44 protein-coding genes are annotated in these 41,381 nt (G+C 45.1%); 11 read left to right on the top strand and 33 right to left on the bottom strand.

What is annotated here, in order from left to right; genetic code table 11:
• The coding region (locus DWY93_RS14175; RefSeq protein WP_181968559.1) for a transposase at positions 1–208 on the top strand (208 nt) is incomplete at its 5' end.
• A gap of 131 nt (positions 209–339) precedes the next feature.
• On the opposite strand, the gene DWY93_RS14170 is transcribed toward DWY93_RS14175, so the two are convergent.
• From DWY93_RS14170 to cysK, 4 genes are all read right to left on the bottom strand, one after another.
• Positions 340–1,194, bottom strand: coding sequence for a nucleotidyl transferase AbiEii/AbiGii toxin family protein (locus DWY93_RS14170; protein WP_242990660.1), 855 nt, complete (start codon positions 1,192–1,194; stop codon positions 340–342).
• The gene (locus tag DWY93_RS14165; protein ID WP_015553720.1) at positions 1,191–1,784 is read right to left on the bottom strand and encodes a hypothetical protein; all 594 of its coding nucleotides are present in this window, start codon (positions 1,782–1,784) and stop codon (positions 1,191–1,193) included. Before DWY93_RS14165 ends, DWY93_RS14170 begins: the two co-directional genes overlap by 4 nt.
• A gap of 618 nt (positions 1,785–2,402) precedes the next feature.
• The gene (gene rbr / locus DWY93_RS14155; RefSeq protein ID WP_015553723.1) at positions 2,403–2,939 is read right to left on the bottom strand and encodes a rubrerythrin; all 537 of its coding nucleotides are present in this window, start codon (positions 2,937–2,939) and stop codon (positions 2,403–2,405) included.
• A gap of 516 nt (positions 2,940–3,455) precedes the next feature.
• On the bottom strand, positions 3,456–4,388 hold the full coding sequence (gene cysK, locus DWY93_RS14150) for a cysteine synthase A (RefSeq protein ID WP_117470341.1): 933 nt from the start codon (positions 4,386–4,388) through the stop codon (positions 3,456–3,458).
• Between the two features lie 233 nt (positions 4,389–4,621).
• Between cysK and DWY93_RS14145 the strand changes: the two genes are divergently transcribed.
• Positions 4,622–5,053: an Rrf2 family transcriptional regulator gene (locus DWY93_RS14145; protein WP_015553725.1), complete on the top strand. Its 432-nt coding sequence runs from the start codon at positions 4,622–4,624 to the stop codon at positions 5,051–5,053.
• Between the two features lie 341 nt (positions 5,054–5,394).
• Here DWY93_RS14145 and DWY93_RS14135 read toward each other — a convergent pair whose 3' ends face one another.
• The 4 genes from DWY93_RS14135 to DWY93_RS14120 form a co-directional block, all read right to left on the bottom strand.
• Entirely contained in the window at positions 5,395–6,813 is a 1,419-nt protein-coding gene (locus tag DWY93_RS14135; protein WP_117470339.1) for an alanine/glycine:cation symporter family protein, read from the bottom strand.
• Positions 6,814–7,049: 236 nt separating this feature from the next.
• Entirely contained in the window at positions 7,050–7,967 is a 918-nt protein-coding gene (gene glsA, locus DWY93_RS14130) for a glutaminase A (protein WP_015553728.1), read from the bottom strand.
• A 106-nt stretch (positions 7,968–8,073) separates the two neighbouring features.
• The gene (locus tag DWY93_RS14125; protein WP_117470338.1) at positions 8,074–9,018 is read right to left on the bottom strand and encodes a LysR family transcriptional regulator; all 945 of its coding nucleotides are present in this window, start codon (positions 9,016–9,018) and stop codon (positions 8,074–8,076) included.
• 260 nt (positions 9,019–9,278) lie between these two features.
• The gene (locus tag DWY93_RS14120; RefSeq protein WP_117470397.1) at positions 9,279–10,556 is read right to left on the bottom strand and encodes an L-serine ammonia-lyase, iron-sulfur-dependent, subunit alpha; all 1,278 of its coding nucleotides are present in this window, start codon (positions 10,554–10,556) and stop codon (positions 9,279–9,281) included.
• A gap of 216 nt (positions 10,557–10,772) precedes the next feature.
• Here DWY93_RS14120 and DWY93_RS14115 point away from each other — a divergent pair, with 216 nt between their 5' ends.
• A complete protein-coding gene (locus DWY93_RS14115) occupies positions 10,773–11,693 on the top strand; it encodes a LysR family transcriptional regulator (RefSeq protein ID WP_117470337.1) in 921 nt (306 codons plus the stop codon).
• Here DWY93_RS14115 and DWY93_RS14110 read toward each other — a convergent pair.
• A complete protein-coding gene (locus DWY93_RS14110) occupies positions 11,626–12,900 on the bottom strand; it encodes an MFS transporter (protein WP_181968558.1) in 1,275 nt (424 codons plus the stop codon). The genes DWY93_RS14115 and DWY93_RS14110 overlap by 68 nt on opposite strands.
• Positions 12,901–13,293: 393 nt before the next feature.
• Between DWY93_RS14110 and DWY93_RS14105 the strand changes: the two genes are divergently transcribed.
• A complete protein-coding gene (locus DWY93_RS14105; protein WP_117470335.1) occupies positions 13,294–14,319 on the top strand; it encodes a branched-chain amino acid aminotransferase in 1,026 nt (341 codons plus the stop codon).
• 264 nt (positions 14,320–14,583) lie between these two features.
• Positions 14,584–15,465, top strand: a complete 882-nt coding sequence (locus tag DWY93_RS14100; protein ID WP_117470334.1) for an Rpn family recombination-promoting nuclease/putative transposase — start codon at positions 14,584–14,586, stop codon at positions 15,463–15,465.
• 77 nt (positions 15,466–15,542) lie between these two features.
• Here the strand turns inward: DWY93_RS14100 and DWY93_RS14095 are convergent, their stop codons facing one another.
• The 6 genes from DWY93_RS14095 to DWY93_RS14070 all read right to left on the bottom strand — a co-directional run bounded on the left by DWY93_RS14095 (position 15,543) and on the right by DWY93_RS14070 (position 23,183).
• A complete protein-coding gene (locus DWY93_RS14095; RefSeq protein WP_117470333.1) occupies positions 15,543–16,619 on the bottom strand; it encodes a DnaJ C-terminal domain-containing protein in 1,077 nt (358 codons plus the stop codon).
• Positions 16,620–16,802: 183 nt separating this feature from the next.
• Positions 16,803–17,525: a LytTR family DNA-binding domain-containing protein gene (locus DWY93_RS14090; protein ID WP_117470332.1), complete on the bottom strand. Its 723-nt coding sequence runs from the start codon at positions 17,523–17,525 to the stop codon at positions 16,803–16,805.
• Between the two features lie 80 nt (positions 17,526–17,605).
• Entirely contained in the window at positions 17,606–19,369 is a 1,764-nt protein-coding gene (locus DWY93_RS14085; RefSeq protein ID WP_117470331.1) for a LytS/YhcK type 5TM receptor domain-containing protein, read from the bottom strand.
• Positions 19,370–19,567: 198 nt separating this feature from the next.
• Positions 19,568–21,568, bottom strand: coding sequence for a TRAP transporter permease (locus DWY93_RS14080; protein ID WP_117470330.1), 2,001 nt, complete (start codon positions 21,566–21,568; stop codon positions 19,568–19,570).
• 63 nt (positions 21,569–21,631) lie between these two features.
• Positions 21,632–22,123: a DUF1850 domain-containing protein gene (locus tag DWY93_RS14075; RefSeq protein ID WP_015553738.1), complete on the bottom strand. Its 492-nt coding sequence runs from the start codon at positions 22,121–22,123 to the stop codon at positions 21,632–21,634.
• Positions 22,104–23,183, bottom strand: a complete 1,080-nt coding sequence (locus DWY93_RS14070) for a TAXI family TRAP transporter solute-binding subunit (protein WP_242990658.1) — start codon at positions 23,181–23,183, stop codon at positions 22,104–22,106. Before DWY93_RS14070 ends, DWY93_RS14075 begins: the two co-directional genes overlap by 20 nt.
• Before the next feature lie 531 nt (positions 23,184–23,714).
• On the opposite strand from DWY93_RS14070, the gene aroD reads away from it, so the two are divergent.
• The gene (aroD, locus tag DWY93_RS14065) at positions 23,715–24,470 is read left to right on the top strand and encodes a type I 3-dehydroquinate dehydratase (RefSeq protein ID WP_117470329.1); all 756 of its coding nucleotides are present in this window, start codon (positions 23,715–23,717) and stop codon (positions 24,468–24,470) included.
• A gap of 214 nt (positions 24,471–24,684) precedes the next feature.
• Here aroD and DWY93_RS14060 read toward each other — a convergent pair whose 3' ends face one another.
• The 5 genes from DWY93_RS14060 to DWY93_RS17610 form a co-directional block, all read right to left on the bottom strand.
• On the bottom strand, positions 24,685–26,220 hold the full coding sequence (locus DWY93_RS14060; protein ID WP_242990656.1) for an IS66 family transposase: 1,536 nt from the start codon (positions 26,218–26,220) through the stop codon (positions 24,685–24,687).
• Positions 26,221–26,494: 274 nt separating this feature from the next.
• Positions 26,495–26,851, bottom strand: a complete 357-nt coding sequence (tnpB, locus tag DWY93_RS14055) for an IS66 family insertion sequence element accessory protein TnpB (protein ID WP_117470328.1) — start codon at positions 26,849–26,851, stop codon at positions 26,495–26,497.
• Entirely contained in the window at positions 26,844–27,227 is a 384-nt protein-coding gene (locus DWY93_RS14050; RefSeq protein WP_117470327.1) for a hypothetical protein, read from the bottom strand. Before DWY93_RS14050 ends, tnpB (DWY93_RS14055) begins: the two co-directional genes overlap by 8 nt.
• Before the next feature lie 378 nt (positions 27,228–27,605).
• Positions 27,606–28,106 carry a thiamine pyrophosphate-dependent enzyme gene (locus tag DWY93_RS17615; RefSeq protein WP_347466264.1) on the bottom strand — a complete coding sequence of 167 codons (501 nt, stop codon included), beginning with the start codon at positions 28,104–28,106 and terminating at the stop codon, positions 27,606–27,608.
• 3 nt (positions 28,107–28,109) lie between these two features.
• The gene (locus DWY93_RS17610; RefSeq protein ID WP_242990655.1) at positions 28,110–28,460 is read right to left on the bottom strand and encodes a hypothetical protein; all 351 of its coding nucleotides are present in this window, start codon (positions 28,458–28,460) and stop codon (positions 28,110–28,112) included.
• A 321-nt stretch (positions 28,461–28,781) separates the two neighbouring features.
• Between DWY93_RS17610 and DWY93_RS14040 the strand changes: the two genes are divergently transcribed.
• Together DWY93_RS14040 and DWY93_RS14035 are read left to right on the top strand one after the other, a co-directional pair.
• Positions 28,782–30,311, top strand: a complete 1,530-nt coding sequence (locus tag DWY93_RS14040) for a transposase (RefSeq protein ID WP_242990653.1) — start codon at positions 28,782–28,784, stop codon at positions 30,309–30,311.
• A 4-nt stretch (positions 30,312–30,315) separates the two neighbouring features.
• The gene (locus DWY93_RS14035) at positions 30,316–30,528 is read left to right on the top strand and encodes a hypothetical protein (protein ID WP_117470326.1); all 213 of its coding nucleotides are present in this window, start codon (positions 30,316–30,318) and stop codon (positions 30,526–30,528) included.
• Positions 30,529–30,577: 49 nt separating this feature from the next.
• On the opposite strand, the gene DWY93_RS14030 is transcribed toward DWY93_RS14035, so the two are convergent.
• The 5 genes from DWY93_RS14030 to DWY93_RS14010 form a co-directional block, all read right to left on the bottom strand.
• Positions 30,578–30,745: a hypothetical protein gene (locus DWY93_RS14030; protein WP_242990651.1), complete on the bottom strand. Its 168-nt coding sequence runs from the start codon at positions 30,743–30,745 to the stop codon at positions 30,578–30,580.
• Positions 30,746–31,129: 384 nt separating this feature from the next.
• The gene (gene tnpB / locus DWY93_RS14025) at positions 31,130–31,492 is read right to left on the bottom strand and encodes an IS66 family insertion sequence element accessory protein TnpB (RefSeq protein WP_117470325.1); all 363 of its coding nucleotides are present in this window, start codon (positions 31,490–31,492) and stop codon (positions 31,130–31,132) included.
• On the bottom strand, positions 31,482–31,853 hold the full coding sequence (locus tag DWY93_RS14020; RefSeq protein WP_117470324.1) for a hypothetical protein: 372 nt from the start codon (positions 31,851–31,853) through the stop codon (positions 31,482–31,484). Before DWY93_RS14020 ends, tnpB (DWY93_RS14025) begins: the two co-directional genes overlap by 11 nt.
• Before the next feature lie 438 nt (positions 31,854–32,291).
• Positions 32,292–32,408, bottom strand: coding sequence for a cyclic lactone autoinducer peptide (locus tag DWY93_RS14015; RefSeq protein WP_117470323.1), 117 nt, complete (start codon positions 32,406–32,408; stop codon positions 32,292–32,294).
• 2 nt (positions 32,409–32,410) lie between these two features.
• The gene (locus DWY93_RS14010; RefSeq protein WP_117470322.1) at positions 32,411–32,980 is read right to left on the bottom strand and encodes an accessory gene regulator B family protein; all 570 of its coding nucleotides are present in this window, start codon (positions 32,978–32,980) and stop codon (positions 32,411–32,413) included.
• A 300-nt stretch (positions 32,981–33,280) separates the two neighbouring features.
• Between DWY93_RS14010 and DWY93_RS17605 the strand changes: the two genes are divergently transcribed.
• Together DWY93_RS17605 and DWY93_RS17600 are read left to right on the top strand one after the other, a co-directional pair.
• Positions 33,281–33,925, top strand: coding sequence for a hypothetical protein (locus DWY93_RS17605; RefSeq protein WP_242990649.1), 645 nt, complete (start codon positions 33,281–33,283; stop codon positions 33,923–33,925).
• The gene (locus tag DWY93_RS17600) at positions 33,915–34,367 is read left to right on the top strand and encodes a transposase (protein WP_242990646.1); all 453 of its coding nucleotides are present in this window, start codon (positions 33,915–33,917) and stop codon (positions 34,365–34,367) included. The genes DWY93_RS17605 and DWY93_RS17600 overlap by 11 nt, the downstream gene beginning before the upstream one ends.
• Positions 34,368–34,403: 36 nt before the next feature.
• On the opposite strand, the gene DWY93_RS14000 is transcribed toward DWY93_RS17600, so the two are convergent.
• The 8 genes from DWY93_RS14000 to DWY93_RS13960 all read right to left on the bottom strand — a co-directional run bounded on the left by DWY93_RS14000 (position 34,404) and on the right by DWY93_RS13960 (position 41,082).
• Positions 34,404–35,675 (bottom strand): sensor histidine kinase, encoded by a 1,272-nt coding sequence (locus DWY93_RS14000; protein ID WP_117470321.1) that lies wholly within the window; start codon positions 35,673–35,675, stop codon positions 34,404–34,406.
• Positions 35,672–36,418 (bottom strand): LytTR family DNA-binding domain-containing protein, encoded by a 747-nt coding sequence (locus tag DWY93_RS13995; RefSeq protein ID WP_181968557.1) that lies wholly within the window; start codon positions 36,416–36,418, stop codon positions 35,672–35,674. Before DWY93_RS13995 ends, DWY93_RS14000 begins: the two co-directional genes overlap by 4 nt.
• A gap of 202 nt (positions 36,419–36,620) precedes the next feature.
• Positions 36,621–37,301 carry an ABC transporter ATP-binding protein gene (locus DWY93_RS13990; RefSeq protein ID WP_347466262.1) on the bottom strand — a complete coding sequence of 227 codons (681 nt, stop codon included), beginning with the start codon at positions 37,299–37,301 and terminating at the stop codon, positions 36,621–36,623.
• Between the two features lie 194 nt (positions 37,302–37,495).
• A complete protein-coding gene (locus DWY93_RS13980) occupies positions 37,496–37,735 on the bottom strand; it encodes a helix-turn-helix domain-containing protein (RefSeq protein WP_005946862.1) in 240 nt (79 codons plus the stop codon).
• 4 nt (positions 37,736–37,739) lie between these two features.
• Positions 37,740–38,159 carry a sigma-70 family RNA polymerase sigma factor gene (locus DWY93_RS13975; protein ID WP_008728841.1) on the bottom strand — a complete coding sequence of 140 codons (420 nt, stop codon included), beginning with the start codon at positions 38,157–38,159 and terminating at the stop codon, positions 37,740–37,742.
• 191 nt (positions 38,160–38,350) lie between these two features.
• Positions 38,351–39,736, bottom strand: a complete 1,386-nt coding sequence (locus DWY93_RS13970) for an MATE family efflux transporter (RefSeq protein ID WP_008728838.1) — start codon at positions 39,734–39,736, stop codon at positions 38,351–38,353.
• Positions 39,737–39,811: 75 nt separating this feature from the next.
• Complete coding sequence (locus DWY93_RS13965; protein ID WP_008728836.1) at positions 39,812–40,372, bottom strand: TetR/AcrR family transcriptional regulator; 561 nt, start codon at positions 40,370–40,372, stop codon at positions 39,812–39,814.
• Positions 40,373–40,395: 23 nt separating this feature from the next.
• Entirely contained in the window at positions 40,396–41,082 is a 687-nt protein-coding gene (locus DWY93_RS13960) for a methyltransferase domain-containing protein (protein ID WP_223380606.1), read from the bottom strand.
• 91 nt (positions 41,083–41,173) lie between these two features.
• On the opposite strand from DWY93_RS13960, the gene DWY93_RS17315 reads away from it, so the two are divergent.
• A partial coding sequence (locus DWY93_RS17315; protein ID WP_207658706.1) for a hypothetical protein occupies positions 41,174–41,381 on the top strand: 208 nt, incomplete at its 3' end.

Below are 41,381 nucleotides of genomic sequence, written 5' to 3'. Positions count from 1 at the left end.
ATTTAATTGGTTTAGACGATTGGTATTATCAGCAGAAATGCAGAAACAACGCATTGATACCGTTCGTTTAAAACTGCTGAAGATTGCTGCAAAAGTAGTCCGTTCAGCAAGATATATCACATTCAAGCTGTGCAGCAGTTGTCCATATAAAGAAGAGTTTTATGACACCCTTTCTGCAATAGGTAAGCTGGATGTACAGCTGGAATAGCAACTGTCAACGAACCTTGACAGCCTGATAATTGCTCAAAAACTCGTCATAGGGATTTTATGCCCTTTTTTCTGACAAATTGAGAGAAGTTATGGCTGCATGGATCATTTTTTCAATTCATGGTGCAAGGTTTAGGTTAGAAATTGCTCCGTGAATAATTCAGGTTTGAGCAAAGTCTTTATGGAATCCATAATTTGTTCGTAAGTAATATCTTTCGCATAAGAAAACTGCTTGCGATACTTGTCCCACATTGTTTTGAGTTCCGGGCTTTCTTCGATGTTGTAAAGAATAGAAGGAACATCTGCAATCTGTTCTGTAGTGCCACGATGCTTGGCAGTTGCACTTAACGCATCAGCAAATACCGCATTATCGAATTTCTGCGTTGTGGTCAGTATATAGGTATCGTAAAAATCTCTGGGACGAGTATTGAACACGCCACGGCGTAAAATAGTTTCAACCTTTTCGGCCATGACGGTTTCAATGTTGTATGCCCACAGCTCATAAGATTTCTCATCATCGAAAATTTCAGAGAAGTTGTACTGCACCGCATGGGGTGTAATAGCATCACCGGTGGACACATCAATGCTAAGTGGAGTCAGCAGAGTATCAAACTTGGCGTTCAGCATGACACGGTATCCGCCGTAAATATCATCTTCACGGATGGGCGAAATTGTGCCAATCTCGAATACAACGCCGTCATCGAATGCGATGTCACAAACATCTTCCAACGCACTGCGAATTGCTTCCGGTGTAAGGGGCAGATTTTTAAGAGTGGTGTCCATATCCATGGTTGCGCGGTTGTCGAGTCCGACAATGGCGGCTACCAACATACCGCCCTTTAATACAAACTTCTCTTTGTATTCGGAAGCGGAAAGGCGGACAAGCAGACGCTCAAACATATAGTTCTGCAGAATGACCTGTGCAGGGATATTCTTCTGTTTTGCGATATTGCGAATTTTCGCCTTCAAACTCATTGCTTTACTCACAGAAGCACCTCCAAATATTGACGCAACACTTTTTCAACACGCATCTGTTTTGCATATGTATTCAGTTGGTTTAGGTTTTTCTTCGGGCTTGCGGCGTACATTTTAAGTGCCGCTAAAAATGTTTCAGTTCCCAATTTGTTACGGCTGCGAATTACATCACAAATGGTGCGTTCAAGATCGTATGCAGGAACATCATTTCCAGCAGGTGTTCTCAGCGTTGTTTTGCCAAGTTCAAACAATTCAGGCTTGATATAATACACTTTGCATTCAGATTTAATTGCCGCAGAAGGAATACAACCAGACGGTGCAGTAACCGTATGCTCAAATGGAGTACGGTCAGAAATTCCGTGAAGGTAAAGAGCTGTTTCGTGAGAAAAAATGATTCTTTCTGAACGGTTACTGATTGCCAATAATTCATCCTGCATATCATCGGGAAGAATGTACTGGCCTTTTACAATACGATGGATTTTATCTTCTTTGCACAACTTATAAAGCATCGCCTTGGAGATGCCGCGTTGCGCTGCTATTTTCGTTTCAATAATTCCGCCATGCGTTTTTGCAATAGCGGTGAGTTCAGTCATGTAATCCATACACTCACCTCGGTTATAATAACTCAATAACATTATGCTCATAATTACGATTAAAGTCAATATCTTGTTGGAAACATTCAAAAAATATTTACAATTAAATTACGACTGAAGTAAACGGCAATCTAAAGCAAGACATTTACCATACACCAAAAATCGAACAACAACAGAGGGGCTGTCGCACTAACGTGCGGCAGCTCCTTTTATATATCCAACACAAAACGCCGAGCTTCGAAAAGCCCGGCGTTCGTGGTATAATCAGTTTATGCGACTAAACAAAATAATACAGAGGGATTATACCTCATTTTCGCTGTATTATCAAATCAAACTTCCGCTGGATTTAGAGATTTCTATTCCATCTGATGATCCAGTTCGTCTGGTAAGTGCCTTTGTGGAGGAAATGGACCTTTCTGAACTCAGGCATGCCAAAAGGGATGTCTGGGAATGAACTGTGTTTATAAGGGATGAGGGCGAAATCACAACCGATTTCGCCCCCATTTGGGCATAAAGCAGGGCTGCCGCCCAGCAAAAAATATTTGCTAGTGCGACAGCCCCTTCTTTTCGATGCTTTTCATTCAGCAGGCAATGAAATAGAACAGTGCCATAACGTAAGCATATGACTTAATAATTTTCTTCGCGAACTTCAAAGTAGCTCTGCGGATGGCTGCAGACCGGACATACCTGCGGTGCCTTTGTTCCGATCACGATATGCCCGCAGTTGCGGCACTCCCATACCTTTACTTCACTCTTTTCGAATACAGAAGCTGTCTCCACATTTTTAAGAAGGGCACGGTAGCGCTCCTCATGGTGCTTCTCGATCTCGCCTACCATACGGAATTTTGCTGCGAGAGCATGGAAACCTTCCTCATCGGCGGTCTTCGCAAAATCCTCGTACATATCGGTCCACTCGTAGTTTTCACCGGCTGCAGCGGCTGCAAGATTCGCAGCGGTATCGCTGATTCCATCTAACTCCTTGAACCACATCTTCGCGTGCTCTTTCTCGTTGTCAGCTGTCTTTAAGAATAAAGCCGCGATCTGCTCGTATCCCTCCTTCTTTGCTACGGATGCAAAGTAGGTATATTTGTTTCTCGCCTGGGATTCACCGGAGAATGCTGCCTCGAGGTTCTTTTCTGTTTTTGTTCCTGCGTATCTGCTCATAGTGTTGAACTCCTTTCTGATTCTTGTTTTCTTATTGTTTTCCCTTCTTTTTGCAAAATGATTCTTTCTGTTCCTGTAATTTACCGTTTCTGTCTGACGGTCGTCTTTTTTGTTGTATATCGTCTTGTCTGTTGCGTATCGTCTTGTTTATGGTTGTATTCTAACATACTTTGTTTTAAATGTCAATAATAGTAATTATTATTGTTTTGCAGGATTTATTTACTTTTGCTCCAAACAGTTTTTCACGACCTTCTGTCAAAAACGCAAAAAATACGCCCGGCACATTTGGAGCTTCCATTGTAGAAAAAGAATGTGCCTGGCACATTCTCGCGCCTCGCTCGGTCGCGTGCGGCAATCTACATCTTTGCGCGAGTGCGCATCTTTAGCACGTTAATGCCTTTTATGCAACAGGGAATTCCCCGACATTTCCTGTTGCATAAAAAAACTGCAGATCCACATATCAACCGATATGGACCCGCAGTCTTTCTCATATATTTTTATCTGTTTTTTCTTTCCTTAGTCCGCAAATAACGGTGTGGAAAGGTATCTGTCGCCGGTATCCGGAAGCAGTGCCACGATCGTCTTTCCTGCGTTTTCCGGTCTCTTCGCAAGTTCGATCGCTGCCCAGATCGCCGCACCGGAGGAAATTCCCACGAGGACTCCTTCCTTCTTTCCAACTAACTTTCCTGCCGCGAACGCGTCATCATTCTCCACAGCGATGATCTCATCATAAACCTTTGTGTCGAGAACATCCGGAACAAATCCGGCTCCGATTCCCTGGATCTTGTGGGAGCCTGCCTTGCCCTGGCTCAGTACCGGGGAGCTTGCCGGTTCCACCGCAACGACCTTCACGTCCGGATTCTGCTTCTTTAAATATCTTCCGGTTCCGGTGATGGTTCCGCCGGTGCCGACACCAGCGACAAAAATATCAACCTTGCCGTCCGTATCTTCCCAGATCTCCGGCCCGGTTGTTCTCTCATGAACTTCCGGATTCGCCGGGTTTACAAACTGTCCCGGAATAAAGCTTCCCGGAATCTCCTTTGCGAGCTCCTCCGCCTTTGCGATCGCGCCCTTCATTCCCTTTGCGCCCTCAGTGAGCACAAGCTCCGCGCCGTAGGCTTTCATAAGCTGGCGCCTCTCCACACTCATGGTCTCAGGCATAACGATAATGATCCGGTAACCGCGGGCAGCCGCAACCGACGCAAGACCGATTCCTGTGTTTCCGGAAGTCGGCTCGATGATCGTAGAACCAGTCTTTAAGATTCCCTTCGCCTCAGCGTCATCGATCATCGCCTTCGCGATCCTGTCCTTTACCGATCCGGCCGGATTGAAATATTCCAGCTTCGCAAGGATCTTCGCGTTAAGTCCCTCGGATTTTTCAATCTGTGTAAGCTCTAAGAGCGGAGTCTTTCCGATCAGCTGGTCTGCGGATGTATATATGTTTGCCATAAGTTATTACCTACCTTTCATATATGTTAATAGGATTATATGGCGATATCATCTGTTTGTCAAGTCTCATTCCGGATATCATGTTAGAAAATTTCTATCATATATCACAACACCTTTATCCTTTTCACTGTCTTTATTTCCCTTAAACCTTGTATTATAATAGGAATAATGTTAAACTTACATTACGATCAAAAATATTCAGCAACACGCAGCAGCATGGGAGGATACAGATTATGATGGTTTCAACAAAAGGCCGCTACGCTCTCCGCGTCCTGATCGATCTTGCGGAGCACCAGACAGACGGCTATATTCCATTAAAAGATACAGCAGCGAGACAGGAGATCTCTGAAAAATACCTCGAGGGCATCATCAAAATCCTCGTAAAGGCAAAACTCTTAGAGGGGGTCCGCGGTAAAGGCGGCGGATATCGCCTCACAAAAGCACCGGAACAGTACACAGTCGGCAGCATTCTTCGCCTCACTGAAAACTCCATGGCTCCGGTAGCCTGCTTAGAGCCCGGCAGCACCGACTGTCCCAGAATGGGAAGCTGTAAAACTCTCCCTCTCTGGCAGGGTCTCGACAAAGTCGTCAACGAATACTTGGACGGCGTCACCATCGCCGACCTCGTGCAGAATGGTCAGCCCGGAGATGACTATGTAATATAAGAACTTTTCCTTCGCACAGCCACGACCAGCTGCCGGTCTGCCTCCAGGCTCAGACGCATTATTTTCCGGGCATGGTTTCCTCTTAGCTCGTGGGAGAATGCGTTGGTGGACAGGCGGCACTTGTCTGAGCCGAAGGCGAGTTGTGCCGACTGACCACCGCCCTTAGCATTCTTCCGCAAGCTTAGAGGAACCGCCTGGGAAATACCCGGTGTCTGGGACTGGAGGCAGACCGGCAGCGTACTCTCTCCAAAATCGCCGCTCCCGTCCCAAAAACAAAGGACAGCCTTTCGGCTGCCCTTCACCCATTTCCATATCTGATTCCATTCCCGGAAATATCGTCCCTAATTCCAGAAGTCCACCTTCTCCTTCAGTCCAATATGCTCCGCCTTAAACACCGGATTCTTTCCGGCCTTTTTCTGCTCTGTATAATCCTCAAGACACCGCAGTACCGGCTTCAGGAGAATAACGATCACCGGCACATTGATCAGCGCCATGAAGCCCATCAGCACATCCGCTGTATCCCAGACAATACCAAGCTTCATCGTAGCGCCGACGCACACAACCACCGCAGCAACAATCCTCATGCACCACTTTGCCCCATTAGATGGAGTCATGCCGCAAAGATACGCAAGCCCTGTCTCCGCATAATAGAAGTTTCCAAGCAGAGTCGTAAATGCAAACAGGAACAGGGAAACTGTAATAAACACAACACCAAACTTGCCGAGTGTGTTGTTCATAGCCGCCTGCACATAGGCCATTCCGGCCATATCCGCATCCGGCTCCACACCGGAGCAGAGCAGCAGCATCGCAGTTGCTGTACAGATCATACAGGTATCAAGGAATACAGAAAGCACCTGAACAAGTCCCTGCTTTACCGGATGGGAAACACCCGCGGAACCAGCCGCACACGCAGCAGCGCCGACACCGGCTTCGTTAGAGAAAAGACCTCTCTTGATACCAAGCATGACCGCAGACCCCGTAAATCCGCCGAAAATTGCTTTCACATCAAACGCGTTGCGGAAGATCTCTGCGAACACTCCTGGAAGAAGTGTGATATGGGTCACGATCACGAACACGGCAACCGCAATGTAAAAGAATCCCATGAACGGAACGATCTTTTCCGTGATCCCTGCGATCTGTTTTCCACCGCCGCTGATGCAGACGAAGAATAACACTGCAAGCACGCCGCCGATGATCCATTTTGCAAGGTTTTCATTCTGGGAGTATGCCGGAATGACACGGAATGCATCTGCGATATTGAAGGATGCAACCAGATTGAAGCCGACCATGTAGGTCAGGATCATGAACACTGCAAACAGGATTCCGAGCCAGTGTTTTCCGGTTGCCTGATCGATGTAGTAGGACGGACCGCCGTAGCAGCCGCCGTCATCGGAACGGCGCTTATAGATCTGAGCCAGAGTTCCCTCCACGAAAGCAGTAGACATTCCCAGAAGCGCTGTGAGCCACATCCAGAATAATGATCCGAGTCCGCCGAGACAGATTGCTGTGGATACGCCTGCGATATTTCCGGTTCCCACACGGGATGCCGTCGAAACCATAAGTGCCTGAAAGGACGAGATCGCCTTGTCATCCTCACTCGGTGCGAGAACGACCCGCAAAGATTCCTTTAAATAGCGGAACTGAACAAACTTTGTGCGGACCGTAAAGTAGATTCCGCCTGCAACAAGTAAAATGATCAGGATGTATGTGTAAAGATAATTACTGAGATTCCCGATCAGTGCCCCATACAAATCGTACATGTGTTGTTACCCCTCTTTTTTCTTTTTTGTTACCCCAAAATTTTACTGTAAGTTACCCGTATTTACAATCATTTTTTCAGAAAATTTTGCCAAAACCGCACATTTCATTATACCTCCCCTTCCTAATTTTTCTCTAAAGAAGAAAGTTTCCGTCCGCCCATTTTTCCCTGGGTCCCGTACCACTTTCATACTTTCATCGTAACCTGATGAACTGTTACCCTTCATCAAAAAACTACTCAGTCTTTCTTCGCAAAAATATGCAATTTCATCTGTGAGGAAAGGAACTGCAGGATCTTTCTCCCCGCAATGCTGTTTCCCTTTGCGTCCAGGGACGGACCATAGATTCCGATCCCCATCTTCCCGTCAACAACAGACAGCAGCCCGCCGCCGACACCGCTCTTCGACGGGATTCCCACACGGACCGCAAATTCCCCGGACCCGTCATACATGCCGCAGGTCAGCATGATCGTCTTCACGACTCTCACGGTATCGGAATTCAGCAGCCGCTTTCCGGATGGATCCACTCCGTCATTCGCGAGCAGAAGTCCCAATCCCGCAAGGCTTTCCGCCGTGACGCTCAGCGAGCACATTTTCACATAGAAATCCAGCGCTTCCTCCACATTTCCATTGATCACGCCCTTGCTCTCTAAAAGATAGGCGATGGCGCGGTTTCTCGCCACCGTTGACATCTCTGAACCGTAGACTTTCTCATCCAGAACGATCCCGTCATCCTGACAGAAACATCTCGCCAGCTTCAGCATCTCCTCAAACGATACCTTCGGCTCAATAAAGCTCGCCACTGCGATTGCTCCAGAATTGATCATCGGATTGTATGGATGGCTGTTAGATCCCTCAAGCTTGATCAGGGAGTTGAAGGCGTCCCCCGACGGTTCCATCCCCACATTCTCAAACACCATGTCAAACCCGCAGACCTCAAGGGCTACCGCAAGGCTGATAACCTTCGAAATACTCTGGATGCTGAACCGATCCTTCGTGTCCCCGCAGGAGAACCGGCTTCCATCCCGGCAGAAGATGCTGATTCCGAGCTTATTCTTGTCCGCTCTTCCAAGCTCCGGAATGTACGTCGCAACCTCCCCCTCTTTGATGTATGGGCGTCCCGTTTCCAGCGCCTCATTGATCAGATCCTGAAACATAACTTTTGTTTACTCCTTTCCTATATGACCTTTCACTCCTGCTGCCGCACTTTCCATACTTCGCAGGAAACTCCTGTCAGCACATTTTCCGTGCTTTTTTCTTATTTTAAACGTCCTGTCCCCTCTCAAGCCGCTCTCTTACTTCCTTCAAAAACTCTTCCCCGATCCCGGAGATCGGCACATCCGCAAGTGTCACATACCCGAATTCCAGCTTCACCTCGCACCCCGGAATCGGCACGGAAACTGCCCGGAAATCCGACAGCTGCTTGTCAAAGTCATGGATTCCGATGCTGTAAAAATCCGTCTGTGAGATCAGGTTCATGAGCGTCGCACGCCCTGTCACATAAATCTCCTTCTTCTTTCCCGTACTTCCCCCATCCTCATTTGGTCCGAGGATATTGGAGAGAATATCGTCATACAGCCCCATATAGCGGATAAATCCGTAATTCGCAAGATTCTCCCTCGTCATCGGCTTCTTCTCCCGGACGAGCGGATGATCCTTTGAGATCACGATCTGCGGTTCCACATAGGAGAGGAACCGATATGTAAGACCTTTTGCCGCCGCCATCACCTGGATCTCCTCATGTCTCTGGCTGTCGAAATGGAAAATTCCGATGTCGGCCCGCCCGGAGACCACATCCTCGATGACATCCTCCAACTGCCCCTCATACAGGCGGTGGGTGAATTCCGGCTGATCCTGGTAACGTCTCACGATAGTGATAAAACTCTCCATTACATGGGAGAACTTTGTCATGGACACCGCCAGGGGCTCTGTCTTCTCCATCTCTTTTAAAGGCCGCAGGTGCATTTCTTCCATTTCCTTTAAGATCCGCACCGACCGCTCCAAAAACTCATTTCCTTCGGGAGTCAGCGTCACGCCCTGACGGCTCCTGTTTAAGAGCGGCGCTCCAACGGTCTCCTCCAGGTCATGAATGATCTTTCCAAGATGGGATTGGGAAACATAGAGCATCTGGGCCGCCTTGTTGATGGAACCAAGTCTCGCCACCTTGATGAAGTATTCCAGATGTTTCAGATTGATATCATAGCTCATGTTCTTCCCTCCCTCATTTTTCTATCTCTCTTCCAACGCATCACTGCTGAAAAGAATTTCTGAAAGCCGCACATTCCCGCGGCTTTTCTTGTATATAATGTATCATTTTTTGCCATATCTTTCCACTTCTTTGTTATTCTTTATCAAACTAAGGTTATTTCTCACAGAAAAAACCTTATACATCAAAAGCGGAGTGCCGTCACCTGGACAACACTCCGAAACCATACTTTCATATCTTAATTCACACGGGATGACAGACCTCAGCTCCCGATCATAATGCTGATGATCTCATCATTCGTCTCCTTCATTCCCTCTTTTGCGAGACGTCCCACGTTGCGGATCGTCGCCTCGATCCCGGCCGTCACGATTCCGTCACCGTCATCAAAGTTCTGACCACGCTTTGCCATATAGTAGCCGATGATCCCCGCGTCCACCGCCTCAGCGATCTTTGCCGCGCAGGACGCTTTCGCGCCGTCACAGACCATACCGGAGATAATGGCTACCGCATTGATCACGGTGTGGACCACCTCATCATAGGACGCTCCGGAGAGATACGCGATCCCCGCTCCGGACCCCGCACCCGCGCTGACTGCACCGCAGTAGGCGGAAAGTCTTCCGATGGGCGTCTTCTGGTGGATCGTCGTGAGATCTGAGAGTGCCATCGCCCGGTACATGGTATCTTCATCGACTCCCAGCTCCGTTGCGTATACGATGACCGGAACAGAAGCCGTGATTCCCTGATTTCCACTGCCGGAGTTGATGATAACCGGAAGCTCACATCCGTTCATTCGTGCGTCGGATCCGGCTGCCGCCATGGCTCTCGCCCGTGTACGGACATCATTTCCGTTCATATCGAGAAGAAGTGCGCCGATGTTGGATCCATACTGCCCACGCATTCCCTCTCTGGCGATCGCCATATTGTAAGTTTTCTGGCGCTCCAGAACCTCTCTGATATCATTCACATCCACTGTGTGGATAAAGTCCCAGATATGCTCCATATCGAGCAGTGAGCGGTCCGTAAGACCTTCCTCCTCCTCACCATTCACCGGGATATCCCTGATGACTTCTCCGTTCTTTTCAATATGTACCACATTCGTGTGATAATTTGCGATGCGGACCATGCTGGTATCTGTTCCGCGTGTCAGTGTCACAATAATATCAAAGGTGATGCCGTTATCAATATGTTCCACTTCCACCGGGGTCGTCTGAAGGAATTCCTTCATCGCCGTGATCTGCTCTTTTGTGACAGACGCTATGACCTCAAGTTCCTTTTTCGGATCACCTGCAACGATTCCTGCCGCCGCCGCCGCCGGAATTCCCTTTAAATGATCCGTATTCGGGACGATCACGGATTTTACGTTCTTGATCATGCTGCCGCTGGCTCCTACCTTCACCTTCTCCGGGAGTCCGCCGAGCACTTCCCTCGCGACTGCCGCGCAGTAAGCGATGGCGATCGGCTCCGTACATCCCATCGCCGGCTTCAGCTCCTCTTCCAGAATACTCACATATGCCTGATATCTGATATCGCTTTTCTCCATTGTATCCGTCCTTTCTCCGCTCTTTTCTGCCGATCGGATCACTTTTTCCGCCCGCCATTCATGACTCCGAGTCTCACATCCTGAAAATTCGCATTCTATCCTGCTATTTTCTTGCAATTTCTATATTCTTAGCGTATCATAAGAAGTACCAAAAGTAAAATTGAACGTTTTAAACAGATCGTTTATAAATTTTTATAGAGAAGAAAGGAATCCGCCATGGAACTTCGAGAGATCCGCACGTTTCTACAGATCGCGCAAAAGCAAAGTTTTTCAAAAGCCGCCGAGGCGTTAGGCTATTCCCAGGCCGCCGTCACGGTCCAGATCAAGCAGTTAGAGGAGGAACTCGGCATCCATCTCTTTGACCGCCTCGGAAAAAAGACGGTCCTGACTCATCACGGGGAGATCTTTTACCGCTATGCCGTGACGATCCTTGGCACCGTCGCCGACGCGAAAAAAGCGGTTTCCGCCTCCACAGAGCTCTCCGGTGACCTCACCATCGGAACCATTGAATCCATCTGTGAATCCATCTTTCCGGATCTTTTAAAGAAATTCCATCAGCTTTACCCGAACGTCTCCGTGAGCATCGTTCTGGACTCCCCGGATGTTCTTTTGGACCGCATGAACAAGAACTCTATCGATCTTGTCTATCTCCTCGACCAGCCCATTGACGACAAGCGTTTTATAAAAGTTCTGGAAGCGCCGGAAAATATCTCCTTCGTCTCTTCCTCTGTCCACCCACTGGCAAAAAGTGGTCCCACAGACCTTGACTCGGTCATCAGCCACCCATTCCTCCTGACCGAAAAAAATGCCAGTTACCGGTTCGTTCTTGACCGGTATCTGGCATCGCTCGGAAAGGAGATCAAGCCTTTCCTGGAAATCGGAAACACAGAATTCATTATCAATATGTTAAAACAGAACGCCGGGATCTCATTTCTCCCGGAGTTTGCCGTAAGGCATGAAGTGGAATCCGGTATCCTCTCGATCCTGCCGGTAAAGGATTTCCACATGGAGCTCTACCGGCAGGTCCTCTATCACAAAGACAAATGGCACACCGGTGAGATGGACGCCTTTATCGAGCTTGCGAAGGAGACTTTCCGGACTTCGCCCGTTTCAGAAGAACACCCTCAAGAACGATAAGGAAGGTCAACATAATAAGCATCGCTGCGCTCACTCCAATGGTCAGCCTGTAATCTCCCGTTATATCATAAAAGGTTCCAAACCACATGTTGAAGGGCGCTCCCAGAAGCGTTCCCACCATGGTGGAATAGGCATATGCTGTACTGTAGGTCTCGCCCTTCCAGAAGATCCTGCAGAACAGCGGCATCATGACGGATGATAAGGGAAGTGTCACACCAAAAAACAGGGCGCCCGCCATCACTGTCTCCGGAGAACCGACAAACAGCAGTACATGACCGAGAAATGCCAGCGCAATCGAAAATTCGAAGGTCTTTATGATCCCAAGGCTGTCGCTGATCTTTCCGAGGATCAGCTTGCTGGACATGTTTCCAAGAAGGGAGATGCTCGTCATCATGGCCGCCACCTGCAGCGTAAGTCCGGCTGCGATCCCACAGGGCGTCAGGAAGGAATTCAGGTACGCGCATGACACACTGGTCCAGTATGCACCCACGGCAATATAAAATTCCGGCTGACGCAGCAATTCTTTTAATGTAATCCCGTTGTCCCCGGATGCGGGCGCTGATGCGCCTGATACTGCCCTTTGCTCCACATCCTCTGCCCCGTAAGGCAGGAGTCCCATCTCTTCCGGCTTATAGCGGAGAATGAACAGGGAGATCGGGAGGACCAGCGCGGTACTGACGATTCCAACCGCCATATAGCTCACCCTCCATCCGAATGCCGGGATCGCCATTCCAAGAAAACTGCTGCCGATCATGCCGATGAGTCCGGAGAACGCTGCGGAGATTCCCACCGCCGTTCCGGTCTTTTTCTTAAACCAGTTTCCAAGAATGATCGGCGCCGGGATCATGCAGACGAAGGACGAGGCGATTCCCTGAATGATGCCTGTCACATGCCACTGCCACAGTTCATGGAAGGTACCCATGAGGGCCGCGCAGCCTCCGTATATGACAGCTGCAATGCTGATCACGATCCGCACATCATGTTTCCGAAAGCTTGTCGCCACAAATGGCAGCGCCAAAGCAGAACTGATGCAGTAGAGCATCCGGTACATTGTAAGTTTTCCCAGCTCAAATCCCAGCTCTTTGCAGATCGGGGAGTAAAAGACACCGGCACAGTTATTGATGAGTCCCAGAGTTGCCCCCTGCAGGATGCAGCAGCCCGCAAGGATGAACCAGGCATAGTGCAGTCTGTTTTTCTTTTGTTCCATTGTTATTTCTGCCTTTCCCCAGCTTTTTTCTTTTCCGCATATCGCCGGTATCCGGCTGTCCGCCCCGAAAACTTCCGGCCACATATCCACCCGGTTCCATCTCCGTCACTCACTCTTATGGCAGGCGCCTAGCCTCTGCGGACATGCTGAATAAATCTGCGGAATATTCTTTATTCCTTAAAGTTATATTGTAGCATTATTTCTCCCATTTTCCCATATTTTTTTCATCTTTTTACCATAAAGAACTTGCAGGATAAATCTTAAGTACTTATAATAGAAAACACGGTAACTGTTCATTACATCGAAACAGTACCGCAGTAAAAAGACATTACCGCCCGACCCCGGCGGCAAAAAATACAATGCCGGTCAGACGGCAGAATGGAGGAATTTCCAATGGCAAAGAAAGAGATCGACTGGTCCAATATCGGATTCGGTTACATCAAAACTGATTACAGATATGTATCCAACTTCAAAGATGGTTCCTGGGATGAGGGAACTCTTACAACTGATGATATGATCACCTTAAACGAGTGTGCATGTGTATTCCAGTATGCACAGACCTGCTTCGAGGGCTTAAAGGCATACACAACGGAGAACGGCCACATCGTAACCTTCCGCCCGGACTTAAACGCTGAGCGTATGATGAACTCTGCAGCAAGACTTGAGATGCCGCAGTTCCCGAAGGAGCGCTTCATTGACGCGATCACAAAGCTGGTTGCGGCAAACGCTGATTTCGTTCCGCCGTACGGTTCCGGCGCAACTCTTTACATCCGTCCGTATATGTTCGGTACAAACCCGGTAATCGGTGTGAAACCGGCATCCGAGTACCAGTTCCGTGCTTTCTGTACACCGGTCGGCCCGTACTTCAAGGGCGGCGCTAAGCCGATCACAATCCGTGTCACAGACTTCGACCGCGCAGCACCTCACGGAACAGGCCACGTAAAGGCCGGCTTAAACTACGCAATGAGCTTACATGCCATCGTTGATGCTCACAAACAGGGCTATGATGAGAACATGTATCTCGACGCTGCTACAAGAACCTATGTTGAGGAGACAGGCGGAGCAAACTTCATCTTCGTTACAAAAGACGGCACAGTCGTAACACCGAAGTCCGACTCTATCCTTCCGTCCATCACACGCCGCTCCATCCTCTACGTTGCTGAGCATTACCTCGGCTTAAAGACAGAGGAGCGTCCGGTTCCGTTTACAGAAGTAAAAGATTTCGCTGAGTGCGGTCTCTGCGGTACCGCTGCTGTTATCTCCCCGGTCGGCAAGATCGTAGACCACGGCAACGAGATCTGCTTCCCGAGCGGAATGGAGAAGATGGGTCCGGTGATCCAGAAACTCTACGACACATTAACAGGCATCCAGATGGGCCATATCGAGGCACCGGAAGGCTGGATCCATGTGATCAAATAATTAACCGTGTGAATTGTATCAGAGCAGGATTCCTTTGGGGAGTCCTGCTCTTTTTTCTTTATAATTCTTTTATACCGGACTCCCTTGCTTTTCCAAAAGCACCATGTTAAGATACATCTAAGCAAGGTTTCTAATGAATTCTATTATCTAATATCATCTAAGCCGGATTCGGCATCTGAAGACTCTTTGCTAAAACACCAAAATAACCGGCAGGGAGTCGAAAGAAGCACTTTCCTGCCTAATCTCAGGAAAGGAAGGTCTGGTATGAAACAACAGAATCATTATGCTTATGATATTCCGGCGGAGTATGCGGATATCATTGATCCTTCGAAAGTAAATCTCAGTGATTTTGCCTTATTTCTGGCGGTCATGAAACGCAAAAAGGCACATGAATGCGTGCTGAGTATTATTTTAGGGGAGCCTGATCTAAAGCTGAATCAGGTTCATGTGGAGGAAGTTGTACTTAACGCAAAAGGAGAACGGGGCATCCAGCTGGATGCATGGGCGGTATCTGAGGATTCCCGGCATTTTGCGACGGAAATGCAGAATGACTCAGACATCGATGATGTGCGAAAACGATCAAGGTTTTATCAGGGACTTTTGGACAGTCCGATACTGAAGTCCGGAAGGAAGACAAAATACCGCCATCTGCCTTCAACGATCGTAACATTTATCACTCAGAAGGATATTTTCGGGAAAGACCGCGCAATGTATACGTTTACTGAGCGGTGTCATGAGTTTCCCGAGATGGAGTTAGAAGATGGAACTAAGAAAATATTTTTAAATATGACCAGCAAGAATGGACGGGATGAGCTTGTGAGTTTTCTTCAGTACTGTAAGAATTCTACGCTTGATAATCCGGAGATCACGATATTGGACGAACGATTGAAAACACTCGATGCGATAGTAGCTGAGGTTAAGCAAAATGAAGAATGGGAGGTCGCACGCATGAGTATTTTATCTACTGGAATTGAAATTGGTGAGAAGAAGGGAATCGAAATTGGACAGAAAAAAGGAATATTAGCAATGATTCGCATGGGAAGAGAATTCCATTTAAGCGATGATACTATTCTGGAACAAATATGTAAAAATTTTGATCTGGATCAGATCACTGCGAAAGGATACATTGATTCTTTTGGGAAATAATTATCCATATTCATCAAAAAGATCCGGGAGACCATCCATGCATGATGGAATCCCGGATCTCTTTAATTTTTCTTTATTTATGCCGCATGGAATCTTCCATCCCGCCTGCAGATATCCTCAAACTCCTTAAGCTTCTGCTTTGCCTCCGGACTTAAGTCATCCGGAACCTGTATTCTTACGACGGCGTACTGGTCACCGTGGAGTGACGGGTCTTTTAAGGAGACGATACCTTTGCCGCGGAGACGGATCTTTGTACCGGAGCGGGTTCCGGCTTTGATTTTGCAGACCACATCGCCATATAACGTGTGGACAAGAGTCTCACCGCCGAAGACGGCCGTGGTGAACGGAACTTCCACATCGCTGTAGACATCCATGCCCTTTCTCGTCCAGCCCGGCTTCTCACCGACTGTGATCTTGAGAAGCAGGTCGCCCGCGGCACCACCGCCGGTTCCCGGCATTCCTTTACCTGCAAGCCGGATGCTCTTTCCGGTCTCGATGCCTGCCGGGATCTTTACCTTCAGGGTCTGCGGTCTGCTGCCAGGCTGGTTCGGGTTCTGGATCGTGATGGTCTTTTCGCAGCCATGAACGGCCTCATCGAAGGTTATCTGGACCTCCGCATTTAAGTCGTTGCCGCGGTCAGAAAATCCAGAACCGGAAAATCCATTTCCGCCGCCAAAGCCATGGAAGCCGGAACCGCCAAAGCCAGCGCTGCCAGCTCTTCCTTTGCCGCCAAACATATTTCCAAACAGATCACCGAAGATATCATCCCCGTCACCGCCCTCAAAATGGAATTCATGATATGTTCCATCTCCGGAGCGGAAGGATCCAGACCGGTATGCTCCGCCGGCACCGTTTCCGAAGCCGCCGAACCCGCCAAAACCACCGGCACCTGCTCCGGCGCCCTGTCCGTAACCTGCCGTCTCATCAAAAGCAGCATGTCCGAACTGGTCGTAAAGCTTCTTCTTCTTTGGATCACTCAAAACGTCGTAAGCCTCATTTACATCCTTAAACATCTGCTCCGCCGTCTTATCGCCAGGATTGGAGTCCGGATGATACTTCTTTGCCAATTTTCTATATGCACGTTTAATTGCCGCAGCATCCGCGTCTCTCGAGATGCCCAGCACATCATAATAATCTCTCTTTGTCGATGACATATTCACCACCTCACTGTTCTATATGTAATGTAACATATCAAATATTCAATGTCAAGGGAGGTATGTGAATTTTTTGTGATATTTAAAGATCCCGCCGAAACCTTCCTCTGTACAATATCTGTACGTCCTGGCTTTTGGCGGGATCTTTATTTTTCAATATTTGCTTTACTGTTCTGATTATTCCTACTTTTCAAAAATCTGCCGGAATTCCTTTACCTGGGTCCGACCGATGGGCAATGCCTCAGCATCATAGTACTTCATCTTCACACAATATCCGTTATTGTAGCTCACCTGCATCTCCTTCACATAATCCAGATTGATCAGGTAGCTCTTGTGGATCCGGAAGAACCGGCTCTTTTTCAGGTGGGTCTCATAATTGTTCAATGACTCGTTCTGCAGATAGAAGGATCCGTCCTTCATATGGATCTTGCAGGAACGCTTTTCCGTCTCGATGAACACGATATCCGCCACGTCAACAACCTGAAAGCTGGAGCCCACGTTCACCATGATCTTCCCGATTTCATATCCGGGACCGGCGGCCTTTTCCTTTATGTGTTCATGGACCCGCTCCATCGCCCGTTTGACGCGATCATAGTCAAAGGGTTTTAAGAGATAATCCACCGCCCCGATCTCAAAGGCCTTTACCGCGTATTCCTGGAACGCAGTGGCAAAGATGATCAGCGTGTCCGGCTGCTTTCTCTTTATCATGGATGCCAGCGTAGTGCCGTTCATTCCACCCAGATTAATATCCACAAAACACACATCAAAGGTCTCATTTTCCAGCATTGCAAGAAATTCTTCGCTTCCGTCGGCCTCCGCGATCTCCGCCTCCGGCTCACACTGTTCCACCAGATATTTAAGTTCGCTTCTTGCCGGGCGCTCATCGTCAACTACTGCTATTCTCATACCTCATGCCTCCCATGTTCTGTCAAAAACGCCGCTGTTCCAAACAGCAGGCTGCTGTCATCTGTTCTTTCAGAAGATCGTCAGCCTGGCGTTTTCTCCTGCTGCGCGCTTCCAGCCGCGCTGTCCGGAATGTTCATCCGCACGTCCGTCCCTTCTTCACTTGTCACGATCTGGAGTCCGTAGGACTTTCCGTATAAGGAGATCAGTCTCTGCTGCACGTTCATCATTCCGATTCCTGTGTGTTCCACTTTTTCCCCGCCGTACAGGCTCTGGACGATCCGGTAGTCCATTCCCGGTCCGTTGTCGATCACGTCGATCCTCGTGGACCGTTCCTCCCGTTTTACGTTTACGATGACCTTTCCGACTCCTTTTTCCCTCTGCATTGCCCCGTGATGGACCGCATTCTCCACGATGGGCTGTAAGATCAGGTTCGGCACGCAGCTTCGCAGCGCCTCCGGATCCGCATTGATCTCGATCGAGAGACGTTTTTCAAACCGCGCCTCCTCAAGCATCGTATAGGCTTTTACATGCTCAAGTTCCGTGTCAAGAGTTACCATATAATCGGTATCCTCCAGCATGCTGCGGAAATAGGAGCTCAGTGCCAGTAAGAGCTCTCTCGCCTTCTCCGGCTTTTCCCGGCAGAAGTAGGAGATCGTATTTAATGAATTGAACAGGAAGTGCGGATTGATCTGGGACTGCAGGGTCCGAAGCTCCGCTTTTCTCAGCTCTTCCTTCTGTTTCTCCATCTCCGAGAGCTTGATCTGCATCGCGAAGTGGTTCGCGAGTCCCGTGACAAATTCAATGTCCGCCCGATAGGAATATGCATTTTTCTTCACCAGCATCACAAGCGCCAGAACCTTTCCCTCATCGAGGAGGATCGGCGCAGATATGATCACATTCTCCTTATAAAGAGGATAAAATCCGTCCTCCGGTAAAGGCACGCGGCTGATCCTCGTCGTCTTGAAGGTCTTTGTCGCGGATAAAAGTCTCGGATAATTGTTCTCTGTGAGAACGATACTGGAAAATGCCCCGCTCCTTGCCAGAAATTTCATGTCATCGATCAGTGCCGCGCCCTGACAGTGGTACTCTTCCATAATAATGTCGATGATCTTTCCCGCCGTCTTCCGGTCCTTCTCCACAGAGCCAAGATACGGGGTACACCGCTCGGCGGTTCTCATTGCGAGGGAGACCTTGGACGCAACCTTCAAGTCCTCCGTGTTGAAGATCGATTTAAAAACATTAAAGAAGATCACCATGCCGACGGAATTGATGATCACCATCGGAACGATCACGATCTTTACGATCTCAACGGCCGCATCAAATGGCCTGGTGAGAAGCAGGATCAGAACAATATGGATCATCTCGGAAATGAACGTGACTCCAAGCAGAAATGTATTCGAGTACTGGCGGTTTTCCTTCTTCTTCCAGCCGATAAAGGAACCGATGATCCCATGGATGACCGCGGAGAGCACACAGGCCACCGTGGAGATCCGCTCCGGGAAGATCAGATACCGGTGAGCCGCCGCAATCGCTGTCGTGATAAAGCCGGAGACAGGACCGCCCAGAAATCCGGCGGACAGGACACCGATCACCCGGGCATTCGGCAGCGCCCCTGTCACCTGAATCCCAATGTAATCAGAGATGATGCAGAAGACGCCGAAGATTACACCGAGAAGCACCTTTTCCCAGAGCCTCTGCCAGACGCTCTCTCCTCTTCCTTCCTCACTTCCGCCCTCTTCATTTAATAGAAGTCTCTGGACAAAGTCCATCTTCGTCATCATGAAGGCGAGCACTACCAATAGGCAGATGTTAAAGCAGATACTGTAAATAACATCAAGCAGCATGTTGTTTCCTCCTGTCTCTGACGATCCCTGTTTTTCTATATCTGTCCGCAGTGGTTATTGCAATCTGCGCGCAGCATGGATCACAACTGTCCGACGCCTGACCCGGTGTGTTCTAACAGACACATATAGAAAAACAGGGACCGCCGCAGTAAATTTTCTGCAGCAGTCCCTGTGTGTTCACTGGTTATCTATGAAGGTCTACGCTGCCACCGGTGCACTCTTCTTTGCAGCTGCTTTCTGGAATACGAATACAACTGCGCAGATCACGATACCTGCGATATCTGTCACAAGACCGCTGTCGATCAGGAGATAAGCGCCAATGAGGCTGGCAATTCTCAATACGATGTTGACCTTTGTGAACAGGTAACCTTCAACTGCTGTACTGATTAAGAATACACCAACTGCAGCAGTTACTGCAACCTGAATCGCTTTTGCAAGCGGAGTATCAAGCAACAGAAGGTCTGTATTGTATACAAACATGTACGGAAGAATGAATCCTGCAAGTGCAAGCTTTACGGATGCCCATCCTGTCTTCATCGGACTTCCGCCTGCGATACCTGCTGCCGCAAAGGCTGCAAGGGCAACCGGCGGTGTCAGGTTTGCGAACATTGCGAAGTAGAAACAGAACATGTGGGCAACCAGGGCCGGGATACCAAGCTGTACCAGAGCCGGAGCTGCGATCGTGGATGTAATGATATAGGACGGGATACTCGGAAGACCCATACCTAAGATCATGCAGGTGATCATTGTGAACACCAGTGTGAACATCAGGCTCTTTCCTCCGATGCTGATGATGGTATTTGCCATATTCAGGGCGAAACCTGTGATCGAGCAGGAACCAACGATAATACCAACGCAGGCGCAGGCGATCGCTACGGATACGGTAGACTTCGCGCTCGCTACCATCGCATCAAGAATATCCTGGAAGGTCATTCTCGTATTCTTTCTGCACTGCGCCACGATGATCGTGAATACGATCGTATAGAACGCAGCCATGATAACCGTCTTTCCGGAGAAGAACAGCATGTAAACGAGGAAGATGATCGGGAGTGCCAGATGACCGTACTCCTTCATGACCTGGGACATCTTCGGAAGCTGATCCTTCGGAGTTCCCTGCATTCCCATCTTCTCAGCCCTCATCTGGATCTGGAACAGGATGCCCATGTAGTAGATGACTGCCGGGATGATCGCGGATAAGAGAAGTTCGTTGTACTTCATGCCAAGAGTATCTGCCATGATGAATGCGGCAGCACCCATAACCGGCGGCATCAGCTGTCCGCCGACAGAACCGGTCGCAACAACGGCACCTGCGAACTCGTCGTCATAGCCGGATTTTTTCATAAGCGGGATCGTGAAGGAACCGGTCGTAACAACGACGGCTACGGCCGCACCGTTGATCATTCCGAGAAGTCCGGAAGCAACGACTGCTACCTTTGCCGGGCCGCCCTTTGTGCCGCCCGCGATGGCGTTTGCGAAGTCGTTGAAGAACTGACCCATGCCACACTTGTTCATGACTTCACCGAAGGCAATGAAGAGGAAGATGTAGGTGGACGCGACGTTGACCGATGATCCGTAAATACCTTCCGTGTTCGAGAAGAAATGGCTCATTAACTTCTGCCATGTATATCCTCTGTGGAGGAAGATGCCCGGGACATCGATCGGGATGAGTCCCTGCTTCGTGCCCATTAAGCTGTAGATCATAAAGATAATGGAGATGATCGGGAGAGCCATGCCGCAGACACGTCTCGTTGCCTCCAGAACGACCAGGGTTAACAGGGTACCGATTACGACATCCATCATGTCCGGCTTTCCGGCACGATTGATGATGTTTACATAATCTACGCACATATAAATCGGAACTGCGGCTGACAATGCGATAAATACATAATCATACCATGCGATCACTTTGCGGCTCGCTTTTTTCGTAGCCGGATAAAGCATGAAGGCAAGAATCAGGATCATGCCGACATGGATGGAACGATGCTTTAATGTTTCCGGCATGTAAAGACCGGATGCGAAAACCAGATGATATAAGGTAACGATGATCGCGAATACCCGGTAAGCTTTCTTTAATACCGGGGACCCGAACTTTCTCGTCTTGCTCTCTTTATCAAACTGCTCGAGGAGTTTCTGTTTTTCTTCCTCGCTCATCTCTGCTTCCGCTGTACTGGGGACGATGTTTTTTTCTTTTTCGCTCATACAGATTTCCCTTCCCTTCGTTGTCAGAGTTGTTGTCGATGTTTCTTCAGCAGTTTCCTTTTCTTATTTTTCAAAACCATTCCGGATCCTCAGCACCATTTTTACGTGATGCGGCATGTCAGAACCCTGAATCAGGAGCTCGCCATTCACCTTGATGTTCTTCAGGGCTGTCTGGGAATTGATCCAGTTGAACTGCGGAAAGACGCTTTCGATCTCATCCATGTAGACGAGTCCGTCTTCGTAGCGGTATTTGCAGTCCATCTCTGCCGGAATTCCGGCACCGAAGCCCGCGACCGCGATGGTGTGGAGAATGAAGCTTCCGTCTTTCTGTATTTCGTAATACTCGTACCATGGAATATGCTCAAAGGAATGTTCCCACTGGAAGGAAAGCTCGTCACCGGTCTTTACCGGAATCTCCCGGTAGACATTTCCGGTTTCAAGCTCTTCGATCACCAGAATTTTTTTCTGCTGCCGTATAAATACGGCAGCAGAGATTGCTGTGATTACCAGAAGAACCGGAATCAGGATTTTTAATTTAGTTCTCAGGAGTCTCATAACCGTGATCCTGCCACCACTTCGCAGCACCGTCATGAAGCGGGATCTTTACATCGTCAACACCGAAGGAAACATCGATGTTCTTGTCTGCTGTGTTGTGGGATGCCTTGATGGTAGCGATTCCATCGTCGGAGAAGATGCAGTCAAGCATATCGTAGACCATGTCATCGGATACATCCTTATTTACAAGCATGATATTGTAAACGAATACGCTCTCCACGTCCTCTTTGTTGTTGTATGTATTGGCCGGGATCGTGCTTGCGGAGAAGAACGGATACTTCTCGATCAGGTTGTCTCTGCCTTCGCCGTCGATCGGAACGATCACCATATCGTAGCTGAATGCCAGCTCGCTGACGGTTGCGTTCGGAAGACCGGAGGTAACAAATGCCGCGTCGCACTGACCGTTCTTCATCTGGTCGATCGCTTCGCCGTAGGATAAGTAGTCAACATCACTATCCTCATATGTCATGCCGTATGCTTCGTAGATCATTCTCGCATTTAACTCAACACCGGAGTTCGGAGCACCGATACCGACCCTCTTGCCCTTTAAGTCCTCAACGCTCTTGATGCCTGTGCTTGCTACGGTTACGAGCTGTACGTAGTTCGGCCAGAGTCTCATCATGGCTCTCAGATCCGGCTCTGCCTTCTCAAACGCACCAAAGCCCTCATACGCCTGTACGACGGAGTCCTGCATTGCGATTGCAAGCTCTGCCTCACCGTTTAAGATCAGGTTGATGTTCTCAACGGAAGCGCCGGTTGCCTGTGCGGATGTCTTATATCCTGCATTTCCTAATGCGGTTGCAAATGCGCCGCCGATCGGGTAGTAGATACCACTCGTAGGACCGGTTGCGACTGTGACGAACTCTTTCGCCCTGTCAATGCTCACGGATGTGCTGCCTGCCTCCGCGCTGGAACCATCCGCCGCTTTCTCAGTTACGGCTGCCGCTGTTGTGTCAGCTGCTGTTGTAGATGTACTGCCGGAACTGCTGCCGCATCCTGCAAGAGCTGCTGTCATTGTGAGTGCCATAGCTGCTGCTGTGATTCTCTTCACTAATCTCATACTGTTTACCTCTCCTTCTTTTTGTTTACCCGTAACGATCCGGTCCCACCCGGATCATTACATACCCACTTTTCAAATGCTTCATATTCTTTATAAATATTTCACATTTCATGTCTAAATTTTAACGTAAACATAACCCTGATACAATGGGGTTCGTGCAAACTGCACAAAATCGTGTATGAATGGTAAAAATTGATGTGTGAAATGCAGGAATAAGACAGTTTTCCTGTGAATCTATATGATATTATTTTAACAATTCTTTGCACACCTTTGCGATCGATCGATGAGTTCGCTTGATAAGTAGGAATTGATCGTTCCCGTTAATATATTGCTTTAAATTTTTAAACTTTAACGCGCATAAGTGTTGACTTTTCTCTCTCCTGTCTTTATACTATGGACATAGCGGATCACGCCTCGCAGGCTTTGCCGATTTGGAATACAAAGCACCGGCATTCTTTCTGCGAGATGTGCGTTATATAACGCATGACCGGATATTACATCAATCATATAGAAACAGGGGAGTAACCGCTTATGGGAGCAATTGTAAAAGTAAGAAATGTAAAATTGGGAGACGGAATGCCGAAGATCTGCATTCCGGTTACGGATACAAATCTCGATGACCTGAAAAAATCTGTAAATCTGATCCGGAATACTCCGTTCGACCTGATCGAATGGCGTGCGGACTTCTACACCGGTATGGAAGATCCCGAAGTCCGGACCAAGGCAATGACCTTATTCCGAAATACTTTGGGAAATATTCCGGTACTCTTTACGATCCGCACCAGCGTGGAAGGCGGAATGATGGAGATCGACACAGAGACCTACACGAAGACGATCCTCGCCGTGATCGACAGCGGTCTTATTGACCTCGTGGACGTGGAACTCTCCCGTGGGGAAGAGACGATGAAAACGATCGTTGCGGCAGCCCACAGGGTTGGCGTGAAAGTCGTCGCCTCCCGCCACGACTTTACCGCAACGCCGGATAAGAACATCATCATAAGCAATCTCTGCCTGATGCAGTCCCTGGGCGCTGATATCGTGAAATTCGCGGTGATGCCGCAGTGTGAGCGGGATGTCCTGACTCTGCTTGACGCAACGTTGACCATGAAGGAGGAGCACAGTGATACCCCGGTGATCACCATGTCCATGAGCCCCACCGGCGTCATCAGCCGTATCTGCGGTCAGCTCGTCGGCTCCTGCGTGACCTTCGGAACCGCAGGAAAGGCATCTGCGCCAGGGCAGATCCCGGCGAACCTGTTAAGCACGTTCTTAAAAACTCTGGCGTAAGGTCAGCAGCCCTCGGTCTTATCCGGTGATTTTCACACAGCCTGTATCTATTCCAGTTACTGTTTGCGCGTAAAGGTCAAATCCTTCGCCCCACGCCAAATACAGCGCCGCTCATTTGCGGCGCTTGCTATAGCACTCAGCCGGAAGATCTTTTGACCATGGCATAAGACTCTCTAACTCTTTTTCGTCGACACTTCCGTCGATACGGATGATCTCAAGCAGTTCGGTTAATAGATGCTTTACGTAGTAGTAAACATTCAGACCCATTTGCCCGGGCTGTTTCGGTAATGCTGTAGATCATTGCACTTGCCTGTGCACCACGTACTGTGTTCAGCGTCATCCAGTTCTTACGGCCGATCGTAAAGGTTCTCAGTGCGCGTTCACTGGCAAGATTATCGATCGGCACTTCCCCATCACTCAGGAATACCTTCAGATATTTTTCCTGATTCAGGCAGTAGTTGATCCCTTTTGCGGTTTCAACCTTTGGAAGGACCGTCTGATCTGACTTTATTTCATGGATCCACGCAAAGAATTCTTCCAGCAGGGGCTTGATGGATCTCTGCCTCTCTTTTAACCGTTCTTCCGAACTCAGATCCTTCAGTCCACCTTCCAGATCATAGACAGCACCGATCCTTACCAGTGCCTTATACGCAATAGATGACTGGATTGCTTCCGGGTTGCTTTTTCCGATTGCCTTGATCGCGTTTGCGAAATGGCGTCTTGCATGTGCCATGCAGTTTGCGTTCTTTATCCCTTCCAGATCCCGTTCCAGCTTGTGGTACTGTTCCAGCCCATCCGTCATAAGAATGCCGGAAAAATCCTTATAGTACGCCTTTGGATGGTCACTATGGCGTGTTTTCTGGTATTCATATATGATGATCGGTGGTACCTTGCCAAGTTCCCCGGTGATATGCACCCACATATAGCTTTTGCTGCCTGCGGGTCTTCCATCATGGATCACATCCACGGTCGTTTCGTCGCACTGGTTTACATGGGCTTTCAGCTGGCATTGCTTCATCATCTCGTATACGACTGATAAGTAGCGCTCTGCCGTCCATACAGTCCAGTTGGACATCGTCTGCTTGGACAGATTCAATCCGTTCGCTCCAAAATCCCTGGAGATCCGGTCGAGTGGGTTGCTGTTTACATATTTAGAGTTGATGATCGCGGCTTCAAGAGAAGGGGTCGCAATGCTGCCTTTAAATAAGGTTGCCGGATGATCTCCACGGAGGAATTCATCCTGATGCGCCCCATCCGTTCCGACATACACTTTGATGACATGTTTCTCCGCAATCCATCTGGCCGGCTCGAACCGGAGTTGCCAGAAGATCTCATCCGGCATGCTTTTCCAGTTCCCCGAACCAAAAGCTTCGTTTAATTCCTGCTCCGGTATATCATGAGAAATCTCTTCCTGCGGGAAATCTTTCAGGTCTTCTTCCCTCTGTCCCTTCTTTTTAGACTTACGGGACCTCTTTTTTGCGGATTCGATAACCTGTTCCATGACCGGTTCAGGGGCGGTTTCATCGTAATTCGCTTCAGCCTCATTAAAAAAGGAGAGCTGCCCCGCGATATCATCCAGTTTTTCTGTCTGGCGACCAAAACGCTGCTGGTTTGCAAGCCGGACCTGTTCTATGAGGGTTTCATAGTTCTGTTCCAGCTTGTCGAGCCGGTCCTGCATCTGGAAGATAACATCGTTTTTTGCTGTATGGTCCATCTGATTCAGTTCATCCGGAGTGAATTTTTTACACATGATGTCCGCCTTTCTTTCTAAGGAAAGTATAGCAGAAATCGGTGATAAATGCCAATCTGGTTTCCATACCGGTCCGTCATTTTTACCTACCCGGAACGTCTCTGGATGCCCTGTTCCAGTCACTTGAAATGCAAGGCGTTTAAAATTAAAAGTTCTCTTTTTTATCTTCATACAGGACAAACGGTTCGTCTCATCGGAGAGGATTCCATTAATAGACACCGCCCTTTTTGGCGGTCAGACTGGCGTTTTATTTTCTCTGTTTTTCACAAACGTTTTAATAGATATGCTTCGGATCAACGTCTTTGATCCTGGGATCCAGGGGATTTAATCCTGTCATGAGGTACCTGTACTGGTCCTCTGTAAGCTCTGCCGCTTCCTGGATATTTCTTGGCCAGGATAATCTTCCGTCCTCAAATCTTTTGTACAAAAGCAGAAACCCCGTTCCCATCCATAAAAGCCCCTTGCACCGGTCAGAACGTTTCCCGCAAAACAGGAACAGGGTTCCTTTCTCGAAAGGATTCTGCCCATACCGATCACCGATGATCGTTGCCAGACCATCGATCCCTTTTCTCAGATCAACAGTGCCGCACGCAAGGACTACACGACGGATCCCGGCTGCGTCTTCAAGCATGGGACACCTCCCGTAAGATATGGCTGAGAAGAGTGTCTGAAATATCATTGGAGATCTCAATCTGAAATGATGCGGTCCGGATAACAGCAGCCGGTTCATTGGAGAGCGGACGAATATTTGTTTCCGAAACAGCAGTACACGGAATTTCAACAAAATCCAGCTCCGATTTTTCCGTTGTGGCAGGGACAGAAACGTTCTCCTTCATTTCCGCATAAGCCTGTTGCCGAAAGCGCCTCTGCCAGTGGTAGTAGCTTTGCTCTCGGATGCCGTTTTCGTCCATCCATCGTTTCGCTGATTGTCCGGCAGGTCTCTGTCCACAAGCCTGGATGATCTTTCGCCAGTACTCTGCACGGACTTCGTGGGTACACTGATCCATAGTCTTTAGTCCTCCTTGAAAAATCTATTGGTTTTCTCAAGTATGCACTAAAAATGGTTTTAGTGAAAGGCGAGTGGTTTGACCTTTACGTTTGCGCAATGCGTGAACATTGTCTTATTCTCCTCAAAATCTACCCGGACAACTTTTAACGTTGATCCTGATCTCCTGCTCCTTAAACGAAAAACTCCCTCTCACCGGATCATGGCACATCCGGCGATTGGGAGTTTTTCTCAGATTTTTTTAATGGGGTTATTTATCTATAATAGGGTGAGCACTCAACTATGAGGAAGAATTTTTTCTGTCCCGTCTTCCGCGCATTTTTTCGCGTACCTGAACATTTATCATAACCGTAACTGTGAGGGTATCAACAGTTGCCGATTATTTCGTATTGTGGGATTTGGAGTGGCTCGGAGCAACGTAGCGTCCGTTCTCTTTCCGTACCAGCTTACCTTCTTTTACAAGCTCATTCGGGCTGTAGATATCGTTGATGTTCCAGCATCCCGGTGTCGGAACGATGATGTTCTCCATCGGTGCCTCTACGAGGAACGGTCTGCCCTCTTTGTTTGCCTGAAGTGCTTTCTCAAGAGCTCCCTTGAACTCTTCCGCGGACTGTACACAGATGGATTCCATTCCGTAAGCCTGTGCCACGGCTGACCATCTTGGTGTATAGGAATCTCCGTTCGGTGTGTGGAATACAGTACCGAATTTATGGTGATAGTTTGCGTTCTCAAGACCGGCGATGGTTCCGAAGGCGGAGTTGTTCATAACAACCCATGTACACGGGATTCCGTCCTGAACGGCTGTCGCAAGGCAGGACGGCTGTACGCCGAATCCTCCGTCGCCTGTCAGTGTCAGGCAGATCTTGTCCGGAACACCCAGCTTTCAGCCAAGGACTGCGGATGCGCCGAAGCCCATATTCGCAAGACCGGAGGTATGATGGATCGTTCCCGGTACGGTGATATCGAACTGCTGGGCAACACCGTTCTTGTTCCAGCCTACGTCTGTAAAGATATAGGCATCCTCCGGGAATACCTCCTTGACGTCCTTTAAGATTCTCTGCGGTGTCATCGGGAAGCGGTTGTCGTTGGAGATCGCCTCGTTGGATTTCTTAAACTCCGCCTTGGCTGCAGCGATTTTCTCGCGAAGTCCCGGATTCTTCTTTCCCTCCGGACAGATCTTCTTCACTTCCTCTAAGATCTGGGTCAGAGCGATCTTTAAGTGTGAACTCTTCAAAGAAGTTACACTAAAAGAGTTCAAATTACACTAAAAATCCTTGAAACCCGCCTATTTCCTAGCTTTTCGGGCTTGCCATTCTCCCGAAATTGCAGTGTATTTAGTGTAACGATTACACTAAACAGAGGAACTCCATGTACTACGATTTTCAGGTTGAAATTCCTGAGGCAAAGGGCAAGATCATCACCAAGAAAAAAGGTTCTGTCACCTATGTCCTATACCAATACGGTCAGGAATACAAGAGCAAAAAGAGATATGCTATTCCGAAAAGAGCCATCATCGGAAAAGTTTCTTCAGAAAATTCTTCGATGATGTTTCCGAATGAGCAGTATCAGGGATATTTTCCTGATGCTGTCCTTCCGGGAGAACGAAATGATGCCGACCGCAGGCTGCTGTCTTCGCATAGGCTCCTGGATTGTCATCAGGCATGTGCTTGATGAATACCATTTGTCTGAAATGCTGTATAAGCCACTTGGCAAAAGTACAGGGCTGTTTCTGGATCTTGTGTCGTTCTCAATCATCGATCAGGATAACGCCGGTCAGTACTATCCGGATTTTGCGTTCTGCCATCCGCTTTTCACTGATCAGATGAAGATCTACAGCGATGTGACGGTGAGCAGACTGCTCAGCACAGTGAGCCGCGAGCAGATCATCACCTTTCTGGATGACTGGAATGCCGGCAGAGATAAGAAACAGAGAATTTATGTATCCTACGACTCTACCAACAAGAATTGTCAGGCAGGTGATATCGACCTGGTCGAATTCGGAAAAGCAAAGGATGATAAAGGAATTCCTGTATTCAATGTATCGATTGCCTTTGACAAGACCAACCGTGTACCTCTCTTTTACGAAGAGTATCCGGGATCCATCACAGATGTTTCGCAGTTTCGGTGCATGGTCGACAAAGTCATCGAGTACGGCTATAAAAAGATAGGCTTTATCCTCGACCGTGGATACTTCAGCAAGGAAAACATCCAGTACATGGATGAAAACCAGTACTCATTCATCATCATGGCCAAGGGATGCAAATCTCTTGTAGCATCGATGGTTGACAGCATCAGAAATACGTTTGAAACAGACCGCAAGTGTCTTATCCGGACCTATAAGGTCTATGGCACGACGATCACCTCCAGACTTTATGAGGATGATACCGATAATCGGTATTTCCATATATTTTACAATCCGTCCCGGCAGGCTGCCGAGAGAGAAAAGCTTGAGCAGAAGATAGAACGTTATCACGAATTTCTTGATCAGCATATCGGAAGCGATACGCAGTTCGGAAAAACCTATCAGGATTATTTCAACCTGTACTACAAGGGGAAAAAGCTTGTCGGCGTACAGGAACGGTCCGATGTAGTACAGCGTGAGCTGAACCTCTGTGGATACTTCTGCATCATCACTTCGGAAAAGATGACTGCAGAGCAGGCGTTGATTCAGTACAAAGGCCGTGATATTTCGGAAAAGCTGTTCAGCGCCGATAAATCCTTCCTTGGCGGTCAGAGCATGCGCGTTCAGTCTTCAGAAGCGGTTTCAACAAAATTTTTTATTGAGTTTATAGCATTGATCGTTCGGAACAGGATCTATAATCTCCTGAAGGAAACGATGCAGAAACTCGATGGTAATCCGAGCTATCTGACTGTTCCAGCCGCGCTCCGTGAACTGGAAAAGATCGAGATGGTGCGAAGAAGCAATGGCAACTATATCCTGGACCATGCAGTAACCCGCAAGCAGAAAAACATTCTTGCAGCTTTTGGTTTAGATGAAGACACCGTCCAGACCAATGCGGCTGAGATCGCCAGCTGTCTTGCAGGCAATCAGTCGCTGATAAACAGCAAACGGAAGGAGGCTTAAAGCCATGGCAAGAGTCAAATCAGTATCATCCATCGATGCCGAAATAGCTAAAACCCAGGAAGAATTAGCCAAGCTCAAGGAAAGATACGATAAAACTGCCTCAAAGCTAGAACAGCTACAAGAACAGAAACGTTCATACGAAGCAAAGCAGATCATGGATGCCTTCATCAAGAGTGGTAAAAGCCTCGATGAGGTGATGACCTTCCTGACTCCATGAGTTATAATCATGTGGTCAGAATGGTTTTAGAGTAACTTTTATGAAGAGTTCACATTAAGTCACCGACTGCGCCGATCTCTACCGGATAGTTTCTGCCGATCTCGTTCGGATCGATATCCACCTGAAGGAAGGTCGTCTTATCCGGATCGAAGGTAACACCCTGATACCAGCTGGAGCTGTCCGCCTCACCGAATCTTGTTCCAAGTCCTAAGATCACGTCACTGCTCCTGCTGGTTCAGAAACATCTGGATCAGCATAGACTTGTCAACGCTATTTAATTGTTCTTCTGTGTACTTGATCGCCATGGCAGGAACTCCTTTTCTTAATGAGTCCATTGTACCAGATTTACGCAGTTTCTGCCACCCGGCGGCTGTTTTCCTTTCGTCATTATGACGGTGGATAACAGTACAGAACATCTGGGATATTTCCCTGAAATTCCAGATGCTCTGTACTGCTATCCGCAAATCCGGTATGTTGTTCTCTGAAAAATCATGTTGTTCGATTTTTTACAACCGGATGCTGTGGATAAATGCAGTAAAATAAAAATATCGCTTTTTTGACTGAAAAACATGGAAAAATTTTTCTCTATAATGCACAAACACTACATCAGTCTTTTGGGACTATCGTTTGGTCGGATTGGATGCTTCGGTATAATCTCCAGGCCCTGCATTAACATCGCATACTGCTCTGCCGAAATTTCCAGAGCTTCTTCTGCAGAACGCGGCCAGCTGAATGCACCATTATCTAATCTTTTGTAGAGAAGCAGAAAACCATCGCCTTCCCAGAGAAGACCTTTGATACGATTTGTTCTCTTACCACAGAACAGAAAAAGCGTATTTTTATCGTAAGGATCAAGTTGAAACCGGAACCGGATCATCGTTGCCAAACCATCTATGCCCCTGCGCAGGTCCGTATAGCCAGCTGCAAGGTAGATCTTTTTTAACCCGGTTGCATCATTCAGCATGAGCCAACACCTCCAGAATATTTCGGATGATATCTGCTGAAGTGTGGTTATAAATTTCAAGCGCCAGTCCTCTGGAGTTGCGGAGAACGGCTGCTGGTTTAACCCCGCAGGAATCTGCTGAGGGGATTGTTTCTGCTGCTGGCATTGGAAGTTCCACAAAAGCCGATTCTGGATTACAAGCTTCCAGGCATGCTTTTCTAACCCGGCGTAAGCGATAGTAATAATTCGCTTTGGTAATGCCATGTTCACTGCACCAGGTTTCAACCTTCATATCTGCAGGACGGCTCTGGCATTCCTGTATCTGTGCGGCCCACTGCCGTAACCGAACCTGCTCGGCTACCAAACTTGTTTGACTGCTCATAGTCTAACCTCCATAGTCGGTCAAAAAAGTTAAGTGCTCAACTTTTTTGACTCTGTGTTGTATGAGACTATTATTGCAGAAAATAAATCGTATGAACAGGTACTTGCTATGGTGCGTTTACGGCAGTCCTCACAGTATTCTACCCACAGAAGTTTTTTTGTTGGATCCATTCCGAAGGAGTTCTTTCCGAATGCAGTCGTTTGATTTGAAATTCTCATAAAGACAACTGATTATACATATCTGTATTAAAGTATGGCAGAAATTCGGAAATCAATTTCACGTGGAAAGTATTTCCAATTTTTTTGACATAAATGAGAGGAGCATCGCTCCATAGCTGACTAATCAATTATTCTGCGACACTCCCTGTAATAGTCCTACTAATACTATCTTAACTAAATGACATTGGTTCAAAACCGACTCGCTTCAAAATGTTAATTACTACTGTAATTCTTCCGGAATCTCTGGCTCATACCCTGCAATAAGAGAAGCGGCACCTGCACCAAAATTTGCAATTATCTCTACGAATGTAGCGACAACGGATAACAATACCTCCATGATTATTTCCTCCTTTTAATTTTTGTTAATATTATCAATACCGAAACAATCATCAATGCTGATACTGCCTCGGACATGACCCAAAATAATCCAAACCGTTGGTAGAAAAACATAGCAATCACGCTTAATATCAGACTGATATGAGTACGTACTCTATTTACCCTAAGACGTTTCGCGCTAAGTCTGCGATGTGGAGTTTGAACTGGAGCTTCTAACCATATATAGACTATATTGCACAGAAACAAAATCCATAAAACAGAAGGCTTTTCCGGAAGATATTCTGCCAACATCCGCTCTGCCAAATACGCAGCGTTCGTTATCAAAAAACAGCCTGCGTAATTCGGCGCATGATAACCACCTGCAAACAATCGGATTATAATAAAATAAGTTAAAAAAATCAACGTTTCCGGCAGAGCTTGTCCAATGATTCCCAGACAAAGAATAGTCCCTAATCCAAATGCCGTAGAATACAGTACTTCAAATCCATATTGATAAATTTTCTGCTTTTCTTCTGATACAGCCCTTTTATTTATTAAAAAAGCTGTACTCGCTTTACTTATATTGGTCAGCATGGTTTCTCCTTTTTCTTAACATCATATCTGACAATCTCTCAATTTTCCTTTATTGTCCGCAAAATACACCTTTTCGTCCGTAAATTATATTTTAACTATAAATGAGTAAATCCTAAATTTTGCACAAAAGAAAGACACCCTCTGCTGAATGATGTATAATTGAAGTGCGACCAACAACCTACTCATTCAAACAAGGGGGTGCCTGTTGCAGACATTATACATCATTCCAATAAGATTTACAATTACTTTAAAGCTCTCAACCTCAACTGTTTTTTATCCGATATTTACCTACAGCATTTTATGGCTATCATTCTTTCTGTCTTTTTGCGTGGATACCGTGACAAAACAACGGATTTCGCCTTGACCAGCCAACATCATAGAACGACTGTGGCTCACTTCCTGAATCAGGGAAAGTGGAATGATTTCCTTTTTCAGGATGCCCTAAGAAACAGCGTTGCGTATTTGATCTACCGGGAGGCGACTATTTCCGGTCAGCCTATCTTTTGCATTGTGGATGATACGATTGCTTCCCATACAAAGCCTTCGTCACAGACTTTGCATCCAATCGAAGCTGCGTATTTTCATCAATCTCATCTGAAAGGCAGACAGGATTGTGGGCACCAGATCGTGTCCGTCATGCTTTCCTGCAATGAAATCACTCTGAATTATGCCGTTATTCTGTATGATAAAACAAAATCAAAGATCCAGATCATACAGGATATTGCTGCAGAACTTCCTATTGCACCGGTAGTTTCCTACTTCCTTTGTGACAGCTGGTATACTTCAGCCAAAGTCATAGATTGCTTTGCTAAAAAAGGATTCTACACCATAGGGGGCTTTAAAAACCAACCGAATCCTCTATCCTTGCGGAATCCGCCAGAAAGCCAGTGTATTTGCCCTTCACTTACGGAAAACAGACCCAAACATCAGCTTTGTGACCGTTGATAAAAGGCAGTTTTACGTATACCGGTATGATGGAAATCTGAATGATGTTCCCAATGCAGTGGTCCTACTGAGCTATCCAGCAGAATGTTTTGGGATTCCAAAAGCACTGCGGATCTTTGTTTCAACAAATGCAGCATTATCCACGCAGGAAATCCTGAGACTTTATACCCAACGCTGGCAAATTGAACTGTTTTTCCGACAAAGCAGGAAAAAGCTTGGTCTGGATAAATATCAGCTGCGTTCCCAAAAAGGAATCCCGAGATACTGGCTGATGATGTCATTTGTCCATTATATGTGTTGCACTTGCAAAGAAACCTATTGCTCTTTTGATGAAGGCTATGCCTATATGCAACAGGAGCTGAAAGCAGAATATTTGAAGCATCTGTTTCGGGTAATAAAAAGCGGTGCCACTTTTGAAGAGGTCTTAGAGATTGCAGGGTAACTTTGTGCATTTTTTGATATTTGCTCATTTATAGTTTTAAAAGAAAATCAGTGCTTCTGCAGAACAAATTGAGTCATCAAACTTTAATTCAAAAATACCATCATACTTTTTTACACAATGCTCAACACTGCTAAGTCCGATCCCATGTATCCTTGAGTCCTTTTTGCTGGACACAAAAACTCCCTGTACACGTTTCGGTTGCATCTGGTATGGATTACGAATGGTAATAAACAGCATCTTCATTACTCTATTCAATTTTATCTCTATCCAACGTTTTTCTTTCTCTAGATAACTGCATGCTTCCATTGCATTATCTAAAAGATTTCCAAAAATAATATTGATGTCTGACTGCTCCAGTGAATCAGCATCACCGATTGCATCCATGTCAATAATCACTTTTATTCCATTTTTCTCAGCCTCATCCATTTTGTAATTTACAATAAAATCTATAGCCTGATTACCAGTAAAAGTTCTAAATGAACATTGCCGAAAAGTTCCCAACAGCTTTTCTAAATATGCTCGACAATTTTGATATTCCTCCTTCTCAAATAAGTGTAATAAATTCAATAAATGATAATTTACATCATGCACAGTTCTTTCGTTTTCTTTTTGTTTCTGACATATCTCCTCATAGTACTGCATATAAGATCGAACTTTCTCCTGCAATTCCGCCTTAGCAATCTCCGCATCTTTCCACCGTCTGTAAAAAAATAATAAAATTGCAACTGCCACACAGATTAAAACGTAAATACTCCACCCCATAAATGCATAAATACTTTTGAAATTATAAGTAATATACACAAGAAATACGCCTATAATCCCCGCCATGATAATAAATCTATATTTCTTCTTTATTACATATTCCTGTAAGTATTTTCTGAATAACATAGAAAATACCACCAGCAAAATTTTATCAAACAAAAGATAAAACTTTCTAATGTCTGAATCAGCTTTTACAACTTCCTGCATAAAAGCCTTATCAACAGAGAAAGTTCCCAATAAAGACATTGTAAAATAATCAAAAACCATAACCAACATCAAAAAAATACATACCAGCCACATCACATCCCGCCATTGTTCCCGGTATAGCATCCAAGTTACAATTGAACAATATAAAAGAAAAACGATAACAGGGCCAAAAGAAACCATCTGAAAGTGATTCGTCCAGATCGTAATTCCCGTAATTGGAATTGCCAAAAGCAAATTCCGCCCTATCATTCGCTTTTCCTCTGTTTTCTGTATAAAACAAAACGCACAGAAACACTCAATTAACGTGGCTATTATCTCCATTCCCCAACCCCAGCTCATTTTCGTTTTCTCCAAAATTCATTTAACGCCCTTTTTACTTCTCTATCATACGTACTGCCTATAGGAATTGTCTGAGCACTTTTCCTTAAACGAATCTCATTACCACAAATTTTTTCAATATAATGCATATTTACAATGTAGCCTCTTTCAACCATTATAAAGTAATCACAGATTTCCTGTAAATCTGTCAGAAGCTTATTTAATGCTTTTCGTTCTTTTGTTGTCTCGTTTCTGGTTACCATGACAGACATTTTGGATTCCTTATAACAGAAGATAATATCTTCACAATTTATTAGTATCTTCTTTCTGGCCGTAGAGATCGTATACTTGTCTTCCTTGGCTACATCTACTTCTTTTAAAGCCGCAGTCAGATATCGTTCAAACATTTCTTCCTCGCACCCTTTCATCAGATACCGGAATACCTTTAACTCAATTGCCTCGATCGAATACTGTAAATGTGATGAAACGATAATAATAATAGAATCAACCTGCGCCCCCGCCAATTCACGCATAACTTCTAAGCCATTGATCATTGGCATCTCTATGTCAAGAAAAATAATATCAAAATGAATTCCTCGTTCTATATCATGAAGGAGCCCGTCCGGGTTCTGATATGGTATTTCCAAAATGTCCGTATTATGTTTTTCTCTATAATAATTCAAATTCCGTACAAGTTCATCAATAGAGCTCTGCTGATCATCACATATTGCGATTTGATACATGGCTTCTCCCTCTTTCTCCATAAAAGCAGCTTCTACCTTTACAAAGTTTTTTCTAATCATAAATTTGTTTGGTCACTGAACTGACAAACTGTTATTTATAATATCATAAAATGCATTTTGAAGCCAGTCCCCAATACCTGAAGATAAGATGCCACAGTCTATTCTTCCTTCATTCCGCAGTCAAATGACAAATCATTCGCTAAACAAGCATTATGCGTTCTTGTCAATATTGATACAGTTCTTTATACTTTCCCCCCTTATCAATTAATTCTTTTGATGCCCCCATCTCAACAATTTCTCCATTTTCTAACACTATAATATAATTTGCATACCTCTCAATATTTTGCAAACGATGAACTATGATAATTCCTATTTTATCTCTAGTTTTCATTTCTGAAAAACACGCACAAAGCAATTCTTTTTCAGATAACGAATCTAATGATGCGCTGGGCTCGTCTAAAATATAGAGCTCCGCTTCTTTTGCAAACACGCGACTTAATGCTAGGCGCTGCCATTGTCCTATTGATATTTGTTTTCCCTTTTCAAACCAGTGTCCCAATTGCATCTGCAAAATTTTATTTCTGTCCTCTGCTGGAGATAATTTGTTCAATTTGAAAATATCATATATTTCATTAATTCTGCATTCATTATTGAGCAATTCTAAAGAACCATACATGATGTTTTCTGCAACGGTTGCCTCGTATTTTAGAAAATCCTGAAATAACCCTCCACATAAATTACGATAAGCTTTTATATCCAGTTTTCGTAGTTCGATTCCATTTATTAATATTTCCCCTTCATAATCTAGATATAATCCTAATAAAATTTTGCTCAACGTGCTCTTTCCACTTCCATTCGCACCTACAAGGGCAAACACATCCCCTTTTTTCATCTTAAAAGATATATTTTATACAAATTTTATATCTGATTTTTGATTATCCGCATAAACACTATACTTTCAAACATTTTGAAGTATAGAAAACTATTCATTTTACCACGAATTTACCACGATTGAATGAGCCTTGATATGACACAAAAACAACATGGGAGATAGCACAAATATCTGTGTATCTCCCGTTTTTCATTCATGTAGTATGATTATTTTACTCTGATTTCAAATTTCAAGATTGCTTTCATCATTTCTGTATGGATTTGACCTTTTAATTCTTCATCAACCTGCATAATGATTTTACCACTTTCAGAGTGGTAAAACGGACGCAAGCATAATTTACATATATAAGCGTCATAAAACTTCAAAATCTCTCTTATGGCAGTTTCATTTCCAGCAGACGCTTGACATATTACTTTTAATGTAGGGTAGCCATATTCTTTTTTCATTGGTTCAATTCCTTTCTTTCAATACTGTTTTTAGTTTCTTCAATCCGTTACTTCTTCTGCGATAAATAGCAGAACGTGATACATGATATAATTCGGCTATTTCTTGGTCGCTCATACTTTGAAAATAGCGTAATAGAATTACATCACGCTCTTTATTCGATAACTTATATAAAGCAACAGCAAGTTTCTCATTTGATATTTGAATTGTAAAATTCAAGACTTCAAACGAAATGTAATCACAAGAATAGTTATCCTTAGTTACACATTCAACATTTTTCGTATCTGATAATTCACAGAATAAAACTTCACGCTTAGAACGTCTTGCAAACTGTCTGTTTCTGTTTTTTACTGTGCATTTAATAACAGTCATCATCAAAGCATTAAACTGTATTCTAACGATATGCTCGAAAGAAGATGGGTTCATAATCTCACCTCCTTTCCGCATACGCTGAAATATATAAACGGAGATACCGTCTATATCTTTGGAAAATACAAAAAGAAGAACAAGAAAAAAGTCCGTACAAAATATACCGTCTGTACGAACTTTTAATATTGTAAAATATTTAGTTGTTGATAAAATGCTGTTAGGTAGTGCATAATCGTATAAGATTATTCCTAAAACTTTCCACAGCAGTTACTTTCAATGCTTTTATATCTTGCTTTTTTAGTCCTATCATAAAGTTTTCCATATAACCGCTTAATAATTTGATTACTTGTTAAAATAGTTATAATGCAGGCGACTATGTGACTGATTAAAATCGCTATCCAAACACCATTTAAATTTTCTGCCAGCCAAGATAATAGATAGGCAAAAGGAATACGAATAATAATATAGTAGAATATCATTAGTATCATACTTTTTGTTGGTTTTCCTATACCATTTAAAGTACCTAAGTAGCAACTAGTAATAGTGTAAAGAACATAACCGATACTAACAATTAAAAAATAATGGCTGACAACATTTGTTACAGCTACGTTGGAAACAAACAATTTTGCCAACTGTTTAGAGAAGAAAATAACAACTGCTGATAATACACTTGAAACAACAATACCATATTTTAACGCCAATTTCAGATAATTCTTTGCTCTGTCGATACGTTGTGCTCCAATACATTGCCCTACGATTGAAGTCAACACCATATTAAGAGCCATAGCAGGATAAAATAATATCATTTCTAATTTTCCAGCAACTCCGTAGCCAGCAATAGCAGAAATACTATAAGTACTAACAATAGCAGTTAAAAATGTTGTACTAATAGCAGGAATACTTTGTTGAATGACAGACGGCACAGCATTTTTTACAAACGGCATAATCTCTTTTGTATCAAAATCAGATAGTGAAAGGTTAAATAATTTTTTACGATAAATATAAATGCACATAAACGCCAAACAAATAATCTGTGATATTAAGGTTGCGATTGCCGCTCCGTGAAATCCAATTATGTTAATGAAAATAGGATCTAAAATAGCATTCAATAAAGTAGACACAAGCATTGCAACTGCTTGAAACATAGTATTGCCAAAACTTCTTAAAATGGCTGTAAAGTATAAATACAAATAAACTGCTACATATCCCAAAGCATATATAGATAAGTAATTTTTTGCCATATCAAAAATTTCAGTCGGTGTATTTAAAACTATCAAAATAGGCTCTAAAAAAATCTCCAACACAATTGTCATAAACACTGAAAGAATTATAGATACAAAAAAAGAAGTAACTATAATATTCTTTTTCTTTTGCTCATTTTTCGCACCAATTACCTGTGATAATAGAATGGCTAACCCGTTTGTTGCTCCCATACCAATTGAAGTTAAGATTAAAATAATAGGTGTCGAGTTTGTTAACGCTGCGTATGCCTGCTCACCTAACAAATTTCCAATCCAAAGACTGTCTACGAGATTATATGCCATATTTAAAAACATAGCTATTATCATAGGAACAGTCATTTCAAGTAAACATTTTTTTGTGTTTCCGTTTACAAAATCAATATTTTTGTTCATTTTAATTCCTCCTATTGAATGAAAATTATTCATTTAATTTATTTAAATATTCCCTGCCTTTTGGCAGGGGAAGATTTAAAGCCTAAACAAGTCCCTAAAAAATGCCTTTATCCGTGAACTCTTTTCTTTAATTGATATATCGGTATTTAAAATAATTCCTAGTTGTCCATATATGCAAAAACTGGCATACATTTCAACATCATTGACTTGTATTTCATTTGTGTAATTTGCTCTTTCAATAATTTCAGATACAATAGGAAAAAGTTTTTCACATACATTCAATGTTAATAAATTATGGAAATTTTTATTTTGGTTATTATGAAAAACTGGATAATATGTATCATCTTCTTGTTCTGCAAAAAGTATCATCTTCCGCAAAATATCTTTTAAACTATCCTTTTTTATATTTATATTTTTTGTCATATTGGCGACTAAAATATTTGAATATTCATTGATAGCAGACTGAAAAAGTACATCTTTTGATGGGAAATATCTATAACATAATCCTTGTGCTATTCCAATTTCTTTTGCTATGTCTGATATTGAAGTTTTTTCAAACCCATTTACACTAAATAATTTAATGGCTGTTTCTAAAATTTCTTGTTTACGTTCCTCTGGTTCTTTTGAAATACGCATTGTTTTCTTTCCTTTCTTGCGGTTTAATTATTGTATGCTATAATTAAACAAGATCTTGTGCCAAAAGATTTCCATTCAATTTCGTGGAAGTCTTTTGATAATAATAACAACATTTCCTTTTTTGAATAAATCTTTACATCTCCACTATTGCTGTGTTTCATATAGTAATTCATTATCTGTCTTGCTCCGATTGGTTGCCAACAATCACCGATAATGAAAACTCCATTTTGCTTTAAACACCTAGACACTTCTTTCTCTACAATATCTGGTTGTGGATAATGATGAAATGAGTCATTACATACAATGGCGTCAAAAGAACTATCTTCAAAAGGTAATCTCTCAGAGTCGCCTAAGATAAGTGTTGCATCATTTCCTAGTTTATTTTTTGCAATTTCAAGCATATTGGGAGATATATCTATTCCAAATAGTTGTTCTGCTATATTTAATTCTTTTATTTCTTTAAGTAACGCACCCGTTCCACAACCTAAATCTAATATAGAATGTATATTCTTATTTTTTAAATTTTCTATAATCGGCTTATAGAGTTTTCGAGCATGTTCCCCCTGAATATTTGTATCATAATCGGCAGCTTGCTTATCAAAAGTCTTTTGTGATTTTTGTTTCGTAATATTCATGTAATCAACTCCTTTCACTAAAATTATATCTCGTGAATGAACGATTGTCAATGAATAAAATTCATTGAATTTCATTCATTTCAAAGACGTGTATCTCTGATTTAAAATACACGCCTTTTTGATTACCCTACAATCTTCCAGTTACTATTCCTTATATAGCCCAAATTTGTACCGTGACAATTTCATTGATATTATCCGATTTACCACAAATCAAATTTTATCTTTTCTTCCTCTTGATTACCCTCCACAGAAAAGAAAAAGCCCTGTCAAGAGCCTTGCCACCATTGGTGGTGCTTTGCACTCTTTACTGGGCTTTTTGTTTGCTGTATCTTCTACAAAGAGGGAAAAAGTTATTCGTCCTCATCATCAAAATG

It is taken from the genome of Clostridium sp. AF28-12 (assembly GCF_003435225.1).
GTDB classification, from domain to species: Bacteria; Bacillota; Clostridia; order Lachnospirales; family Lachnospiraceae; genus Pilosibacter; species Pilosibacter fragilis.
The sequence above is the reverse complement of the archived record's forward strand: the minus strand, read 5'-3'. Positions and strand labels throughout refer to the sequence as shown.

Coding starts and splice junctions, on each gene's coding strand:
- DWY93_RS14165 (WP_015553720.1), bottom strand. CDS start 1,784: ATGGATTACATGACTGAACTCACCGCTATTGCAAAAACGCATGGCGGA.
- rbr (WP_015553723.1), bottom strand. CDS start 2,939: ATGAGCAGATACGCAGGAACAAAAACAGAAAAGAACCTCGAGGCAGCA.
- cysK (WP_117470341.1), bottom strand. CDS start 4,388: ATGGCAAACATATATACATCCGCAGACCAGCTGATCGGAAAGACTCCG.
- DWY93_RS14145 (WP_015553725.1), top strand. CDS start 4,622: ATGATGGTTTCAACAAAAGGCCGCTACGCTCTCCGCGTCCTGATCGAT.
- DWY93_RS14135 (WP_117470339.1), bottom strand. CDS start 6,813: ATGTACGATTTGTATGGGGCACTGATCGGGAATCTCAGTAATTATCTT.
- glsA (WP_015553728.1), bottom strand. CDS start 7,967: ATGTTTCAGGATCTGATCAATGAGGCGCTGGAAACGGGACGCCCATAC.
- DWY93_RS14125 (WP_117470338.1), bottom strand. CDS start 9,018: ATGAGCTATGATATCAATCTGAAACATCTGGAATACTTCATCAAGGTG.
- DWY93_RS14120 (WP_117470397.1), bottom strand. CDS start 10,556: ATGGAGAAAAGCGATATCAGATATCAGGCATATGTGAGTATTCTGGAA.
- DWY93_RS14115 (WP_117470337.1), top strand. CDS start 10,773: ATGGAACTTCGAGAGATCCGCACGTTTCTACAGATCGCGCAAAAGCAA.
- DWY93_RS14110 (WP_181968558.1), bottom strand. CDS start 12,900: ATGGAACAAAAGAAAAACAGACTGCACTATGCCTGGTTCATCCTTGCG.
- DWY93_RS14105 (WP_117470335.1), top strand. CDS start 13,294: ATGGCAAAGAAAGAGATCGACTGGTCCAATATCGGATTCGGTTACATC.
- DWY93_RS14100 (WP_117470334.1), top strand. CDS start 14,584: ATGAAACAACAGAATCATTATGCTTATGATATTCCGGCGGAGTATGCG.
- DWY93_RS14095 (WP_117470333.1), bottom strand. CDS start 16,619: ATGTCATCGACAAAGAGAGATTATTATGATGTGCTGGGCATCTCGAGA.
- DWY93_RS14090 (WP_117470332.1), bottom strand. CDS start 17,525: ATGAGAATAGCAGTAGTTGACGATGAGCGCCCGGCAAGAAGCGAACTT.
- DWY93_RS14085 (WP_117470331.1), bottom strand. CDS start 19,369: ATGCTGCTTGATGTTATTTACAGTATCTGCTTTAACATCTGCCTATTG.
- DWY93_RS14080 (WP_117470330.1), bottom strand. CDS start 21,568: ATGAGCGAAAAAGAAAAAAACATCGTCCCCAGTACAGCGGAAGCAGAG.
- DWY93_RS14075 (WP_015553738.1), bottom strand. CDS start 22,123: ATGAGACTCCTGAGAACTAAATTAAAAATCCTGATTCCGGTTCTTCTG.
- DWY93_RS14070 (WP_242990658.1), bottom strand. CDS start 23,183: ATGAGATTAGTGAAGAGAATCACAGCAGCAGCTATGGCACTCACAATG.
- aroD (WP_117470329.1), top strand. CDS start 23,715: ATGGGAGCAATTGTAAAAGTAAGAAATGTAAAATTGGGAGACGGAATG.
- DWY93_RS14060 (WP_242990656.1), bottom strand. CDS start 26,220: ATGTGTAAAAAATTCACTCCGGATGAACTGAATCAGATGGACCATACA.
- tnpB (WP_117470328.1), bottom strand. CDS start 26,851: ATGCTTGAAGACGCAGCCGGGATCCGTCGTGTAGTCCTTGCGTGCGGC.
- DWY93_RS14050 (WP_117470327.1), bottom strand. CDS start 27,227: ATGGATCAGTGTACCCACGAAGTCCGTGCAGAGTACTGGCGAAAGATC.
- DWY93_RS14040 (WP_242990653.1), top strand. CDS start 28,782: ATGAGCAGTATCAGGGATATTTTCCTGATGCTGTCCTTCCGGGAGAAC.
- DWY93_RS14035 (WP_117470326.1), top strand. CDS start 30,316: ATGGCAAGAGTCAAATCAGTATCATCCATCGATGCCGAAATAGCTAAA.
- tnpB (WP_117470325.1), bottom strand. CDS start 31,492: ATGCTGAATGATGCAACCGGGTTAAAAAAGATCTACCTTGCAGCTGGC.
- DWY93_RS14020 (WP_117470324.1), bottom strand. CDS start 31,853: ATGAGCAGTCAAACAAGTTTGGTAGCCGAGCAGGTTCGGTTACGGCAG.
- DWY93_RS14015 (WP_117470323.1), bottom strand. CDS start 32,408: ATGGAGGTATTGTTATCCGTTGTCGCTACATTCGTAGAGATAATTGCA.
- DWY93_RS14010 (WP_117470322.1), bottom strand. CDS start 32,980: ATGCTGACCAATATAAGTAAAGCGAGTACAGCTTTTTTAATAAATAAA.
- DWY93_RS17605 (WP_242990649.1), top strand. CDS start 33,281: ATGGCTATCATTCTTTCTGTCTTTTTGCGTGGATACCGTGACAAAACA.
- DWY93_RS14000 (WP_117470321.1), bottom strand. CDS start 35,675: ATGAGCTGGGGTTGGGGAATGGAGATAATAGCCACGTTAATTGAGTGT.
- DWY93_RS13995 (WP_181968557.1), bottom strand. CDS start 36,418: ATGGAGAAAGAGGGAGAAGCCATGTATCAAATCGCAATATGTGATGAT.
- DWY93_RS13980 (WP_005946862.1), bottom strand. CDS start 37,735: ATGAAAAAAGAATATGGCTACCCTACATTAAAAGTAATATGTCAAGCG.
- DWY93_RS13975 (WP_008728841.1), bottom strand. CDS start 38,159: ATGAACCCATCTTCTTTCGAGCATATCGTTAGAATACAGTTTAATGCT.
- DWY93_RS13970 (WP_008728838.1), bottom strand. CDS start 39,736: ATGAACAAAAATATTGATTTTGTAAACGGAAACACAAAAAAATGTTTA.
- DWY93_RS13965 (WP_008728836.1), bottom strand. CDS start 40,372: ATGCGTATTTCAAAAGAACCAGAGGAACGTAAACAAGAAATTTTAGAA.
- DWY93_RS13960 (WP_223380606.1), bottom strand. CDS start 41,082: ATGAAATTCAATGAATTTTATTCATTGACAATCGTTCATTCACGAGAT.